Here is a 57671-nt window from a genome sequence, read left to right as displayed (position 1 = left end):
GGTATCGGTAACCTGAGCCCGGACGACATCGAGACCATGACCGTGCTGAAAGGCCAGGCTGCTTCGGCGCTTTACGGCTCCAGGGCTTCCAACGGTGTCATCCTCATCACTACCAAGAAAGGCTCCAAGGGCAGCAACTGGTCACTGGACTACACCATGAACTACATGGCTGACAAGGCGGTCGATTTTACCGACTTCCAGTCTGTGTACGGACAGGGTACGGGAGGGCAAAAGCCAGCTACCGCTGCCGATGCCCAGACCACCGGAAGATTGGCTTGGGGTGCGATGATGGACGGCAGCCCAGTCGTTGGGTTTGACGGAAACCAGTACACCTATTCTCCTACCAACGACCGATACATCGATTTCTACCGCACCGGATCCAACTTCACCAACACCGTGTCCATCTCCAAGGGACTGGGTACCGACGGATCCTTCAGAATGTCCGTGTCCAACCTGAGTGCCAAGTCAATTGTGCCAAACAGCGGCGTGGACAGACTGACCATCAACCTGAATGTGGATCAGAACATCACCGACAAGCTGAACGTGGCTGCCATGGTCAACTACATCGACCACAAGGCGACCAACATACCTTTCCTGAGCGACGGGCCCAAAAACCCGAACAACTTCCTGATGCTGGCTCCCAACATCGGCCAGAGCATCTTCGCTCCGGGATATGATCCAGAGACTGGCGCTGAGACGGTATTCAGTGACGATATCTACGTGACCAACCCGTATTTCATCGTGAACCAAGGCGTCAACGACTCTGGAAGAAACAGGACGATTTCCGCTCTTTCTACCAAGTATAGCTTCACCAAGGACATCTTCGCGATGGTACGCCTGGGCAATGACGTGTCCAACGATGACTTCTACAGCGTAGATCCTACCGGTCTAGCGTACACCGCTGATCTCAAGGGTAACCTGGGTGGACGTGGTCGCTCGCAGCGCTCGGAGTTCAACATCGACGGTATCTTGGGTGCCAAATTTGACTTGACCGAAAAACTGTCTTTGGATGCACTTGCCGGTGCAAACATGAGAAACAACAAGTTTGAGTCCGTGGGTGTGGGAGGTAGCAGATTTGTGCTTCCTTACCTGTATTCTCCTTTCAACGTGGAGACCTTCTCCAGATCCTATGAGTACAATGAGCGTGAGGTACACTCCGCCTACTACTCTGTGGGCTTTGGGTTCAACAACATCCTGACCCTGACCACCACCGGTCGCTACGACGTGTACAGCACCTTGCCTACCGACAACAACAGCATCTTCTCGCCATCTGTGGCCGCTGCTTTTGTGTTTGACCAGCTGCTGGATATGCCGGCTTTGGATTTCGGTAAGTTGCGTGCGTCCTACGCGGTTACCAGCGGTGAGCCTTTTGACGCTTACCAGACTGCCTTCTACTACAGCTCTGCCAATGCCTACAACGGCATCCCTGCGGGATCTTCTCCTACCAGTTTGCCAAACCTGGACTTGAAGCCCTTCACTACCGACGAGCTGGAGTTTGGGGTGGACCTGAGCTTCTTCAACAACCGCTTGGGCTTTGACATCGCGTACTACCAGAAAGAGACCAACAACGAGATCATGAACGCGAGCTACAGCATCGCGTCCGGCTTCAACAGTGCGGTGGTCGCGACTGGATCTACCAGCAACAAAGGCTTGGAGGTCTTGGTGACCGGTACGCCGATCCAAACCCAAAACTTCGTGTGGAAGTCTTCCTTCAACCTTTCCAAGGTGAAAAACAAAGTGCTGAGCACCGACAACAATAACAATCCGGTAAACCTCGGCCAAAACAGAGCAACGCTCGGAAATGCCGTGACTGCCTACGTGGTGGGTGAAGCTGGTCCTCAGATCAGAGCCTATGACTACGCCTACAACGAGGACGGAAGCATCCGGGTGGACGCCTCAGGCCTGCCGGTTCGCGGTGAACTGGTCAACATGGGTTCGGTACTGCCTACCCTCTACGGGGGATGGAGCAACGAATTCAGCTACAAAGGCATCAATTTCTCCTTCCTGATTGATTACAACTTCGGCAACAAGGTTCTTTCCGCGACCGAGTTTTACTCCATCTTCAGAGGCTTGCACCAGATCACGCTGGAAGGCAGAGAGGGAGGCATCAGCAACGATGGCGTGACTTCCACTGCGGAGGCTTACTACAGGGCGCTGGCGCAAAACGTGACCGCTACCAGTGTGGTGGACGGAGATTTTATCAAGCTGAGACAGCTGACCCTGGGATATTCCCTGCCATCCAAATGGTTTGGAAACACCCCGGTGTTGAAAGGTTTGGAAGTGTCTTTGGTGGCCAGAAACCTCGCGATTTTGATGAGAAAGGCTGACAACATCGACCCAGAAGCGAGCTTCGGTTCAAACATCAACTACACCGGTATCGAAGGTGCCAACCTTCCGAGCACCAGGTCTTTTGGCTTTAACCTCAACTTCAAATTGAACTGAAATGAAAAAATATATTAGTTTATTCCTCACGGGTGCTTTATTGGCCGTCTCCAGTTGCGACGGTGATTTTGCAGACATCAATACCGACCCCAACCGTGCCGACGGGGAGGTTTTTGATCCAAACTTGATCCTTCCGACCGTATCCTACAACTATGGCAACATGATGACGGGATACACCGGAGCGATCCTCTTCCAGAGCATGTGGGTGCAGGTGATGGCCTCTACCTCCACTGGCGGGGCAAACTACTACTCCAATGCAGACAAGTACGTGGCCTCTGGTAGCACCAACAGCTACATCCAGAGCGTTTGGAACGACGGCTTTGCCGCCGCTTCCCGCGTCTATCAGATGCAGAGCCTGGCTGAAAAGAAAGGCTTCGGCAACTTGGTGGCCGTAGGCGAGATCTGGAAGGTGCTGACCTTGTCTTTCGTGTCGGACGTGTATGGCGATATCCCTTATTCCGAAGCCTTGCAGGCAGAGGCAGGCATTACCCAGCCTAAGTACGACTCCCAGCAGGAGGCTTACACCGCCATGCTGGCCGATCTGGATGCCGCTCTGGCCTCCATCAACGATGCCGGCGGTGCGATCAAAAACGACGTCCTGTATGGAGGTGATCTGGCCAAGTGGAAAAAACTCGGCTACTCCATCATGCTGCGCATGGCGATGAGACTGGTGGAAGTGGATGCTTCCACAGCGCAAACCTACGTCCAGAAGGCTATCGCAGGCGGAGTTTTCGCTTCCGTAGCCGATGAGGCAGTGCTGGAGTCCGACCAGGTAAACGGCTACGCCAACTCAAGCGCCAATGCGCTCAACGTCATCGACGACGTGTACGAAGTAAGATGGTCCAAAAAGCTGATCGACTTCCTCAAGGCTAAAAACGACCCCCGTCTTCCGGTGATCGCTGAGGTTCCGGGGGCAGGTTTGGCCGCAAACAGAAGTACCGCAGCTGGCAACAACGATCCTGCCGTACAGATCGGCATGCCAAACGGATACGACATGAGAGGTGGCTCCACCGACATCGTCAATGCGCCAAACTACCCGGGCTCTACCGGAACCGGCGCCGATGTGGCTCCGATCGGAAAGTATTCCAGACCTACCGCGATCTACCGCGACAGAGATGCGCCGGTATTCATCCTGACCTATGCGGAGATCCAGCTTTTGCTGGCTGACGCTGCGGCGAGAGGCTTCTCAACACCGGGTACTGCGTCTTCGCACTATGCTGCGGGCGTGGAAGCTGCTCTGGTTTCCCTGGGCAAATTTGGCGGAGCATCCATCACTCCTGCGGCCGCTGCGGCTTTTGCGGCAGCCAATCCGCTCGACACCAGCAGCGCCACCGCTTCGCTGAGAATGATCAATGAGCAGATCTGGGCGACCACCGGTATTTTTGCCAACTTCGTCGAATCTTGGAACAACTGGAAAAGATCAGGCTATCCTGCGCTGACCCCGGTGAACTACACCGGTAACTTCTCCGGAGGCCAGATTCCTACCAGACAGCTTTTCCCTGCTTCGGAAAGCTCCACAAACCCTTCAGGTCTTTCCACTGCCACTTCTCGCATGGGAGGCGACACTTGGACTACCAAGACTTGGTGGGATGGAGGGAATTGATTTTCCCCTGACAAATACTAAAAAGAGGTTCTGGAGTCTTCCAGAACCTCTTTTTTTTTGAGTGTCTCTTTCGAAAAACCTCTACTTCCCGATACTTTCCCAGATAAAAGCACCGATCTTTTTTCCCTGGACCACGCCGTTTTCTATCGCGTCGCGAAAATGGATTCCTCCGTAAAGCCTGGAAATCGCAGCCTCATCCGAGGCTTGGTAGAAAGAGGTAAACTCCCGCTCCGGCAGGCCGAAATACACTTCCGAGCTGTCCACAAAACCAAATCCGTCCCCGAAATAGGCAGTAAGCAAGGTAGATGCCGCGGAGCTGATGACCGAGTGCCCGGAGGTGTACTCCGGGAAAGGGGGCGTTTGTAGGATGGGTTTCCACGTTTCGTCTAGGGTCTGGTTGATCACCGTCTCGGGACGGATTCGGTGGGTGTCATACTTGGCCTTCCAGCAGGATACGAAGGCATCGTGCAGCGCCATTCCCACCAAAGCATGGAGAAAGGCGGTTTCTGCAAAGCCCAGCTCCGCTTTTTGCGCAGCGATGCCGGTGATTCCCATCCAGTGGCCTCCGGGGGAGATCTTTTTGACCCCGATAGCCATGTGTCCGGCAAACTCCACCTTGAAGGGATTGCAGTCCCAGAAGTTGGCTATTAGGCGCTCTTCTTCGCTCAGTTTTTTGCCGCGCTCATACACTTCCATCATCTGTCGCTGAAAGGAGGCCCCGGGCTGGAGGTCAAAGGGTGCCATGGGGGCAGGGTCATATTGGTCGAGGTCCCTGAGGAAAAAGGTCTGCATGGTCTTCCACTCGGGCTCCACCGCGGCCATGTAGGCCGGAGGCGTGGGGTACCAATAGCCAGGGCCTTCCTTGGGCGTGTAGCGGGTCATGGCGGTGAGTTGCAGGTAGCCGTCCTTTCGGGCCACGGAGAGGACTTGGTCTGCGACGGCCTGGGCATAGGCCAGATGGGCCTCGATATTTTTCTTGCCGACGGTTTTTGTCTTAAGCCCCCAGGCTTTCCACGCCTCCTGCTTTTCCTCCAGGAGATAGCCCGAGGGCATGATCTTTTCCCCTACCAGAAACATGGCGTAGATCGCGGCAAACTCCGGTGCGTCGATATTTCCCAGGGAGAGCCCTGTCATTTTTCCTTGAATAGTGGACTGCGCAAGGAAGTCTCCATGCGAAAATTCCGCCCCCGATTCCTGCAGCACGCGATATGCGGCGAGGTTGGAGTAGGCATAGATCCTGGCTGCGACCGGCGGACTGGCCACGTCGGTCACCATGACTTCGGTGATGTGAAAATGCTGCTCCGAATAGATCCGGGGCCAATTGGAGTCTTTCTTTTGCGCTAAGCTGGGATGGGAAATCACCAGAAATGAAGCCAAAAGGAAGAGGCAGGTAAGCGTTTTTTTCATTGTCTATGGTAGAACTCAGGTTGTTGTTGGTTGATGCCGAAGACCAGTGTCTTCTGTCCTCCGAGGCTCAGCTCCAGGATGGACTTGATGTCGCCCTTGATCATCAGGCCCGACTCAGCCGGACTCAGTGCTTGGAATCGCCCGGGGCCTGCATTGAGCAGTACCAGCCCCAGGCCTGCGTCGATCTTTCCGATCCGGATTCGGTTTTGGCTTTGGTTGCCACCCAGAATGAGGTCGGGTCTCCCGTCCCCATTGAGGTCGGTCACGAGAATGGCGTAGGTCGGGTTGCTTTGCGCGATTCGGGGTAGGGCATGGGGCACAAAGCCCTCGGGTGTATTTTCAAAATACGTCGATTCCAGCATGTTGGCCTCGAGGCGCTGGGCTTTGGCCAGTTCCTCCGGCGTGAAGAGATCGCTGACTTTGGCTTTGGAGTAGCCGGCGTAGTTGGTGAATTTGCTGCGCATGCCGGCCATCTGGTCCAACAGCTCGTCCCGGCTGGCAAAAGGATAGTAGTCGTCATCGACAAAGCATTCCAGAATCGGGTCTATGCTGCCATTTTGGTCAAAGTCGGCGGCGTATAGGCGAAGGGACTTGTCGGCATTGGCCACGAGCTGGCTGTTGAGGCCAAAGTTTCCGGCAACCAAGTCCAGGTCCCCATCTCCGTCCAGATCCGCCTGGGCGAGGCTACTCCACCATCCGGAGAGTAGGGCGGGGAAATAGCGCTCGGATTGATCTTCAAAGCTTCCTTTCCGATTGATCAACGCGAGGGGGCTGAGATATTCTCCCACTAGGATCAGATCTTGGAGTCCGTCGCCGTCGAGGTCTTGCTTGGTGGCTGCAGTGATCATCCCCAGCTTTCCGCCTTGGGGCAAAGCCGCTTCGCTGAGTGTGAATTTGCCTTTCCCATCATTGAGAAGGAGTCTGGAAGCGGGAATTTCGGGATAGCGTCCCGGGATCAGTCTGGCTCCGACAAACAAGTCCAGAAAACCGTCTCCATTTGCATCCAAGGCAACAGCGGCCCCGGTGCTGATGCGGTAGTCAGGGAAATTGCCTTGAGGCACGAGCACGCCGTTGCCGTCATTCAGAAAGAGGCGGTCGCGCAGGGAGGCGTCTTCGCTGGTGTAATCATGGTAGCCTCCGCTGCCGAGGAAAAGGTCCGCCTTGCCATCGCCATTGAAGTCTTCGAAAAGTGCCACGGCATCGGTGAATTCCGCTGCGGAGCGAAAGCCACGATAGGCCACCCAGGCGCTGTCCTGATAGGTATAGATTCTCCCCGGACTGCCCTTGCTGCCCCCTACGAACAATTCCTCCAGCCCATCTCCATCCAGATCTGTCTTGGCCATGATCGGCCCGAGATGGCTGGGCATGGTCAGCATGAGGGGCTGGCGCTTGAAGTCATTGAGCGAGGACGTAGGGACTGCAATGCCTGCTCCGTCGGACGCTTTGGCGAGGAGGCTTTGCTTTTTCGGACTAGCTTGGTAGCTGGGCAGTCCCTCGGCCTTCTCTATCCGCAGCAGCTGATTGATAGTTGGCTTGACGAGCGTTTGGACGTGCTGATCTGGCCAGAGGATCTGGAGGCTGTCCACTTGGGAATTTGGCCCGAGACCTACATGAAGACGATAGGTGGAGGAGGACTGAAATCCGCGGGTGGGGTAGAGTTCCAGTTTTTGGGTTTCCCCTTGGGCAAAAACCGTAAGCAGGGCACCCAAGGCATAGGGGTTTTGGGATTTTTCCCGCAGTTCCACCTGCAGCCAAGATCCCTTTTCGCTTTTGTTTTCCAGAATGCTCGCGGTTTCGTTCAGGTGGGATACGACCAGGTCTAGGTCTCCGTCATTGTCTAGGTCACTATAGGCGGCGCCAGAGGAGAAGTTTTTTGAGGCAAAGCCGGCCGCCTCCGATCGGTCTAAGAACTGGAGGTTTCCCTTGTTTTCGAAGAAGTAATCGTGTACCGGCGTGGAGGTCATGGAGGTGACCAGATGCAGGGTGTCGGCCTTTTGCCCATCGATGGCTTGCCTGAAATAGTAGTCCCCTTTGTACTTCAGAAAATCCCGGTTGGTGTAGTCGCGGAAGTAGCCGTTGGTGACGAAAAGGTCTTTTTGGCCGTCGTTGTTGGCGTCAAGGAAAAGCGCCGACCAGCTCCAGTCGGTGTTGGAAATGCCCGCCATCTGGCCGATCTCAGAAAATGCCCCGTTCCCTTGGTTGAGCTGGAGCATGTTGCGCATGTTTTGATGGTGAAAGCCCTGCTTCAGCATGAGGGCATATTGCTCGTAGTTTTCCGGGCCATAGAGGAGCTTTTGGCGCTCGTTGTCCTCGGGCAGCATGTCCAGGGTGAGGACGTCGGGCAGGCCGTCGTTGTTGATGTCGGCGATGTCCGCGCCCATGGAAAAGTGGGAGATGTGCTGGAAATTTTCAGCCATCCGGTCGGAAAAGGTGCCGTCGCCCTGGTTCAGATAGAGGTAGTCGGGCTCGATGTAGTCATTGGTCACCAGCAGGTCAGGCCAGCCGTCCCCGTTGATGTCGGAGGCCAAGACCGACAGGCCAAAGCCCAGCGCGTTACTTTTGATGCCCGACTTTTCGCTGATGTCGATGAATTTCCCGCCGACATTTTCGTACAGCTTGTCTCCCGCGTAAGGGTGCCTTTCCTTTCGCACCGCGTCAAATTCCAGCGTGTTGATGACTTGGATGTGATGGTTGAGCAGAAAGAGATCCAGATCCCCGTCCCGATCAAAGTCAAAAAATAGGCCCTGGGTGGTGTTGGAGGGGTCGGCTATGCCGAAGTCCTCGGCCTTTTCCTCAAACCGAAACCCACCCAGATTGATCCAAAGCTCGTTTTTGCGGCTCTCAGGGGTACCCTTGCCAGAGAAGGAGACGTAGATGTCCAGCAGTCCGTCGCCATTGACGTCGGCCATGCTCACTCCGGTGGTCCAACTGTCCTTGCCGCCCACGCCAGCTACTTTGGTCACATCCTCAAACTTCAGCCCTCCGAGGTTGCGGTAAAGCTTGTTGGCGGTCATGTTGCCCGTGAGGAAAATGTCGTCCAGTCCATCCCCATCCAAGTCACCTATCGCCACGCCCCCGCCGTTGTAGAAGTATTCGTAGCGGAGGATGTTGTTTTTCTGGTCTTCCACCAGCTGGTTTTTGAAGTTGACCTTGCTCTTTTTTAGGGAAACTGCCTCGAATTTGGAGCTGTACTCTTGGCCAAAGGCCGCCAAGCAAAGGCCCGAAAGGAAGGCAATCAGCAGGGGTTTGGAAGTGATGTGGAAAACAAAACGCATAGGAGAATCAGGCGGAGATCAACGGAACTTCAAGACCGGGCTTTCCGGTCGGAGGTGATTTGGACCTTATCGTCGGCCTAGCACCTTCTGGACAAGTCTAGTTCGGGTTTTCGGTTCTGTTGGGATAGCGGTAGTCTTTTGCCGTGCCGTACTTTTCAGAATCCTGCTCCGCGGAGCTTGTCGCAGGTTTGGGGCAAAAGCGTACCCTGAAATAAGGGATTTTTCAGGTCTTATAAAAAGATTGGGAGCCTAAAAGAGGCAAGATTTCAGGAGCATTTTTGACGAAATCCCGATCGCTAGCGTAGTTCTGCCGCGATCATCTGCTCGATCTCCTCGAGATCCCGCATCAGCGGACTGTAGTGGGCCTGTTCCGTGGCGATGGTTGTCAGAAGGAACATCAGCAGGTTGTTTTCAAACTCCCGGGAGCGGAGGAGTTCCAGGTTGCTGGGCGGGTTGTTGTCCTCCGGGAGGCCCAGCTCCCCATATACGCCGGACTGGATGAGGACCGTTTTCAGGCTGTTTTCATCCCTGCGAAAAAGATCCAGCACCCCTTCCCGCTGGATTCCCAGGTCACGCTCCTGGCGGGCGATGTCCTCCAGGGTCGATAGCCAGTCGGTCAGCCGGGTTCTGAGCTGGGGGTTGGAGATGTTTCTCAGGTTGCCGGAGCTGACCATCTCGAGGAGCAGGGATTGGTTGGGGTTGAAGGCGATGTCCAGGGAAAACGCGCGGTACAACAGGCTGGACAATTCCGCTTCGTCCAGAGCGGAGTCGGTGCCTTTGCCTTGGCTTAGGAGCTTTTTTGACGCTTCCAGGTTGTCCCGATTGACGCTGATGAGCTCGGCGAGCTTGAGTCTGCTGGCACGGAATTCTTCTTTCAGGCCTGTCAGGTAGACTTGCTCGGTTTGGGCAAGGAGCCGGTTTTGGTTGGCGTTGTTGATGGCAAGGGCGATCAGGATGCCGATGACCACGAGGACGATTTCGCCCAGGGCATAGACCAGGTATTTGCTGAGTTTGTTTTCGGAGAGGAGTCCTTTTCGGATGGATCTGAAAAATCTAAGCATCGGTCGCGACTGAGGATCAGGGCAGAGCAAGTTAAAAAAAATGACGGAAAGGCGGCGTTCCGATTCGGAATTGGCGCGTTTTGCTTCGGAAGGGGAAAGAAGGCGTCAGGTTTTGCTCCGCAAAATCACTCCCGTGGAGGAAGGGCTGTCCAGCTGCCGTCTAGAAATTCCAGTACGATCCTCGTGAAATCAGCCTCTCGCTGCGGGCCGAGATGGGGGAGATGTCCTCCGTTTGGGACGATCCATAGATGGGAATTGTCCAGATGCAGGTACATTTCCCATGCCTCGCTCACCGGGACAAAATCGTCGTCACCGTGGATGATAAGGGATCTCGCGCTGATGTGGCGCAGCTGATCAGAAGTCGTCGCGGGATCTCCTTGGAGCTCGGAGAAGTGGTAAAACTGGCGGGCAAGCAGCCTGCCTTTGGCGGCTCCATGCTGTGCTTCTAGCTCGTTAAACTCATAAAAATCCTCCGGCTGGGCGTTTTGCCTGATAAAATCGCGGACCTGCTGGCTAAACTGGAGTTGGGCGCTGACAGGGATGATCGCCTCGAAGGCTTCCGGTCTCTGGCTCGCCGCCTGGAGCAACAGGATTCCTCCAGAGCTGTGGCCGATGGCCTTGACTTTTTCCAAATCCAACGCTTGGATCAGGGCGAGAAGGTCAGACGCAGCGCGCTGGTGAAGAAATACCTCCGTGGTGTCCCCGCTGCTGGACCTGCCGTGTCCACGCATATCCCAGGCTATCACGCGGTACCGCCTGGCAAACTCGGGGATCAAGGGCTTCCAGTCTTCCAGCGTCCTCCCAAAGCCATGCAGCAGGAGCAAGGGGTCCCCATTTCCGTATTCCTCGTAGTAAATGGATGCTCCGTCCAGCTCCAGCATTTTTCCATTTTCCCTTGGCAAAACCTGCGCCTCGCACAGGGCTGGGAGAAGGACCATTCCCCATAACAACCAGATGAAAAAAAGCGACTTGCTCATGTTGGTTTTCGAGATGACTTATGAAAGTACTCAAAAAGCGGGGAGGAAAGGCGGATGATTGACGTCTTGCCAACTGATTTTTTTGAAGGATGCCGTGTGTTCAAAACGCCTATGCACCATCGGATCGGCATAGCCGGGCAACTACTTCCGGTTACCTTACCTGGACCGTGGACGAGAATTGGTGCGACGTACTCGACAGGGACCAGGCATCCGTTAGGACGGAGGAGTGTCTGGTTTCGATTTTCAGCTCGAAGACTGCCGTTTTTGTGACCGGGTAAGGCACTCCGCCCTTTCTCGCGGGGTACCATTTGGAGTCGAGGCTTTGAGTAGCAGCGAGGGCCCTTTGGTAGAGCTTTTTGTTTTTGACGCTGTCTTCGATCTCGGTGATGTCGGTCACGCGACCTTCCTCGTCGATCGTGAAGAGGAAGATGATCATACCGGGATTGAGGCTTATGGTGTTTTTGTTGGTGGCGAGAAATCCATGGTAGAAGTCGAAGGATTCCGTCAAATATTGCTGCAGCAGGAGATCACCTCCGATAAAACCCGCATCCAGCTCATCCAGGCTGCCTTGGCTCACATAGGTAAGCAGGCCCTTGTCGTGGTCGTATGTCTGCGCCAAAAAACCGGCTTCGTCGTAATATTCCCAGGTTCCGCTCATTTCCCCGTTTTTGTACATGCCGGTGGCCAGCACGGTAGGGTTTGCACTGACGACCTCCAGGTTGGTTTCCTGCCCGGAGCCGACTTTGACCAGTTTTTTACGGTTAGGCTCGGGATAAAAATGAACCCATACGCTGTCTTTCTCGCCGTTTTTATAGTAGCCTCGGGTCTTGATTTGGCTGGACTGTGGATAGTAGGTGTCCCAGAGTCCGCTCTTTTCCCCCAGCGTGAAGCTGCCCGATGATTCCAAAAAGAGCTCGCCCAGAGGGGACTTGCTCAGTTGAAGGTAAGAGCCGTGCTTTACTTTTTTGTCCGAGCGGAGTACGTGGTACTCTTCGTAGTAGTTGCCCTTTTCCTTTTCGACTGGGACCGTCTCCTGTCCCATCGCCTGTAGGCAAAGGCTGCCCAGTAGGAAGGCGAAAAGTGTTTTCTTCATGTGGTTTGACTAGTGTAATCTGATGGGCTGGGCCGGTGGCTGAGTTTCGGTTCCATGGGAGGCCCAATCGCCACATCATTCGTTTTCTACGGGGGATGGGCACTATGCCTATTTGTCCAATAGGCTCTCTGGATAAAAGGCGGATTGTCCTGCTTCACGGGTGGAAGCGAGGGGTTACCAAGGCGAGAAAAGGTTGGGATTAATAGCCCTGCACTCCTGCTTCGGCGATGATGCCGTCTTGCGCTGAGGTGACGCCTGAGACCCCGATGGCCCCTACGAGGATGCCGTCCTTGAAGATGGGAAGTCCGCCCTCGATGGCAGTCGCGTTGGGCAAGGTCGCTATCCTCGCTCCCCCTTCCCCCTTCATCATATCCTCAAAGATTTTGGAAGAGCGTTTGAAATAGACTGCTGTCTTGGCTTTGGCTTGCGCCACTTCGATGGAGCCCACCTGCACGCCGTCCATTCGCTTGAGTGAGACCAGGTTGCCGCCGTCGTCGAGGATGGCGATCACGACGTTCCAGCCTTCGGCTTTGGCTTTTGCCTGGGCGGCGGCGGTCACCCGCTCGGCATCGGCGAGGGAGAGGTAGGGTTTGGTCTGGGCGTGGGAAAATACAGGGGCCAACAGCAGGAGGAGAAACAGCAGTTTTTTCATGTTTTGGGGAAAGATGGTCCAAAGTCTCCTCTAAAAGTACAGTTTTTGATTTAGAAAGGGATTGGGTTAACTTGATTTTCTGTTTTCAATTTCCTGACAAACCAAATAACCTTTCTATCATGACTTCAAGACGCGATTCTCTCAAAACGCTCGGCTTGGCCGCGGGATTGGGCTTGGCATCCCCCTTTACTTTTTTGGCTACAGCCCAAGCGGTCAAAAAGGAGCGGCTCGGCGTCGCGCTCGTGGGCTTGGGCTATTACAGCACCGATCTCCTTGCGCCCGCGCTGCAGCTCACCAAAAACTGCTATCTGGCCGGGATCGTGACCGGTACGCCCTCCAAGGCGGAGAGCTGGAAAGCCAAGTACAACATCCCGGAAAAGAACATCTACAACTACGAAAACTTTGACTCGATCAAAGACAATCCCGACATCGACGTGGTCTATGTGGTGCTGCCCCCGTCCATGCACCGCGAGTATGTGGAGCGTGCGGCTGCCGCCAAGAAGCAAGTCTGGTGCGAAAAGCCTATGGCGGTCACCGCCACGGATTGCCAGGCGATGATCGATGCCTGCAAGAAAAACGGAGTGAGCCTGGCCATAGGCTATCGCTGTCAGCATGAGCCCAACACGCAAGCTTATCACGAAATCGTGAAAAGTGGCAAGCTCGGCAAAGTCACCTCCCTCGACTGCGCGGCCGGATACCGCGAGGGCCGTACCGACCACTGGAAGCAGAAAAAGGAAATGGGCGGTGGCGTGATCTACGATATGGGCGTGTACTCGATCCAGGGGGCAAGACTTGGCTCCGCCATGGAGCCGGTGGCAGTGAAGTCCGCCAAGGTCTGGACCGAGCGGCCGGAGATCTACAAGGATGGCTTGGGCGAAATCGTCGAGGCCGAGCTGGAATTTCCCGGAGGAGTGGTGGGCAAGATCAAGACCTCCTTTGCCGAAAATGTCAACTTCCTCAATATCGTCTGCGAAAAAGGAACCATAGAGATGGCGCCCTTCTCCGCTTACGCCGGCAACAAAGGGAAAAGTACACTGGGCGAGATCAATTTCCCTTTCCAGCAGCCCATGGAGCAGGTCTATCAGATGGACAACGACGCGATGAGTATCATGAAAGGGGAAGCCATGATGGTGCCCGGCGAGGAAGGAAAACGTGACATCCGAATCGTAGAGGCGATATTGGAAAGCGCGGCGACAGGGAAACGGGTCAGTATCTAGTATTTAGTGTGAAGATTCGAGACATTAGAGCCGAGAGGATAGAGCCAAGATATTTAAGCCGAGATTGTTAGATCCTTCGGGGAATAGATCAGCCCGAGGGATCTTTTTTTTGCGCGGATTATTCCTGGACTGTGGGAAGTCCAGCGGCTGTCCAGGCGCGGATGCCGCCGCCCAGATGATAGACGCCCGCAAAGCCTTCTTTGGCCAGCATCTCGGCGGCTTCCGCACTTCTAGCCCCCACTGCGCAATAGACGAGGATTTCCCGGTCTTTGGGAAGCTCCTTGGCCTTTTCAAGAAAGTCGCTCCCATAGAAATCAATGGCGATGGCACCGGCGATCTTGCCCGCGGCGACTTCCTCGGGAGTCCGGACATCGAGGACAATCGCCTCAGCGCTTTTTTCCTGAAATGCCTTGGGGTCCAAATTGGTCACCGTCTGGGTGGTAGCTTCCACTTTGGCAGTGGACTCTCCGTCTTTTTTTGTCCCGCAGGAAAGTACCGCGAAGAGGATGCTGAAGGCTAGGATTAGGGCTTTCTTCATGTCGGATTGGGTTTGGCTTAAACTCTGGTTTGTCCGGCACCCCGGATCACCCACTTGTAGCTGGTCAGCTCGCGCAGGGCCATGGGGCCGCGGGCGTGGAGCTTCTGGGTGCTGATGCCGATCTCCGCACCGAGCCCAAACTGGTTGCCATCGGTGAAGGCGGTGGAGGCATTGGCATAGACTGCGGCGGCGTCCACTTCCAGCAGGAATCGGTCGAGATGGTCTTGGTTTTCGGAGACGATGGCTTCGGAGTGACGGGAGGAATAGGCCGCGATATGGTCCAGTGCTTCGTCCAGGTTTTGCACGGTCTTGACGGACATTTTCAGACTGAGAAATTCCGTCCCGAAATGCTCGGGCAGGGCAGGCTGGACCAGCTCGTTTTTTTCCAAAGAAGCAAAAGCCTGCTCGTCGGCAAAGACCTGTACTCCGCTATCCAGCATGGGCTGGATCAGCTCTTGCAGCTGGGCTAGCTGGCTCTCGTGCAGGATCAGACAGTCCAGGGAGTTGCAGACGCTGGGACGGCGGGTCTTGGCGTTGTGCAGGATGGCTTTGGCCTTGGCCAGGTCGGCGCTTTCGTCCACGTAGGTGTGTACAATGCCTGCGCCGGTCTCGATCACGGGCACCTTGGCGTTTTGGCGCACAAAGTCGATCAGCCCTTGGGAGCCCCGGGGAATGATCACATCCACGTAGTCCATGGCTTCGAGCAGGGCTTTGGTAGCGGCACGGTCGGCCGGAAGGAGCTGGAAAGCCTCTTTTGGCAGGCCATTTTTCTCCACCACCTCATGGATCAGTCGGATGATGGCCCGGTTGGAAAAGTCCGCGTCCGATCCGCCCTTCAGCACCAGCCCGTTGCCGGACTTCAGGGCTAGGGAAAACACGTCAAAAGTCACGTTGGGCCTGGCCTCGTAGATGATGCCGATGACTCCCAGCGGTACGGTGACCTTGCTGAGAAGCAGGCCGTTTTCCAGGGTTTTCTCCTCCAGCTTGATCCCAAGCGGAGAAGGAAGGCCGTTCACCTGCAGGATCTCCTGGGCAATCCCTTTGATCCTCGCCTCGCTCAGGAGCAGACGGTCGTACATGGGATTGGCGGAGTCCATGCGGGCTAGGTCCTTTTGGTTTTCTTCCAAAAGAAAAGGAATACGCTCCACGGCCAAGGTGGCCAAGTCGCGCAGGACGCTTTCGGTTTTTTCGGCGGAAATGCCCGCCAGCTTGCGGCTGGACCGCTTCACTTGCTGGAATAGGCTTTGGTACTCACTCATGGTCAAATAGGTATAGGTAATCGTAGTGGACCAGGGGCTTTTGGTTTTTGAGTCCCATCAGCTCTTGGGCGATCTTGGAGGCGTATTCCGCCCGGCCAAGCCCGACTTTTTTGTTTTCTTCGTCCCGGATCAGGAGGATGTCGCCTTTGGAGAACTCGCCGGTGATGCCGGTGATGCCCACGGGCAGCAGGCTGCGAATGACCGAGGAGGTGAGGGATTCCTTTGCCCCTTTGTTGATCGTGACTTCGCCCTTGTAGTAGTGCGCGCCATGGGCCAGCCACTTGATGGCGGCGTGTTTGGACTTGTTGGGTTCAAACCAAGTGCAGCGTAGGCTTTTGTCTTTGAAGTCCGTCAGGACTCCGTCCCGCTTGCCGTTGGCGATAAGGACTTGGATGCCGAGACCGGCGGATTTTTTGGCCATGGCGTACTTGGTCAGCATGCCACCCCGCCCAAAGGCCGACTTGGTGGCGGAGATGTAGCTGGAGACCTCCGGCATGGAGGAGGCGACTTTTTCGATCAGTTCGGAGCTGGGATCGGCCGGGTTGCCGGTGAAGATGCCATCCACGTTGGTCAGGAGCAGGAGCGTGTCCGCATTGATCATGGCGGCGGTGAGGCTGGCCAATTCGTCGTTGTCGGTAAACATCAGCTCGGTGATGGTGACCGTGTCGTTTTCGTTGATGATGGGCAGGATGCCCTGCTGCAGGAGTGCCTCGACGCAGTTTTTCATGTTGAGGTAGTGCTTCCTGTCGCGGAAGTCCTCCTTGGTCACCAGGATCTGGGCGATGGGCTGTCCGAGCTTGGCAAAGAGCTCCCGGTACTGGTTGATCAGCTGGATCTGGCCAGTGGAGGCCCAGATCTGTTTTTTGAAGACGGGATTGAGGCCACCGGGCAGGGAGATGGATTGGCGGCCAAAGGCTACCGCGCCCGAGCTGACGAGCACGACTTTCTTGCCCGAGGCGATCAGGTCTTGGATTTGGGTGACCAAATGCTCCATCCGCTCCAGGTCAGGCAGGCCGTTGGATTGGGTGAGGACATTGGATCCGATTTTTACTACCAGGGTCTTGGAATCCAGCATCTTTGAAAAATTTGCATGAAAGTAAGTGATTTGGTAGGGAATTGCTGGGAAACGATTGGAAAATTAAAAAAAATTCAAAATTGAAAAATTGCGTTGGTTGTCGGGTCTCCAGAGGCCGATCCTACTTTGTACTTGATACTTTGTACTTTTTACAAAAACGCCATACTCAGCGTGCCGACGAGCATGAGGATCTTGGCGATGGCGCTCAGTCGGGTGAAGTGCTGCTTGCGGTCGGCTTGGTAGATTCGCCACATAAACCACATGAATGCAAGGCCCAGAATCCCAAAGTAGATAAAGAGGACGGGGTTGTTGATCTTGAAAGTCACCGCGAGAATCGCGCAGACGAAGCCAAAGGCGATGAGGAATATCACCTGCTTGGTCCTGCGGAATCCGATCACGATGGGGAGGGTGCGGCAGCCATGCTTGCGGTCGCCTGGCCGGTCCTCAATGTCCTTGATGATCTCCCGGATGAGGTTGAGGAAAAAGGCGAAAATCGCATAGGTGAGGACGAGCAGCTCGGATTTTTGGTAGTAGAAGGCCACCAGGTACACGGAAAGCCCAGTCAGAAAGGCCACGGTGAGGTTGCCGACGAAAGGCTCCCGCTTGAGTCGGTTGGAGTAGAGCCAGAGCAGAAAGCAGGCGAAGAAGTCCACCGCCGCGACACGGGGAGCGACCAGCCAGCCCAGGCCTATGGCCGCAAAGTTGAAGATGGTGTGCAGGAAAATCACCACCCGTCGCTTGATGCCCTTGCCGACGACGACCTCTTCGGGTCGGTTGACGTAGTCGATCTTCACGTCGTAGTAGTCGTTGATCATGTAGCCTGCCGCGGTGATGATGACCGTGGAAAAGACCAGCAGGTAAAGGCGGTAGTCCTGCCATACGGGAAGTCCGGCGGCCGTCGTCTGCACGAGAAAGTGCGCGGCCATCACCTGGGCAAAGGCGACCAGCAGCAGGTTGATCGGTCTGCTGATTCGGAATAGTCCCCGAAAAGACAAGGTTCGCTCCATAGGTTTGGCTTCAGCCCCTAAAAATAGCCGAAAAGTCCAATGGAGAATGGGAAAGGCCGATTCTCTATCCGAAAATTCATCTTTTTAGCCTATTCGTATTCGGCGGAGCGGAGTCGCTCCCGCTTCACTGAGAGCTTTAGGACATCGGGTCGTGAATAGTGGCCCACCGGGTCGAAGTTTTGCCTTTCTTCCAAAACCCTGTTGAAATCCAGCGTCTCGAACAAAAGTCCTTCGTTGCCCGCTTGGGGCTCCAAAATCCATTTTCCATCCGGGCCGGCGATGCAGCTGCCACCGTCTGCCAGGACTTCGGGGCAGTTTTCCAAGATATAATCCAGGTGTGGGGTATTTGGCGGAAAGTCGCTTTTGCGCATCAGGCTGGAGACGGAGATGACGAAGGATCGGCTCTCTTGGGCGATCATCCGGGTGATGTTTTCGGTATTCCGGACGGCTCCAGGCCAGACCGCGATGTGCAGGTTTTCTCCCAGTCCATAGAGCGCGGTTCGGGCGAGAGGCATCCAGTTTTCCCAGCAGTTGAGTCCGCCGACGGTGAAGTCCTTGAGCGGATGTACTTGCAGGCCGTGCCCATCGCCCGGCGCCCAGGTCAGGCGCTCCTCATAGGTTGGCTGCAGCTTGCGGTGTACCGAGCAGATTTTCCCCCGGGCATCGATGTACGCCAGCGAGCAATAGAGGCTGTGGCCGCCCCGGTCTATCGGCCGCTCGATGAGGCCGAGATAGATCGCGATGCGGTGTTTTTGTGCCAAAGCCTGGATGTCGGCGAGGTCTCCTTTTTCGATCTGGACGGCGTTGCGGGCGTAGTGGGCATGGATTTCTTTTTGGATCCGGTCATCCCATGCGGAGGAATGGGTGAGGGAGAGCCACCAGGGATAGCCAGGGACCAGACCTTCCCCGAACACGATGAGCTCGGCTGCCTGCTCGCCCGCTGCGGCGATGGCGGTTTTGACCTTTTCGAGGGTGGCCGCCTTGTCCAGCCATGCGGGGGATAGCTGGGCCAGGGCTACTTTGAGTGTGGATGGGGATTGCATGGGGATAAAGATAGCCGGAAATGGAAGATCTCCGTTTTTTCGGCTGATAAGCCGGGAACTTCCCGGAAAATGAAAAAAAGCGGTCTCTACGAAACCGCCCTTTTTGACTAACTAAACCAACTTTAATTTTTTATACTTCGACCATGTCCTGCTCTACGTCCACCAAAGCCACGGCACCGTGGATGGCAGTCTCGTCGAGCTCGGAGATGAGGATCTTCAGGTTTTCCAGCACAGTAGGATAGGCAAAGCTCTCCAGGGATTTGAAGAGGGACTTTTTGAACAGCGGGTAGGTCTTGCGGATAGATCCGCCCAAGACGATGGCTTCCGGAGCCAGTCCATACATGATCATCTTCAGCAGCTCCCCGAGATGGTGTCCAAATTCGTCAAATGCCCGCACGGCTTCCGGGTCGCCAGCCAAGGCCTGTTTGGCCAGTGCCTTTGGCTTGCTCTGGTAGACGTTGTGGAAGAATTTTCCGCTGCAGTAGTATTCGTAGTTGTGCTCCAGGTAGGGTGCGCTGCACCACTCACCGGCGGCGGAGAAAGTACCCGAGTACAAGTGTCCGTTGATCACGATCCCCCCGCCCACACCTGTGCCGAGCGTGATGCCCACCAGGTTTTTGTAGGGTTTTCCCACCCCATATTTGTGCACGCCAATGGCAAAGCAGTTGGCGTCGTTGTTGACAAAAACAGGCTTGGAAAAGCGCTCCGTGAGAAACTTTTTCAGCTCTACATGCTGGAAGGAGGGGATGTTTGCCAGCCCCAGGACGATCCCCTCGCGGGAATCCACCAGTCCCGGTATCCCGATCCCTATGCCCACGAAGTCGTAGTGGGAGTAGGAGTCGATAAAGGAGGCGATGGTCTCCAGGATATGCTCCTTGCTTTCCAGCGCAGGAGTGGGGATAGAGCGAATGTCTTCGAGATGTCCTTTGACCAGAACCCCGCCTTTGATGCTGGTTCCTCCGATGTCCAGTCCTAAAATGGCTTTTTCCATTCGCTATTGTCTATTGATCTTTGGTTGATAGGTTTAACGCAGAAAGCCGCCGGGAATTTCCCGGCCGCTTTCCCGGCAGTTTATGATGTTTCGACAGGCTTACAGCATGCCCTCGATTGATTTTTCCAATTCTCTGGCGGTGGCCAAAAACTCGTCCACGCTCATGTCGCGGAAGAAGATCAAGCCGTGGCTGGCTCTCACTTTGGCGCGCTCATGCAGATAGAAGTAGTTTTTGCCCAGCAAAAGCTGAATGTCGTTGAGCTGGTTTACCCAGATACGCTTGGCTACGGTGCTGAACTTCCCGTTGTGCGAATAGCTTGGGAAAGAGGCGTTGACCTGGCTCAGGTAGCAGTTGGCAAAGGAATCCTCCATCACCGACATGTCGCCCAGGGATACCGGCACGATCACGTTGGCCTCGTGCGGCTCAAACTTGAACCATACGTTTCTATAGCCGATGATGCGCAGGTTGCTGGTGTCGTGCTCTTTGCCCCACTGCTTCACTGCCTCGGCGGTAGCCTGCAGTACCTTGTAGTGCGTATCGGGACCGGATCCTTCCGGATCCAGCGTCAAGCTGATTTTGGTAGGCTTGATCTTGCGGAACATGTCCACGATAGGCTCTACGTCGCGGTTTTTGTCCGGCTGTTCGGTGAAGATGTCACCGGTGTAGAAGCCGAGTCTGAGGTGGTGTACGTTTTTCACTTGCACGCCGAAGTGTGCCCATACCAGCTCCTCTTCAAACTCGCGGATCATCCCTTTGAGCTTTTGGATCTTAGCCGGGTTTTTCTCGCCGTCGTAGGAGTTTTTCAGTACGCTGATGACGTCGTTGATGGTTTCTCTCAGCTGGGCCTTGCTTTTCACTCCATAGACGATCACGAGCGCACGTACCACTCGGTGGCAAAGTCCTCGCTTGCGTGCGTCGGGATTTTCAGAAGCCACGTTGGTCAGGAAGTGGTAGACGTCCTTATCGGTCTTCAGGCTGTAGCCTACTTCGAAGAAGTCCTCGAAGTTGACCATTTGGATTTTGTCCTCGTCCAGCAATTTCTTGGTGGTCTGCAGGGTGTCGATCACAAAGGAGTTGGTAACCGCGGTGAAGCCGGAGGTCAGCACGGAGAAGTGCGCCTCGTTGCTCGGCTCGTTGAGCTGGTTGGTGATATGGGGTAGGATACCCAGGGAGATGTCGTCGTGGTGTGGCCCGGTATGGAGCAGCACTTCGTTGCTTTCCTGCTCCAGGCCTTTGGCCAGCTTTGCCTCGGCGGCCTTCATCACTTGGTTGACGGTGTCCTCGTTGAGTCCTGGGATGAGTTTCGTGTATTTGTCGGCCTTCAGGTCCTCGATTTTGATGCGGTGGCCGTACTTGTGGAGTCTTTTGCAAAGCTCCAGTACTGCCCGCTCGGTCTTCTCAAAGGTCCACTCGCCTTTTTGGTAGTAGGCATCCACGGAGTCGGTCAGCTTGACGGCAGCTCCCTTGGTGAGGTAGAATCGGCCATTTTTTAGCTTCTGAAGTACGGTGGCAGGGTATACGTTGTTCAGCGGAGTCTCGAGGGATTCCTTCACGATGCCTGCTTTGGCTTCCCCAGCGGCGATGATGATGCCGACGGCGTCGGGATTGTACACGATGGTGTCGAGACCGATGGTGATGACCAGTCTGTTGGCAGATACCTCGATACCGCCCAAGTCACCGGCAGCGACGGCCTGGGTCTCAAAGTTGGTGTCGGTCAGTCGGGTGACCGAGAAGATATGCGAGCCGCGGGTGTTGAAGGCGATGTGTCCGTCGGGGCCGATACCGCCGAGGAAGAAGCCGATGCCGCCCTTGTCGCGGATACGCTGCTCGTACTCGCCGCACCACTGGTCTATCATGTAGATGGACTTCTGCTGGATGGCTTCCTGCTCGTTGATCGGGTCGCGGAATCTCAGCGAAAGGTCTACGCGGAGATCGGGAAATACTTCGCTGAAGTGCAGGCCATTGGCCAAGGGGATCTCGTCGGAGTTGATCAGGATGGCGTTTTCTTTGGACAGCCCAAAGCCTTGGATGTAGAATTTGTTGACGTAGTCGTAGAAGCTGTTGTGCTGCTTGGAAGAGATCGGATAAAACTCATCGATCTGCACAAAGGTCAAATCTTTCAAAACCGGCTTTGGGGTAGCGCCAAGGCCATATTTCTCGCGGACTTCCTTGCCTTTTTTGCTGTCCCAGTTTTCGAGCAGGTATTGGGTCCACTTGATGAAAAATTCCGGGGTCTTGCCAGTCGGCAAGCTGATCACTCCCTTGGGATTGGCTGCTGCCCATTCCAAAAAGCGGCACGCGGTCAACAGTCCAAGCTTGGGGAAGTTGTCGACGGTAAGATAAGGGATCAGGGTGGAGATTTTGTCTACTCCGGATTCGGCTAGAAATGCTTTTTCGACGTCGGAGAGAGGATACTTACTGAGCATACTGGTGAGACAGTTTAGTGATGTAAGATTTATTGTTTTAAGATTCGTTGTTTTCGGTTTTTCTGTAGCGGGAAATTTCCGGTCTACCGAATTATATTTCAAAAAGAAGTCAGTTTCCGAATTTTGGCGATTTTCTACCTATTACTTCGGTAATTTATTCTTCATGACAAAAATAAAAAAGTTCGGTAAATAAAAAATAACTTTTATAAAAAATTTATGAAAGTATTTGAGGAATGGTGAAATTATAGACTTCGGGTAAAAGAAATCTTTATTCTGGCCTGGAATTCTTCGATAACTTTAAAAATCTCAATAAGGGTCACTTGCTGCACTTTGGTGAGGTCTTTCAGTTTGAGGTAGTTTTTGGGCTTGCGTTGTTGGTCCAGGATGGAGTGGGATTGGTTTTCCAGCCTTAGGCCCATCAGGTAGTCGAATGCGTGGGTGAGTTCCTGGGCTTCCTTGGAGGTGAAAACGCCCTTTTCCTTCAGTGCGTTGATGCGTTCGGTGGTGTTGGTGGCGAAGATCCTATACTTCAGCGCATAGACCCGGGCGAGGTCCACGATGGGGCGCATGGTCTGCTTCAGGTTCAGTTGCTTTTCCCCATCGATCTCCTCGCTTCGTATTTTTCTGAAAAAAGTCAGGGGTGCCTGGTACTGCAGCGCATTTCGGCCTAGGTTGATGTAGAAGCGTTCCGGGGCTTTTTCCAGCAGGATGCCCATGTACTCCTGGAGCTGGTCTAGCAGCGAGAGCTCCCCGAAGATGGCTCGGCAGTCAAAAAACGTAGAGTAGTTCATCGCCGTCTCCTGGGATGCGTCAGAGATCCAGGTGTCGTAGTTGCGCTTCCAGTGGGAGAGGGAGTGGGTCCACTTGGGGTTCATGGCCATCAGCTCGCCTTCGCAAAAGACGATGCCTATGCTGTCGAGTGCCGTGGATACCCGCGTCGCAAAATCCAGAAAGTAGGCCCTGACCTCCTCCCGGTGCTCATTGGCCTTGTCCTCGTAGATGATGGCGTTGTCCTGATCGGTTTTGAGGGTGAGCTCGCCCCGCCCTTCGCTGCCCAGCACGAAAAAGACAAACTTGGCCGGTGCCGGCCCGATCTCCTTGATGACCCGCTCGATGACCCGCTGGGTGATGGTGTCGGCCACGGTGGTCATGATCTGGTTGACGAGCGCGGCTTTCATTCCCCGGCTGATCAGCAGGTGGATGAGCTGGGGCATGCGCGCCCACTTCTCTGCGAGCTCGGAGATCTGGCGGGCTTCCTTGACGGACTGGATAAACATGAAAGGCCCCTGGCTCTGCTCCGTGAGGACTTTGGTGCGGCTGATCCAGCCGAGATAGCCTTCTTGGTTTTTCACGAGCAGATACCTCGCCTTGGTCTGGAACATCAGCAGCAGCGCTTCGACCAGGGAGGCCTCCGGGCCGATGCTGACCAGTTCCGTTTCCATGATCTGCCTGACCGGCAGGTCGGGGGACAGGCCTTTGGCCAAGACCCGGTCCCGGAGGGTCAGGTCCGTGACAAAGCCGATCAACTTCTCCTTACTGTCTCCGACAAAAAGACAGCTGACCTGCTCGGCGGCCATCTTTTCGGCACAGAGGCGAATGCTGTCCTCCGGCGACACCACGCGGATGCTGCGGACATTCAGTTCCTGGATTTTCTTGGAGTAAAACTGGTCTGAGACAAAAGCGCGTGGAGCCTGCATGGACTGAAAATACAAAAAGTGTTTAGGTTTCTTTCCGTGCCAAAACAAAACCGCCCCGGGTTTTGTCCGAGGCGGTTCCTTTTATAACTGAATTAGGTTAACTCAATAACTTTTGTTCTTACGCAGTCACGCCCAAAGCCTTGGCCATGGTCACGCCGATCTCCGCGGGAGAGTCCACCACGTGGATGCCGTTTTCGCGCATGATGCGCATTTTGGCAGCGGCGGTGTCGTCAGCGCCACCGATGATCGCACCGGCGTGGCCCATTCTGCGTCCTGCTGGGGCAGTCTGCCCGGCGATGAATCCTACTACCGGCTTTTTGTTGCCAGTCTCGCGGATCCAGCGTGCAGCTTCAGCCTCATAGTTGCCTCCGATCTCACCGATCATCACGATGGCGTCGGTTTCAGGGTCGTTCATCAGTAGTTCTACGGCTTGCTTGGTAGACGTGCCGATGATCGGGTCACCTCCGATGCCGATGGCAGTGGATACGCCGAGTCCCGCTTTGGCTACCTGGTCTGCAGCTTCGTAGGTCAGGGTGCCAGATTTAGATACGATGCCTACACGGCCGGATTTGAAGACGAAACCTGGCATGATGCCAACTTTGGCTTCTCCCGGAGTGATGACACCAGGGCAGTTTGGACCGATCAGGACACAGCCTCTTTCCTTGATATATGGCTTAGCAGTCATCATGTCGGATACCGGAATGCCCTCAGTGATGGTGATGATCACCTTGATGCCTGCGTCGGCAGCTTCCATGATCGCGTCTGCCGCGAAAGCCGGTGGAACAAAAATAATGGAAACATCCGCACCAGTCTTTTGCACTGCCTCCTCTACTGAATTGAAAACAGGTCTTTCCAAATGGGTAGAACCGCCCTTGCCAGGAGTCACGCCGCCGACTACGTTGGTACCGTATTCGATCATTTGCTGTGCGTGGAAGGAGCCTTCAGATCCGGTAAAACCCTGTACGATTACCTTGGAATATTTATTGACTAGTACACTCATGCTTCGATTTTTAAAGTTTGGCACAAAAATAAAAGAAACCACCCGCCGACAAAAGAAATGCTAAACAATCTCGGGGGAATTTGGCTTGAAGAATCTTTTCCTATTTTCGTTTCATGTTAGGTCGGATATCCCGGACTTTTCTTCTGCTCACCCTGGGCCTTTGGCTAGCCCACACCTCGGCTGTAGGCCAAAGTTTCAAGTTCAACACCAACCCCAAAGGAGTCAGACTTCCGGTTCAAAACGTGCTGGGAATGGAGCAGGACTCCCTTGGCCGTATGTGGTTTGCCACGGCCAGGGGCGTGGTATATTCAGACGGTATCCAGAGCTACGAGCTCTCCGACACGCTGGTCAAGAGGTTTAACTACCGGATTTCGATCCTGAAAGACGAGGAAGGGATCATGTGGCTGTACAATGCGGTGGGTGCGCCCTTGTTTTTTCAGTCCAGTCCGGAAGGGTGGCAGGAAGTGGACTTCCCCAAGTCAGAGGGAGGGGGCTACTCCTCTGCGATCCGATTTTTTCCCATGGGCACCGGGGAGGAAAAATACTATTTCGTGGAGACGGGCCATGAGCTCTTCTATTGGAAAGAAGGAGAGGTCGAAAAGCGCCGTATCCCTCGGGACTTTGCGCAGACCGGTAGGCTGAGCTCTGTGCTCGACGACTCGGGCGAGATCTTTTTGAACTTCAAGCGGAAGACCTTCAAGTTCAAAAACGACAGCCTGGAGGCCTTTGAGTACCGGGGGGTACCCTTGCCTTCGCCGCCGGCCATGGTGAAGAAATCCCCGACTACGGGCGAATATTATTTTCTGGGCGAGGATTTCCTGGCCAAAGGGCCCAAGGCGGAATTTCCCACCGAGATCGTCAGCAGCGACTTTTCCACGGAGGCGATGGTGGAGGGTGACGACTTTCTTTCCCTGGAGTTTTGGGGGGACAATGTCTTGTTCCACTTTAATTCCCATCTGTTGAAGTACAACCCGTCCCGAAACCGACCGGTATTCATAGACCTTTCCAGCCAGTTTAACACGATCTATCTCCAGACCATCTTCATCGATCGGGAGGGTATTCTTTGGGTCGGCACGAGCCGTGGCCTGGCAAACAACAACAGCCAGGTCTTCCAAAACTACGGAGCGGAAGTCAGCGAGTTTCTCGGGGAAGAGCTCACGGCGATTTCTGACCTGGGACAGGGCCGTTTTCTCTTCGGGTTCAACAACGGCCTACAGATCTTCAGCCAAGGGGCGATCAAATCCATCTACAAGGATTCTTTCAAAAACGGGCTGCCCAACCACAGGATCTTCAATTTTTCCAAGGAAGGAGAGGAAAGGGTCTGGTTTTCTTCCAACTGGGGCGGAGTGGGGATATTCAACCGTCGGACGGAGTCCGTTTCGCTCATTCCTCCTCCCGCGGATGCCGGCATTTCCTCAGTGCAGGTGGTGGGCGACAGCGTCCTCGTGGCGTCGGGCAAAAGGGTCTTCATCGCGCCGCTCAGCGCCAGGGGGCGACAGCTCTATTCTCGTGAACTGACACAGGAAATCGACTCTCTGCTAAAAGAGAGGCCGGTTTTTTTCCGCAAAGCGGGAAAGCTGAAAAACGGCAAAATCATCGTGCTCAGGGCGAGCAAGCTGGAAAATCGCTACCCCATCATCGAAAGCCCACGCTATCTTTTGGCCGAAGGCTATGACTTTTTGGAACTCAATGACGGAAGCGTCCTCATCGGGACCGAATTTGGCCTAAAGGTGTACCGGGAGGGCTATCTCGGATACTACCTCTATCAGGACAAATCCATCACCAATTCCGTGTTTGCGCTGATGAAGGACCGGGAGGAAAAGATCTGGGCGGGTACTGACAATGGGGTTTTTGTCCTGGGAAATGGCAGGGTCAGGCACTACAATGACAAAAACGGCTTGGTCGGCGATGAGATCAACCGGGGGGCGATGATCGAATCAACCTCCGGAAGGGTGATGATCGGCACCCAAAAGGGGCTTTCGATCTATTTCCCAGATGAGGGGGTCTATGCGACCGGCACGCCCAAGGTGTACCTGACCTCGGTCAAGCTGGGCGATCAGGAGATTTTGGGTGCTGAGGGAGCAAAAGTACCCTATTCCCAAAATCTCCTCGAGGTGTCATTCATGGCTGCCGGATTCAATGAAGCCCGTGAGCTATGGATCCACTACCGGCTCAAGGACTCTGAAGACGCCGCCTGGACCGTACTGAAAAAGCCCGGCTCCAGCCAGCTTTATTTCAGCAACATTCCGGCGGGAGAGTACACCTTTGAGCTCAAGGCTTCCTATGACGGGGAAGACTTCTCCGAAACGGTAAGCTCGGAGGTCTTTGAGGTCAATCCTCCTTTTTACCTACAGGTCTGGTTTGTGGTACTGGCCATTCTGTTTCTACTGGCAATCGGCTTTTTGATCAACCGGTTTTACAGACAGCTCCAAAACCTCGGCGTCCTGCGTACCGCGGTGGACCAGGAGAGCAAGCGCAAGGTCATCGCCGAGCAGCAGTTTAAGAACGTGTGGGCGAGCTCCCAGGACGGCATGCTCCTGACTCTCGAGGGGGAGGAGATTCTTACCGTGAATCCGGCCTTTGCCGGCATGATGCGCTGCTCGGTCAAAGAGCTGGAGGGACGCCCGATCTCCGTTCTGTTTCAGGATGAAGACAGGCAGGATTTCTATCTGGAGGTATTGCTGAAGCATGTCCGCCGCTCTCCGGGCAAAGGCATGTCCATCGAGACGCCCATCCAGTGGAAGACCGGAGTACTGGAGATGGAAGTGTACTCTGTGATGCTGGAGGGGGACTACAAGGGGCGCTCGCTCGTGCTGTCGGTATTCAAGGATATCTCGGCCAAAAAATCGGTGCAAAACAAGCTGATGGAGGCCAAGGAAAAGGCTGAGGAGGCCAGCCGCTTCAAGACCAGCCTTCTTTCCAACATCAGTCATGAGATCCGCACCCCGCTCAACGGCATCATAGGCGGGGCGGAGCATATCAAGATGAGCCGGAAAAAAGACCCCGAGCTCCATTCCCAGTTGGATATCATCCTCCAGAGCGGGGAGAGGCTTCTCGGTACGATCAATTCCCTGTTGGACATCGCCAAGATCGAAGCGAACAAGATGCCGGTGGTGTACACCAATACGGATGTCAGGGAGTTTTTGGAGGCCATCATCCTGCCGCACAAGGCTGCCGCCTCCCGCAAAATGCTCAAGCTGGATTTCAAGTTTCTGGGCACGGCGGGGCATGCTAATGTGGATAGAAGATTTCTGGAAATGATCCTTAACAACCTGCTTGGAAATTCCATCAAATACACCGAGAAAGGCACTGTCTCCGTGACCTGCCAGCGTGTGGATGACTCACTTTTGCTGGAGGTGACCGACTCAGGCGTGGGTATTTCGGAGGAGTTTCAGAGCAGGATGTTCGATCCTTTTGAGCAGGAGAGCAAGGGCAATGACCGGCTTTATGAAGGCACAGGCCTCGGACTCAGCATCACCCGAAACCTCGTGCAGCTGATGGGCGGGAAGATCCAGGTGTGGAGTACCAAAAACGAAGGGACGAGAGTCTTGGTCGAAATTCCATTGTTCGAACAGTAATTTTTGTAATTTCAGACCACCAAGTCGTCACCCCATTCTTCGACCTAGCCCATGTTTACACTGAAAATTCTGATAGTCGAGGACGATTCCGTTTCTGCTTTGCTCCTTCAGCGGGCTTTGGAAAAAAATGCCCACCAGATCGTCGGCATCGCGGACACCGGGGAGAAGGCCCTGGATATTTTGGAGGAAAACTTCGTGGACATCGTCATGATGGACATCAATCTGGCCGGTGAGCTCGACGGGATCAAGACCACGGAGATCATCAACGAGAAGTACGACATCCCCGTCGTCTACCTCAGTGCCAGCTCGGATGCCGAGACGCTCAACAAAGTAGTGGGCACCAATCCCAGCGCCTACGTCATCAAGCCCTTCAACATCCGGGAGCTGAACATGGTCATCGAGCTGGCCATCTTCAAGGACCGAAAGGAAAAGGAACTTCAAAAGCTCAACAACGAGCTGGAAGAGAAAGTCAAGCAGCGCACCGCCGAACTCTACGAGGCCAACAAAGAACTCACCAAGGCGCTCGAAAAGGAAAGGGAAATCAACGAGCTCAAGTCACGCATCGTGCTCAACGTCTCCCACGGCTTCAAGACCCCGCTCACTTCCATCCTCAGCTCAGCACAGCTCCTGCAGATCTATGCGGAAAAGGAGCATCCCCTGAAGCCCAAGATCAGCAAGCACGCGCTCAAGATCGAGCATTCCGTCCGGGCGCTCAACAACCTCCTGACCAGTGTGCTCTTCTTTGGCAAAGCCGACGAAAACAAACTGGAATTCCGCCCCAAGAAGATCTTTTCCGGGGCTTTTGTCAAAGAACTCCTGGATACCGTCAGGGCGGGTATAGACAATGATGTGACCATCAAAGCCGAAATCGGCGATATGCCCAAGACCATTACCTCAGATCCCGAGCTGATCTATCAAGTCTTTGAAAACCTCCTGTCCAACGCGGTCAAGTATTCCCGAGATGGCAAGCAGGTGGAGTTTAAGATGAGGTTTGAGGATAGCAAACTGCTGGCCCAGGTGACCGACAAGGGCATCGGGATCCCCAAGTCCGAGCAGAGCAAACTCTTCGACCGTTTTTTTAGGGCGAAAAACGTGGGGATAGTCGAAGGCTCCGGCTTGGGGCTTTCCATCGTCAGAAAATGCCTTGACGTATTAAACGGCGACATTACTTTTGAAAGTGAAATGGACAAAGGAACCACTTTCTTTGTCACCATTCCCGTGAAATAGCTATGCTGCTAGAGACAAGCACCCTGTCCTATGCCCATCCCGGGCAAAGGGCGATTTCCTTTCCCGAACTCAGCGTGGACGCAGGCGAGGCCTTGCTCGTACTGGGCAGGTCCGGCAGCGGCAAGACCACCCTGCTCAACCTGCTGGCTGGGCTGCTGACGCCCCTGTCGGGGGAGGTCAGGCTGGGAGGGGAAAAGCTCTCCTCGCTTTCGGGACAGGCTATGGATTTGTTTCGGGGCAAAAACATCGGCATTGTCTTCCAAAAGCCCCATCTCATCGCCGCGTTGAACGTGCGCCAAAACTTGGAGCTGGCCCATTTTTTCGGAAAAAAGAAAGGGCAGGACACCACCCAGCTACTGGCGGAGCTGGGGATCGAAGGAAAGGCCAACTCCTCCGTACTCACCCTAAGTGAAGGCGAAGCGCAACGGGTGTCCATCGCCAGGGCCCTAGCCAATAGCCCCAAGCTGATCCTGGCAGACGAGCCTACCTCCAGCCTCGACGACGAAAATACCGAGAAGGTCATCCAGCTGCTCAAAGCCCAGGCTGCCAAGATCGGTGCCGCGCTTGTGATCGTGACCCACGACCAGCGTGTGAAAAACCAGATTCCCAATTTTATCGAAGTCAAAGCCGCATGAACCTGCTCAAGATCAGTTGGAAATATCTGACGTTTCGGCCGCTTTCCACGGGCTTGAACGTCTTCCTGCTGGCGCTAGGCCTGGCAATCATCACCATGCTGCTGCTGGTGCAGGATCAGTTTGAGAAAAAGATGAACCAAGACGCCGAGGGAATAGACCTGGTGGTGGGGGCTAAGGGAAGCCCGCTCCAGCTCATCCTCTCCTCTGTTTACCATATCGATTTTCCGACAGGAAATATCAAAATGGAGGAGGCCGCGCGCCTTTCGAGAAACCGGCTGGTCAAGAATATCATTCCCCTGGCCCTGGGGGACAACTACGAGGGCTTCAGGATAGTGGGCACCAACCACGACTACTTGGGGCTCTATGGAGCGGAGTATTCCGCCGGCAAAGCCTGGGAGCTTCCCTTTGAGGTGGTGCTCGGAGCGGAGGTCGCCGCAAAGGCCCAATTGAAAGTGGGGGATGAATTTGCTTCCAGCCATGGGATCAGCGTCGGGAGCCACGAGCATGACCAGCATAATTTTGTCGTTTCAGGAATTCTTTCCCCCAAGGGAAATGTGGTCGATCGCCTGGTCCTGACCAGCATAGAGTCGGTTTGGTACACCCATGATGAAGGAGGGGAAGAGGCAGAGGAAGCCGCCGACTCTCTTGCCTCGGGAGCCGATGCTTCCGTTTTGATGGAAAGCGGGGATTCAGGGCATGACCACGAGGAAAGATTTCACCATCCGGTGGCAAAGACCGGGTTTCCTCCTTCCGATGACACGCGGGAATTGACCTCCCTGCTCCTCCAATACCGCAATCCCATGGCGGCCATCCAGCTGCCCCGCATGATCAATTCCGCGACATCCATGCAGGCGGCATCGCCATCTTTTGAGATGTCGCGGCTCTTTGAGCTGTTGGGTGTGGGAGTGAGCCTGTTGCAGGGACTGGCCTTGGTGCTGATCGTCGTGGCGGGCCTCGGGATTTTCATCGCGCTGTACAATTCCCTGAGGGAGCGAAAGTACGATCTGGCTATCCTCCGGGCGTTGGGAGCGTCACGGTTTCAGCTGCTGGCGCTGATATTTCTGGAGGGGCTGATGCTGACTTTCCTCGGTGCCCTGCTGGGGATAGGCCTGGGGCACGTCTTTCTCTGGCTCTTGGTAAACCAAAGCGAACAAGACATGGTCGCTGCCATCCAGCCATGGATTTTCCTCCGGCAAGAACTTTGGATCCTCATCTATGCGTTGGGGGTAGGGGTAGTGGCGTCCGTCATCCCCGCCTGGTCCGCTTATCAGACAAGTATTGCAAAGCAGCTGACAAAGGCGTAACTAGCACGCAAAATTGGAAAATGACATGAAAAAGTGGGGAATAGTTCTGGTTTTTGGTTTGATGTTCGGCTTGCCCGGCACCGCCTCCATGGCGCAGGGCGTCTGGAAAAGCCTCTCTGAAGTGTCCTACAAAATCAGCGAAGACCAGTTTGGGGAGCTGTATGTCCCCGTCTTTTCGGACAATATCAAGAAGCTCGAGGGAAAGGAAGTGGAGGCCGACGGCTACATCATTCCTTTTGAGGGGATGTTTAAGCCAGAGCACATTATCTTGTCCAGCCTCCCTCTGGCGGAGTGTTTTTTTTGCGGCTCGGGAGGTCCTGAGACCGTGATGGAGGTCATGCTCGCAAACCCCATCAAGTACATCTCCAAGCGGGTGAAAGTAAGGGGAAAGCTGACCCTAAACGCAAAAGATCCCGAAAAGCTGATGTATATCCTGAAAGATGCCAGATTGGTTTCCGAGTAGGAAGCTGCAATCCGCGGCAGAGACTTTCGCGGAGCCTAAAAGAAAAAACGTCCCGGAGCAATTCGGGACGTTTTTTCTTTTAGGCTACCGATGATTTTTCCAAAGCCCTGAATTTCCCCAAAATATCCAAGGTCACGGGCCCAGGTTTGCCGCTACCGATCTTGCGGTCGTCCAGCTGGGTCACCGGCAGGAGTACCTTGGTGGTACTGGAGATGAACGCCTCGTCTGCATCCCAAACCTCCTCCAAAGTGACTGGTCGGATGACCACCTTGTCGGCAATTTCCAGGATCTTTTTCCGCGTGATTCCCATCAGGATATGCTGGTCGGGGGTGTGGATGACTCCATTTTTCACGATGTAAAAATTGCTTCTGGAGCTTTCGCTCACTTCGCCGTTCCAGTGGTAGAGCACATCCTCGGCTTCCAGTCTTTTCCAGTTGACACTATGCCACACCGGGAGGGTGTAGTTGGTGGTTTTGATGTCGGCGATGGGCCGCACATACTCCAGCGTCAGCAGTTTGACGCCTTCCCGGTATTTTTCTTCGGCTGGCATGGAGAGGGGTTCTGCGAAGATGAAGAGCTTGCCCTCGGCCGGTGAGAAGTGGTTTTCCGACACTCCGCCGCTCAGGAGCATCCGGATTCCCCCGTCGACCAGGTCGTTCTTTTCGATAAGCTCCCGCACGATCGTACGAAGCTCCTCGCGGCTATAGGCGAGGGGAAGGTGGGTCTTCTCGGCCGAGGCGATGAATCTGTCCAAGTAGTGCTCCAAAAAAAGAGGGGTGCGGCCTGAGGTGCGAAAGAAGTCAAAAATCCCAAAGCCGCGGATCAGTCCCAAGTCCATGGGATGGATGGTCGCTGTCTGGGTAGGGATGATGTGCCCGTCGGCAAAGCAGAAAGGTTTCATTACAGAGGGATTTATGTTCAAAATTAGCATCAAAAACCGTTTTTTTGAGCTAAATAAATGTGAAATGGAATTTTAATTTAAGATAGAAAAAATTGTACCTTTAAGTCGTAAAATCCAAATTTCATGAAATTTACTCGTATTAGTTTGATCTTTAGTCTGTTCGTTTCGCTGCTGGCCTGTGGGCCCAGCCAAAAGGATCTGAACAACGACAAAAGGGCTGAGGTGATGGCTGTCCATGACGAGGTAATGCCCAAATTGGGCCAGCTCAAGTCTTTTGAAAAGCGGGCTTCCCAAAAAGCCGAGGAGCTGGCAATGGACTCTACCAACATGGACAGGGTCAAGCAGCTGGAGCTCCTGGCGGTCGAACTGGATCAAGCCTACGAAGACATGTTCGTATGGATGAGACAATACGAGATCGAGGATGAAGGCAAGACTCCAGAAGAGGTGAAGCGCTATCTGGAAGAGCAGATGGTCCTAGTGACCAAGGTCAATAAGTCCATCAAGGATGTCTTGGCAAAGTCGGATTCCCTTTTGGTCGACTAGTAGTTTTCGGGCTTTTCCCTCAGGTATTTTTCCACGTCGCTGCCTGTGACGACGCCCTCTTCCATTCCCCAGATATTGTAGAGGTAGGTCGTGATCTGGGCGATGTCCAGGGGCTTCAGTGCTGGGTTTGCCGGCATGGCCTGGTCATATTTTTCCCCGTTTACCGTGATTTCACCAGACTGGCCGTGGCGGATGATCCAGACCGTGCGGTGTATGCTGGCTTTGAAGTAGTCCGCATCGCGAAGCGGGGGGATGAGCTTGCCCAGTCCCTTGCCATCGGCCTGGTGGCAATTTCCACAGTGGTTTTCATAGAGCGTTTTGCCGACGACGGCATATTTCATTACCTCGGGATTCGAGATTTGGGCTAGCGTGTTTTCCTCATTGCTGGCCTTTGGGGCGCAGGAAAATGCCAGCATGGCCAAAAGAAGCCATCCGTGCCTTTTCATTTTTCGAGGAGTTTGGGGATGTCGGCGAGCAGCCGGTCCACCTGGTCTGACTTGGTGCCGTCATAGACCCCTCGGATCCGGCCCTGCCCGTCTACCAGGAGGAAAGCGCCGCTGTGCAGAAAACCGCCTGGCTCCAGCTGGTCGGCCATCGCGGTGGTGAGGTAGCTGGTCTGGCCGATTTCAAAGAGCTTTTCCTGGTCGCCGGTGAGGAAATTCCATGTACGGGCATCGGCTACACCGAGCTTTTCGGCATAGTCCCGCAGCACTTCCGGGGTGTCGTGGGTAGGGTCTATGGAGTGGCTCAGGATTTTGAAATCGGGATTGCTGCCAAACGCTTCGTAGACGCGCAGCATCTCCTTTTTCATGATGGGGCAGATCGTGGGGCAAGAGGTGAAGAAGAAGTCCGCCACGTAGATTTTGCCTGCCACATCCTCGTTTTTCACGCTGTCTCCCATTTGGTTGACAAAGGCAAAGTCGGCGATTTGGTGGTAAATGGTATCCTTGTTGTTGTCGACATACCGCTCGCCCAAGATGGGGAGTTCAGCTGTCGACTGGGTGTTTTCCGTGCTTGGCTTGCAAGAGATGCAGAGCAAAAATGCCATTCCAAGCAGCAATTGGTCGGTTTTCATTGTTGGTTCTTGGTTCTGTGTTTTTTGTAGATCCGAATTCCCAGCATCAGGAGGATGCCCAGCCCGATGAGTCCCACCAGTCCCCAGACCATGCTCAGGGTACTCTTCAGCACGATGAGAAAGACGATGGCAAAGAGCAGCAGGGTCGAGGCTTCGTTCCAGATGCGGAGCTGGGTGGAGGTCCAGCGGGCTTTTCCGGCTTGGAGTTCCTTGAAGAGCACATGGCAAAAGCCGTGGTAGCAGTAGAGCAGAAACACGAAGCCCAGCTTGGCGTGCATGAAGCCCAGCTCTAGGTATCCCCAACGGTGGCTGAGTACCCAGGTTCCGAATAGCAGCGTAAGAATCGCCGAAGGCCAAGTGATGATGTACCAGAGTCTACTCGCCATCATGTCGAGCTGGGGCTTCAGGATGGCCCGCTCTGCCTCGGGTTTTTGCAAGGCTTCGGTCTGGTAGATGAAAAGTCTGACGATATAAAAGAGTCCTGCAAACCAGGTGACTACAAAGATGATATGAAGCGCCTTGACGTACTCGAAACCCATTGTCAGAATTTTGGGCTAAATTAAGGCCTAAACCCCACAAACCCGCCAAAGTTTTTGAAAAGGAACAAGCTCGTCTTCTATCTACTCGGATTCATGGTCTTGGTCTTGCTCGTGCAGATCGTCCGGTCCAGTTTTTCCAACCCCGGCGTGAAGGCATTTGAGGGGAAATACGAGGAGCTGGGATTTTACAGAAATGAGAACAACACCGGGCCGGTGCTGCGCATCTATGCGATTCGTGCCTTGGATACGGAGCAGGCTTGGATGCGGGAGTTTGCCGAGGCGCAGCCCCATACCAAATACGGCCGGACGCTGGTATTTTTCTTTTCCCCTGATCTGGAGGAAAAGGTGGTCCTTTCACCGACCGAACCCTATTTTTCCTCCGACTTAGCCCCGCATTTGTTGGCAAAGTTTGAAAAGACACCCATGGGGGAAGGTCGCTTTAGCTCGCCGAAGCCATGAAAAAGCGGCTTGACCTGGAATCGCTCCGCGAAGGTGTGCTCTCCGGGAGCCGGGTGCTGCTCAGCCAGGCCATTACGTTGGTGGAGAGCGCCCTCGAGTCAGACCAAAAGCTGGCCGCAGAGCTGGTACAGTCGCTGATGGCCCATACGGGAAAGTCGATCCGGATCGGCATCACCGGTGTGCCGGGAGTGGGGAAGAGCACTTTTATCGAGGCGTTTGGGATGCTGCTCCTTAGGCAGGGCAAAAAGGTCGCCGTGCTGACCATCGATCCCAGTAGCCAATTGAGCAAAGGAAGTATCCTGGGGGACAAAACCCGCATGGAGCGTCTTGCCGCCGACAAGCAGGCCTTCATCCGGCCAAGCCCCTCCGGCACGACGCTGGGCGGGGTGAGCGGCAAAACCCGCGAAGCCATGCTGCTCTGTGAGGCGGCTGGATTTGACGTCGTTCTGGTGGAGACAGTGGGTGTGGGACAAAGTGAAACGGCCGTCAAAAACATGGTGGACTACTTCCTGCTGCTGATGCTGGCCGGAGCCGGGGATGAGCTCCAAGGCATCAAAAGAGGCATCATGGAGATGGCCGACGCCTTGGTGATCCACAAGGCCGATGGCGAAAACCTGGACGAGGCAAAGAAAGCCAAGGCCAACTACCAAAATGCGCTGCACCTTTTTCCCGCTTCGCAAAAAGACTGGACGCCCCGGATTGCCCTAGCCTCCTCCATGACAGGCTCCGGGCTGGAGGAGGTCTGGGAGCAGGTGCTTCTGTACGAGGCGAAAATGAAGGGAAATGGGTTTTGGGAATCCAACCGAGCGGCTCAACGACTGAGCTGGCTGGATGAGCAGATCCAGTTCTTGCTTGGCCAGGCTTTCTCCAAAGATCCAAGAGTCAGTCAGTCCCTGGAGGAGTATGTGGAAAAAATCCGGTCCGGCGCCCTCAATCCAGGCACTTTGGCCAAAAAATTGGTTTCCCTTTTTCTTTCCAAGCGAAGTCCACGATGATGAGATACCTGATTGTTTTCTGTTTGATGGCCACCCTGTCCTGTGCCCAACGTTCCCAAACGACGAGCGGGGAGAAAGCCGAGCTCTCCTTTGGTCTCGATTCCCTGGTCAAGGAAGTCTGTGCGGGTGAGAACTGTGCAAACCTGAGGCTGGTCTGGCCGGTAGCCTCCGGCGCTGATGGCGCGGATCAAATCAACCGAGCGGTGTCCGAGCAGGTCGCCTTTCTGGTCCAGACGGGGGAAACAGTCGCCCCTCTGGATAGCTTGGTCAAAGACTACTTCGCATCTTTTGAGTCCTTCAAGGCGGATTTTCCCGATGCTCCCGGAGGCTGGGAAATCAATGCGGAAGGCGAGGTGTCCTACCGCTCAGACAGCACGCTGAGTTTGTTTTTTACCCAATCCAGCTACCTGGGCGGAGCCCATCCCAACAGCTTCGTTTCCTTTTTGCATTTCGATCCAGCCACGGGCGAGGTGTTGGGCGAGGATAGGCTGATATTGGATGAGAGGGCTCTCGCTTCCCTGGCGGAAAAGAAATTCCGGGATGTTCACGAGGTGGCCGAGGGGGTGAGCCTGGAGGAAGACGGGCGTTTTTTTCTTCCCGAGACCGGGTTTTTCCTGTCCAATGCCAAGGGATTCAAAGACGGGAAATTCTGGTTGATCTACGTGCCTTACGAGATAGGTTCCTATGCGATGGGCTACACGGAGCTGGAGTTTACCAGGGAAGAGCTAGGTGATATCGTGCGCTGGTGACAGGAAGGGGGATCTGAAATTTGAGATTTGAGATTCGAAATCAGGCAAATCCCAAATCAATACGACCGCATCTTGAATTTTTTCTTCAGCTCGTTGACGGAGTTTCTGAAGCCCGAATCGGTCTCGATCATATCGTTGACCGTCTGCACCGCATGGATCACGGTACTGTGGTCCCTGCCGCCAAAGTGATAGCCGATGGATTTGAGGGAATGGTTGGTGAATTCCTTGGAGAAGTACATGGCCACTTGTCTGGCGATCACGATTTCCTTTTTGCGGGTTTTTGCCTTCAGCTCGTCCGTGTGGATGCCGTAGTATTCGGACACGGATTTTTGGATAAACTCGATCCCGACTTCCGTCTCGATGTCCTTGATGAAGTTTTTGATGACGGTTTTCGCCAGTTCCAAACTCACCTCGACACGGTTGAGCGAAGCGTGTGCGATCAGGGAAATCAGGATCCCCTCCAGTTCACGCACGTTGGTGTCCACGGAGTAGGCCAGGTATTCTACCACGTCGTCGGGGATGAAGATCCCTTCTGACTGCATTTTTCGCCGGATGATGGCCACACGGGTCTCAAAGTCCGGCATCTGCAGGTCGGCCGTGAGTCCCCATTTGAAGCGCGACAGCAGACGCTCTTCCAGGCCCTTCAGGTCTCTGGGAGGGCAGTCGGAGGTCATGATGATCTGCTTTTTGTTTTGGTGCAGGTGATTGAAGATGTGGAAAAACATCTCCTGGGTTCGGTCTTTTCCCGCCAAAAACTGAATGTCGTCGATGATCAGCACGTCCACCTGCATGTAAAAGTTGGTGAAGCTCTTCACGTTGCCATCCTTGATGGAGTCCATGAACTGGTTCACGAATTTTTCCGAGGAGACGTAGAGGACAAATTTGTCTTCGGGGCCGTTTTTGATCTCGTTGCCGATGGCCTGCACGAGGTGGGTTTTTCCCAAGCCCACACCGCCATAGACCATGAGGGGGTTGAAGGAGGTGATGCCTGGCTTGGTGGCCACGGCAAATCCCGCCGACCTTGCAAGTCGGTTGCAGTCGCCTTCTATGTAGGTGCTGAAGGTGTAGTTTTGGTTGAGGTTGCTTTTGGTCAGCATGTCCGCGTCCAGGGACTGCATCTCAAAAGGCGTCTTTACTTCCTGGGCTGGTGCTGCTTTTTTGGCGTTGGCATTTCCCTGGGGATAGGACACTGCGATGGGCTGGTTGGACGAATTGCCCTTGTCCACCACCACTGCGTACTCCAGGCGGCCGCTTGGTCCCAGCGTCTGCTTGATGGCCAGTTTCAGTACTTGCACGTAGTTGTCCTCCAGCCATTCGTAGAAAAACTGGCTGGGCACTTGGATGGTCAAGCTGGAGCCTTCCAGTTTGACCGGGTTGATCGGTTTAAACCAAGTTGAAAAGCTCTGCTCGTTGACGTGTTGTTCTATAACACGCAGACACTCATTCCATACGGCGCTAGCTTCCAAACTCATTTAGAAAAGATTTGCTGGTATTCTTGTAGTCCCCAGAGTAAAGCGGGGGGGTCAAATTTGTGGAAAATTAACCTAAATAAAAAATCGTCAAGAACTTGAAAAAGTCAATAATTCGAGATTTTCCGAAGGTTGCAGAATAATATTTTGCATCAAGTTTTATTGCCAATTCCTGTTTTATACAACGGTGATTCCGGTAAAAATTACTGCTGTGGAAAAGTCAAAAAGCGGACTTTTTGACTTGGTATTGAGGCTCAGTTGCTTATAGTTTTTGCTTCCTGGGGAATTGGCCCTGCTTTGCGAAGCAATTCCCCCTTCATTTCTTATTTTTGGTTTTGTCCCCTTTTTGGATTTTATGTTTTCCAACCCAATATGACCAAAGATCTTTTTAGTGAATTTGAGCCTTCGAGCAAGGACGCGTGGATCAGCCAGGCGATTCGGGACTTGAAGGGAAAGGATTTTGACCAGAGCCTGGGCACGACGCTCTGGGAGCGGATAGTGCTGCAGCCCTTCTACACCTTGGAGGACTTGGGCGGGCAAATTCCCCGGCAGGCGAGCTTTCAGTCAGAGTCCGACGATCGCCAGGATGCCCCCCGCCAATGGGCAAACCTCGTCAGCGTCTATCCGGATGAAAGCTCCGAAACATTCCTGCATCAGCTGGAGAATGGGGCGGAGGGGCTGGTGCTGCACCTATCGGGTTTTGAAGACCTGGAGCAGCTGCTCCAAGGCGTGAAGCCGGAATACATCCCCATCTTGATACAGCCTACGGCAAATCCCCTGGTGGCACTCGGTTCTTTTCTGGCTTGGGTGGAAGGCAAAGGCCTCGACCCGGCGCAGATTTCCGGAGCTCTGCTCTGGGCTCCCTCGGATATGGTCTTTGGGGAAAATGCAGACTATGGCCTTGCCGTGGAGGTTTTCAGGGAAATTCTGGAGCTCACCGAGGCCTTTCCGCATTTTAAGGCCTTTTCGCTGAAAAGCTCCCGCTACACCGAAGCCGGAGGCAATCCCTTGGACGCGGTGATTTTTGCCATGGGAGAGCTGATCGACTTGATAGACGCAAGTGGGGAAAGTCCCCGTCGGGTAGTAGGGGCTATGCTGCTGGAGGTCTCCGTCGGCGAGGCCTATTTCGGGGAAATCGCGCGCTTGAAGGCATTTCGCCGGGCTGTCACCGCGCTTGGTCGCTTGTACTTCGAAGAGGTGGAGGGAAGTGAGTTGCAGCTGCTGGCGCAGACTTCCGGCTGGTCCAAGTCGATCTTGGATTCGAACACGAACCTCATCCGGCAGAGCTACGAGGCGATGGCAGCCCTGCTCGGCGGTGCCAACCTGCTCTGGACAAGGCCGCTCCTGGAGGAGCAGGCCGGAGAGCTCGAAAAGCGCATGGCCAAAAATGTTTCCTCCCTGCTCAGGGAGGAGGCTTTCCTCGACAAAGTCCAAGATCCCGCTTCCGGTTCCTTCTTTTTGGAAAAACTCTCCGAGTATATACTTGGAGATATACAGGCTGGATTGAAGAGTCTGGAGGAAAAGGGAGGTTGGCTGACGGCGCTGAAAGAGGGAATCGTGCACGCACAGATCCGAACCCATCGGGCAAAAATACAGAACCAAGTGGCGGAAAAGCTGATCCCAAAAATCGGAGCGAACAAGTATCCGGCCTCAGCAAGCCTCAAAAGCGACTTGGAGTTCGAGTTTTTTGGGGAAAAATCATTTGAGCTCAACCCCAGCCGTGCCAGCTATCTGGTGGAGCTGAAAAACCAGGAATTGCTATGAGACCCGACCTGAGCAAATGGAGATCCGATGGGCTGGAAAAGGGAAACTCCAAGCCGTCTACCAGCTGGCAGAGTCCAGAGGGCATCAGCGTGCCCGGCAGTTTTGTGCCCGAGGAGGGGCTTGCGCTCCCACAGCTCCGCTTTGCGGCCGGGATTCCCCCCTTTCTCCGAGGTCCCTACAGCACCATGTATGTGCAGCGGGCCTGGACGATCCGACAGTACGCGGGATTTTCCACCGCCGAGGAGTCCAATGCCTTTTATCGAAAGAATTTGGCGGCTGGGCAAATGGGGCTTTCGGTCGCCTTTGACCTGGCCACCCACAGAGGCTACGACTCTGACCATCCACGCGTGCAGGGAGACGTGGGCAAAGCCGGCGTCGCAATAGACTCGGTGGAGGACATGAAGGTTCTTTTTGACCAGATTCCCCTGGATCAGATGTCCGTCTCCATGACGATGAACGGGGCGGTGATCCCGATCTTGGCCTTCTATATCGTCGCGGCAGAGGAGCAGGGAGCGGCTCTGGAGCAGCTCGCCGGCACCATCCAAAACGATATCCTGAAGGAGTTCATGGTGCGCAACACCTATATCTATCCCCCGCAGCCGAGCATGCGCATCATCGGCGACATTTTCGAGTTTACCTCGAAGTATATGCCCAAGTTTAACTCCATTTCCATCTCGGGCTACCACATGCAGGAGGCCGGTGCTACGGCTGATCTCGAGCTGGCTTACACGCTGGCGGATGGTCTGGAGTACCTGAAGACCGGTGTCAAAGCCGGTCTGGACATAGACGACTTCGCGCCCAGGCTTTCCTTTTTTTGGGGAATTGGGATGAATTACTTCATGGAGATCGCCAAGATGCGCGCGGGCAGGCTGCTTTGGGCGAAAATCGTAAAGCAGTTTGACGCGAAAGACCCCAAGTCCCTTGCGCTGAGGACGCATTGCCAGACCTCGGGCTGGTCGCTCACCGAGCAGGATCCCTTCAACAACGTGACGCGGACCGCTGTGGAGGCCATGGCTGCGGTCATGGGGCATACCCAGTCCCTCCACACCAATTCCCTGGATGAGGCCATTGCCTTGCCGACGGATTTTTCGGCCAGAATAGCGAGAAATACCCAGCTGGTACTCCAGGAGGAGACTGGCGTGACCCAGGTGGTAGATCCTTGGGGAGGCTCCTACTACGTCGAGTACCTGACCGATCAGCTGGCGCAAAAGGCCTGGGCGCTGATCCAGGAAGTGGAGGATTTGGGAGGCATGGCCAAGGCAATTGAGACGGGCTTGCCAAAGATGAGGATAGAGGAGGCTGCCGCAAAAAAACAGGCAAGAATAGACAGCGGTCGGGATGTGATCGTCGGGGTCAACCGCCATCAGGTGGAGGAAGATCGCCCGATCGAGGTGAGGGACGTGGACAACGAGGCCGTCAGACAGGCCCAGATTGCCCGATTGAAGGCCTTGAAGGAGTCAAGGAATGGGGAAGAAGTGGCCCAAGCTCTTCTTGCCCTCGAAGGCGCCGCCCGAGAGGGGAGGGGTAACCTGCTGGCCTTGGCCGTGGAAGCTGCCCGAAAAAGAGCTACTTTGGGTGAAATATCCCTGGCGATGGAAAATGCTTTTGGCAGGCACAAAGCCCAAACCCAAACCCTATCTGGCGTGTATTCAGCGGAAGTGAAAAATCAGGATACGTTCCGAAGAGCTCAGGAGCTGTCAGACGAGTTCGCCGAACTGGAGGGACGTCGTCCCCGCATTTTGGTGGCAAAGATGGGGCAGGATGGGCACGACCGCGGAGCCAAGGTCATTGCGACGGGTTTTGCGGATTTGGGCTTTGATGTGGACATCGGGCCTTTGTTTCAGACTCCCCAGGAAGTCGCCGAGCAGGCGGCCGAAAACGACGTTCATCTGGTCGGCGTGTCTTCCCTGGCAGCGGGGCACAAGACGCTCATTCCCCAGTTGGTCCAAGCCTTGCAGCAGCTCGGGCGAGGCGACATCCGGGTGGTGGCCGGAGGTGTGATTCCGCAAAAGGACTACGACTTTCTCTTCGATGCCGGGGTGATGGCCGTATTTGGGCCGGGAACGGTCCTTTCGGAAGCAGCAATACAGATTTTGGAAAAACTGATGGAGGACTAGGCGGATACTTTTTGATCGATAAACAACTTTCCATGCAAGACTATGTGTTGGTTTATGACCAGGGATTGGACAAGGAGGAGGTCAGCTCTTTTTTGGAAAAGCCCGACCCCAGCCCCAGCCAGACGCTGACTTTTGAGGAGTTTTCTTTGTCGGATTTTGGAGAGGACGACCGCCTGCTGTTTTGGGTTTCCGATGAGCAGGCTCTGGAGGTGATCGCCGAGGCGGACGAGTCGTCTCCCATTCTCGGCTTTTTGCCCCATCCCAAGCTGACCCAGGTCCGCAAGGGGTTTGCCGTCCCTTCTTCCAAAGCCGACGCTTTTAAGCAGTTTGTGGAAAAGGGCGGAGCAGAGCCCCTGGACATCCTGGAGGTGGACGATCAGCCCTGCGTCAATTCCCTGGTGATAGGCAAGTCACTCAATGTGCTGTATGACCCGGGAGACTACCGGTTTTTCAGTGCTTTCAAGAGCCGTTTTCTGCGGTTTTTGAACCTCTTTCGCCGCGTCAAGCTCCAAAACTACCGCATCACCATCCAGAATGGGGAGGAGGAAGAGAAGAAGCTGGAAGTCGCAGCGATGGGGGTGCTGGTGGTCGGGCACAACGAGTCCAACCTGATTTTCAAAAGGCTCATCAAGGACTCTGGCTTGGGTGACGGGTACCTGCACGTGATCGCTTTCGCCCCGCGTAGCCTTTTCTCCATCATTGGTTTTGGGCTGCAAAACCTCTTTTTCCCCATCAAGGGAGGCAGTATTCCGGAATTTGTCAGCTACTGGTCAGCAGAGGGGATGGAAATCGAAGGGATGGATGGGGAGATCAGCTACGGACTGGACGGAAAGGAGGGCAATGCCCAGAAGCTGTCCATGAAGATCTCCGAGAAAAGGCCGCGCATACAGACCGGATTCTCGGCAGACAAGCAAGAAGCCAGCAAGCGCAAGGAGCTGAACCTGGGTAAATTACCGACGGGAAGGCTCAGGGAGGAACTGACGCGCAGCCACCTGCCCTGGGTCGGACATGCCACTACGGAGGAGTTCAAAGAGCTCTTTACCCTTCTCAAGCAAAACGCCCAGACCTCCTCCAACTATCTGGTGCTGATGGCGCTTTCCACGCTGATCGCCACCTTTGGATTGTTTGCGGACTCCTCGCCGGTGGTGATAGGTGCCATGATCCTGGCCCCTCTGATGGGGCCAATCATCTCGCTGGCCATGGGGGCGCTCCGCCAAGACGGGATTTTGGTCAAGTCCAGCCTCATCACGCTGTTTTGGGGAGTGGTGATCGGGTTGGTTTTTGCCGTCTTCATCACTTGGATGACCCCGCTGAAGACGATGAATTCGGAGATTCTGTCAAGAATCCGCCCCAATCTGCTCGATTTGGGGATTGCCGTGGTGTCCGGCGTCGCGGGAGCGTACGCCCATGCCAAGGAGGAGATCGCCAAAACCCTGGCCGGGGTGGCGATATCGGTGGCGTTGGTTCCGCCCCTCGCAGTATCCGGGATCGGCCTGGGCTGGGGGGAATGGAGTGTCTTTGGCGGAGCGGCTCTGCTGCTGGGGACTAACCTCGCGGGGATCGTGATGGCTGCGGCACTGACCTTTTTCGTGCTGGGGTTCAGTCCATTCCAGATTGCCAAAAAAGGCCTTTTGATCAGCTTGGCTTTCTTTGTTTTGGTGACGGCACCTTTGGCACTCACCTTCCGAAACATGGTGCAGGAAAACAGGCTGATCCAAAGCCTCAGCGGAAAGCGGATTCCCCACGGTTTGCTGCGCGAAGTCAAGGTCATCAACCTGAATCCCCTGAGGGTCTCCGCGACTATCCTGTCGGAAAAAGAGTTGACGGCCATAGACTACAAGGAAATCAAGCAGGAGATAGAGGCGGAGATAGGCCGTCCGGCAGACCTGGAGCTCACTCTTGGAATCCAGATCAGGAAGTAAACTGGGCTAGGTCGCCTGTGCTGGCCTTGGTTTTTGCATTCGTTGCGACAGAAAATATGATACTATGAAAAACCGATGCTTTTTGCTGCTTTTCTCGGTGGCCAGCCTACTCTTTTCCTGCCAAAAAGAAGACCCACAACTGCTCCTCGCAGACCAGATCGAGCATCACCTCCGCACGGAAGTCCTGGACAAGTGGTATCCTCAAGCGGTGGATACCGTGGATGGAGGGTTTTTCAGCACGTTTAGCTACGACTTCCAGCCTGTGGGTGAGCAGGACAAGATGATCGTCACCCAGTCCCGTCACGTCTGGACCAATGCCAAGGCCGCCGAGCGCTATCCCGAGGTCGAGCATTACGCAACCGGTGCCGAGCACGGTTTTCTTTTTCTCAGGGACAAATTCTGGGATGCGGAGAATGGAGGTTTTTTCTGGCTGTTGGACAAAAAAGGCAAGGTGAAGGGCGATTCGGCCAAGACCGCCTATGGCAATGCCTTTGGCATTTATGCGCTCGCGGCCTACTACAAGCAAAGCGGGAGTCCCGAGGCGCTGGACCTCGCCAAAAAGGCCTTTCATTGGCTGGATTCCGGGGCCCATGATCCGGTGTACAAGGGATATTTCCAGCATCTAGACCGGCATGGCAGACCCATTGCCCGGCCTGCGGATACACCAAGCACGTCCGACTTGGGCTACAAGGACCAAAACTCCTCCATCCATCTACTGGAGGCTTTTTCGGAGCTGTACCAAGTTTGGCCGGATGGGTTGCTGCGGGATAGGCTTGAGGAGATGCTGGTTTTGATCCGGGATACCATCGTGACAGACCGGGGGCACTTGACGCTTTTTCTTTATCCGGATTGGAGTCCGGTGACTTTTGCGGATTCATCCGAATCGGTCATCGAGGCGCATCATCAGCTGGATCATGTGTCCTTTGGACATGACGTGGAGACGGCTTTTCTGATGCTGGAGGCCTCCCATGTCTTGGGCTTGGAGGATGACGAACGGACTCTGGAAGTAGCCAAAAAGATGGTCGACCAAGCTCTGAAACTGGGTTGGGATGCTGAAAAAGGCGGTTTCTATGACGAAGGCTATTATTTCCCGGAGGGCTATCGCGTGACGCGCCCTACCAAAAACTGGTGGGCGCAAGCGGAGGGACTAAACTCGCTGCTGCTTTTCCATAGCCTATACCCCGAGGATCCGAATGACTACTACGGCAAGTTTCTCCAGCTCTGGGGCTACACCGATACCTATCTCATCGATCACGAGTACGGAGACTGGTACGCAGGTGGACTTGACCAGCAGCCTGAGCTCAAGACCGCCAACAAAGGCCACATCTGGAAGGGAATCTACCACCACTACCGATCGCTGGAAGCAGTGATCCAGAGGCTGCGGGGAAATGCGGGCCACGACTAGCCTAGGACATCCAAACTCGAGTGTTATAGGAGGTCAGCCTTTGGTGTAGTCTTGGATCTCCATCTCAAGAAGGGCATAGCTGAGGCTTTTGCCATGGGCATCCATCGCAAGCGAAGTCGTGACCCCACTGGACAAGGCATCAAAGCAAACGAACTGGAATGCCCTCAGCTCAGGAAGAACATAGCGGATCACTTCACCTTTTACCTGATGGGCGAGGTGTGCTTTGACACGCTCAGCCGTGACTGTCCGCTCCAGAAACTCAAAATCGTCTTTGTCAAACGGGATCAGGGAAAGTATCAGCGTGTTCCCCTTGTCTCCGGCTCGGCTATGGGCGATGCTTGAAAGGCGGATTTTCATGATTCGAATAGTTTGATGCCGGACTTGATTTTTTGGCGATCCATCAGGACCGACACGACGCCGATGACTTCGTGCAGGTATTTTCTTGCTCCGCCCCCTCCGGCTGGGCCGTTGGTATAGAGGGCCTCGACCTCCTCTCCCACGAGTTGGGCAAGCCTTCGGTCTTTGGCTTTCCCCGCGATGCGAAGTCTGATTTCATAGGGGCTGTGGTCCTGGGAAAGCTCCGCTCCATGCAGGGAGCTCATTCCGATAAAGTCCACCCGAAACTCATCAAACAGGTGGGCGATTCGCTTTTCGACGACATCGCCCGCCAGCTGTGCTCGTGTGAGGGCCTGTGCTCCTGCATAGGAGATTTCTCCCTCACCGATGAAGCCTGCCTCATACCCGACACTGACCTTCAGGGAATTGGGCTTTGCTTTCCCCGTTCCTCCGGTCACTTGAACCAAATTTTTCCCGATTTCCCGAAAGCTGACCGGGCGAAAATCAGCGATGACATCAGGAGTGAAGTAATTTCCCGGATCGATCACCTCGTAGAGGAGTTGTTCTTTGGCGGTCTGCACGGTGATCGCCCCGCCGGTTTCGGCTACTTTGGAGATGACCGCAGAGCCGTCCCGGCTGATTTCCGCCAAAGGGTGGCCCAGGATGTGCATGTCCGGGATAGGTTTGGTCAGCGGGTCGGCAAAATAGCCTCCGGTGATCTGGCCGGCACATTCGAGCAGGTGTCCCACGACTGTCCCTTTTCCCATCAGGTCAACGTCCGACTGGCTCCATCCAAACTCGAAAACCATCGGAGCGAGGAATAGCGAGGGGTCGGCGACTCTCCCCGTCAGGATGATGTCCGCCCCGGATTGCAACGCCGGTAAAATCGCCTCGACGCCGAGGTAGGCGTTGGCGGACACCAGGTTGCCATACGACTTAAGGGCTTTGTTGCCTTCCATGGAGGGCTCCTCCCCGGAGATTTGCCCGAAGACATCATCGCCGAGCACCACGGCTACCGATGTTTTTAGGCCTTGCCTACGGGCGATTTCGAGGATTTTTTCCGCGCCAGCCAGCGGGTTTGCCGCACCCATGTTGGTGATCAGGCGGGTTTGGTGTTTTTGCAAAAGCGGAAGCAGGCCCTCGATTCTACGCTCCAGGAGCACATCGTATCCGGTAGTTGGATCTTGTTTTTTTCGCTTTTGAGCCAAAGCAATGGTCCGCTCGGCAAGGCACTCCAGCACCAGGTAGTCCAGGTTTCCCTTTTCTACCAAAATCAGGGCGGGCTCGATCCTGTCGCCTGAAAAGCCCGCTCCGCAGCCTATTCTGATTTTTTCCTTCATGTCAGACAGTGATAATTCCCATGAGTATAGAGACGGACAAAATCACCAAAGTCACCAAAAGGGCGAGTGGGATGGTCTTTTTCTGATGATCTCCCAGGTCCACCCCTGCAAGACCGACCAACAGAAACGTCGAGCCGGTGAGGGGGCTGATGGGAAAACCGGTGGTCATTTGTCCCATGATAGCGGCCTGGCCTACCTCCAAGCCACTGGCACCGAAATGCTCCGCGGTAGAGGAAAGTAGCGGCAAGATCCCAAAATAGAAGGAATCTGGGTCAAAGAGCAGGCTGGCGGGCATGGCCACCAGGCCGGTCAACAGAGGCAGTTGCTGGCCTAGCTGCGCGGGAAGATAGTCCCGCACGGTAGCAGCCATGGCCTCCATCATGCCGCTTCCCTTGAGGATGCCGGTGAAGCAGCCCGCGGCGAAAAGTATGCTGGCCATCAACAATGCTTCCTTTGCATGGGCATCGACCCGCTTTTTCTGTTCATCCACGCTGGGGAAGTTCATCGCCAAGGCAAGGGCAAAGGCTACCATAAACACGACATAGGGAGGTGCCCAGCTGAGTATGATGGCGGAGATGGCGATGAGTATCAAGAGTATGTTTGGCCAAAACATCCGAGGTCGATGGAGTGGGTTCTCTTCCATGTATTCTTCTGCGGTTTTCAAGATCGGAGTGCCTGCAAGCCGCTGTTTTTCTTTCTTTCCCATCCAAAAGGCAATAGTCAAAACCGCGAGAAGTCCCGCCAGAAAAGGCAGCAGAATGGGGTTGAAAAGCTCGGTGACGGACACGTTCAGGGCCGAGGCAGCGCGGATGGTCGGGCCGCCCCAGGGAAGGATGTTCATGGTGCCGGCCGATAGGGCCGTCAGGCAGGCCAGCGTGGTTCTTTTCATACCCATGCGGTCATAGATGGGTACCATGGCGGGCACGACCACCAGAAAGGTGACTGCTCCCGATCCGTCCAGATGAACGAGCATCGCCAAAAGTGCGGTGGCGAGGGCGATTTTGGTCGGGTCGTTTCCCGCGATTTTCAGCAGTCCGGAGATGATGGGCTTAAACGCCCCTGCATCCAGCAAAATCCCGAAAAACAGGATGGCAAAGACGAACATCACCCCGGTAGGAGCGATGGAGAGAAGGCCGTCACCGATCATTTTTGGGAGTTCTGGCGTCTTGCCCGCCAAGATTCCGGTCAGGATCGGGATAAGGATGAGTGCGATCACCGGTGAAGTCTTTTTGGTGATCACCACATACAGCAGCAGCGATATCGTCAGAATCCCCAAAAGCGCCAGCATCGCTCAGTCGTTCAAGCTCTCCATAAACTTCATCTGGGCCCAATAAGGCAGGGCGCGGGTCTTGACCTCGGCCCCCAGTTCGTTTACCATCGGGTTTGCCGGATCAAAGACAGGCCATTCTGGAAGACCTGCACCGTTAGGGTTTCCGGTTTTTACAAAGTTGAGCCAGTAGCCGGACATGGTTTTCTCCAGGTCGTAGTCGGTTTGCTCGAAGGGGCGGTTCCAGTTTCGCAGCGTATGCAGGGCGTAGCTGAACTCCGCCGAGTGGAACGCGCCATAGTTGGGTTCGCCGGGAGGGACACGGGTGAAATAGTAAACGTACGCGTCGTTTTGTCCTTTTTCGCTTTGCATCTTGGCCCAGGTGTAGTTTTGCATCCCAAAGAACAACCCGCTCATCATATTCTGGGTTTGGGCTAGGATCTCCGGGCTGTCTGCCGGGAAGAGCTCCAGGTATTCCCCTGCCCGTCCACCGTATTGTTTTTTGGCGTTGGCCTTGAACTCCGCCGGAGTCGTGGGAGGATTGCCGGAGACGCGGTCGTCGGCGTTCCAGCCGGTCAGCAGCGGCACGTCGGAGAAGCTGCCATTTTCAAAGCTTTCCCGCACGCTTGGGAGTACCTTTCCGTCGATGGTGGTGCCAAAGCGTGCCGGAAACTTAAGCAAGCTGTCGGCGGGGAGCTGGCGCAAATCCGCCAAGGTGATGCCCAGCGTGTCTGTCAGCATTTTTCCACGCTCCTCCGCTCCCTTCAGACCGGAGACCAGACCGGTGCCGCGGTTGAACATGCCCCCGCTTTGGGCGATGGCTTTGTGGAAGAGTCCTTTGGCTTTGGGCGAAACCACGAGTGCGTTCACGCTAAAAGCACCTGCGGATTGGCCGGCAATGGTGACGTTGTCCGGGTCGCCCCCAAACTGGGCGATGTTTTTCTTCACCCACTCCAAGGCCGCGATCTGATCCAGGATGCCATAGTTGCCCGATGTCTGGTCAGGGCTCTCCGCACTGAGATCGGGGTGGACAAAGAAACCCAACATGCCGACGCGGTAGTTGAGGTTGACGACCACGATTCCTTCTTTGGCCAGGTCAGTGCCGTCGTAGAGTGGCACGCTATTTCCTCCCGAGCTGAATCCGCCTCCGTAGATCCAGACCATGACGGGACGCTTTTCGTCAGACTTTTCCGCCGCTGTCCAGATGTTCAGGTAGAGACAGTCCTCGGAGATTGGATCCTTGGGAATCAAGAATTCTTCAGACCAGGCAAAGAAAGGGACGGGCGGATTTTGCATGGGTGCCGGGGGATTGTCGGTGCAGGCCTTGACCCCTTCCCAGGGCAATACCGGCTGGGGAGCTTTCCATCTCAAGTCGCCCACCGGCGGAGCTGCAAAGGGAATGCCTTTGAAGATTTTGACCAGGCCGCTGGAGTCGCTGGTGCCGGAGATCATGCCACCCTCGACGGAGACAGCCTCCGTGGAGATGAGGTCGGAGCTCGTAGGACTTTGGCAGGAGAAAAATAGCAGTCCGCCAAGCGAGAAAAGGAGAAGAAAGGCCTGTTTCATAGTATTTTGGGTTGGGAAAGGCTAAGGCTTGAAACTGTAGAGGTAGGGGGCTTTGTGGCTTTTGCCGGTGAAGAGCTTTTCGTGGCGCTCCAGTATGTCGAGGCTGAGCATCTTGCGCTGGAAGCTGGTACGGCGGAGCTTTTCTCCCAAAATAGCCTCGTACACCGCCTGGAGCTCGTTCATGGTGAAGCGCTCGGGGAGGAGGTTGCCGCCGATGAGCTTGCGGTCGAGGTTTTCGCGGAGCGTTTGTAGGGCTTTTTGGACGATCTTGTTGTGGTCAAAGATCAAGTCCGGTAGCTGATCCACTTCGTACCATGCAATAGAATCAGACAGGATGTCGGGCGTAAGCGTGACTTTCTCGTGATCTAGGAGCGCGTAGTAGCCAATGGAAAAAAAGCGGTCGAGCATCCAATAGTCTTCGGGAACCTCCGCGCCAGAAGCCAGCAGGATGGATTTCATCACTTCCGGCTGAAAGCGGTCAATCGTCCCAAACGTGTGAAACTGCTCGAGATAGACGTCTTCCAGTCCGGTTCTTTCCTGGAGGCCCCGTTTGACGGCGTTTTCCAGATCTTCGTCGCGCTTCACAAATCCCCCGGGAAGGGCCAGCCAGCCAGTGGCGTGGTACTCCATGAGAAGAATCTTGAGTTTGCCTTTGGAAAAGCCAAAGACCACGGAATCAAAAGCGAGATGGGGGATGTATTGGGAGCTGTCTGGTAGGGGCATGTGCGGGCTAATTCCCTTCTAAGTAACTCCAATTTTTCGGGAGAAGCAATTATTATTGTCTCAAAGTGAAACAATAGGGTGTGGCTCCAGATTTTTGCAAAAAATGATTGTTGGACTGCTAGGAGAATAGGTCCTTCAAAGTCTTCATGGGTATGAACATCTTCCCACTATCTGGCAGCTTGACGAAGTCGTACTTTTCATAGAAGGCTTCGGCTGCGGAGTCGATGGGGTCGACGAATACAGCAAAAGACCCGATTTCATTGGACAGCCCAAAACTCCTTCGGAGCGCGTCGATCAGGAGGGTTTTTCCGATGCCTTTTCCTTGACGGCTGAGGTCTATGGCCAGCCTGCCCAAAAGGGTAGCCGGGATGCTTTGATAGGATTTGGGTAGTTTTTTTTGGATCTGGCTAGGGAAAAGATGGAGGGGGATACCGGCGTTGGACAGCGTGTAGTAGCCTTGGACTTTTCTTGTTTTTGGATCGGACAAAACAAAACAAACGGATAGTTTCCGCTGTACATCTTGGCCAGCTTGGTACTTTAGGTAGTTGTTGAGGGTTTCGTTTCCACAGTCGAAATCGCTTCGATCATGGCTTTTGTCCAGCAGCTCGATCACTTATCCGAATCGGGAAAAAAAGCCTCATACTCGGCCAAAGCCTTTTTTAAGTTTTCAGAAGGCTTTTTGGGATTGACTAGGGCGTCAAAGAAAAGTTCGGAGTCTCGATCCGATGCGAGCAAGGCTTCCTTTTCCCGGATGATCTCATTTGCTTTTTCCTGGACTGTAAGGATTACAAAATCAGTCAGGTTGCGGTATCCGCCTAGGTAGGCAGCTTTTTCAAAGAACTGCTTTTGTTCTTTGGAAAGCCTCGCGTCAAATCTCGCCTGTTCTTTTGTGGTGCCCATGGTGCGCGTTTTTACAAGTGTACGGATTTTTTCAGTACAAAGTCTTGGAAGTGGGCAAATTGTTTGTTGTCAGCTTCAGGATTACCGCTTTCTTTTTAGGAAAATTTGTGGCAAGCAATTATTATTGTCTCAACGTGAAACAATAGAAAATGTACATGCGCTTTTCTGCCAGTAAACGAAATTTCATTAACAATCGGGCTGGATACTTCGACTTCGCTCAGTACAGGCGACCGATGACCGAAGACCGATGTAGCGTTTTCGACATGGTTTCGCGCTCCGAATGTTAGTTTTAGGTTGTTGCCGGCAAAGTAGCATATATCCAAACATTAGAATTCAATCCATTATTAACTATGAAAAAATATCTGAAGGCCGTGGCACTGTTCCTCCTGGGGACATCCCTGGCTTTTTCGCAGACGGACAACTCCCTGCCGGTGCAGGCTACGATCAAAACTGGGACGATCGAGGGCAATTACAACGTGACCAACGGGATTTCTACCTATTTCGGGATTCCTTTTGCCAAGCCGCCGGTGGACGAGCTGCGCTGGAAAGCTCCCGTGCCTGCGGATTCTTGGTCTGGTGTGAAAGAAACCAAATCCTTTGGGCCGAGGCCGGTACAGGGGCTGGTCTTTGGCGATATGAGCAGCTGGTCGGACGGTGTGTCCGAGGACTGCCTCACGCTAAACGTGTGGACGCAGGCCAAGCGCAACTCCAAGGATCTGCCCGTGCTGGTGTATTTCTACGGCGGCGGTTTCGTGGCGGGTGACGCTTCCGAGCCTCGGTACAACGGGGAGTCCATGGCCAAGAAAGGCGTGGTCGTGGTGACCGTCAATTACCGCTTGGGCGTATTCGGCTTTTTGGCCCATCCAGAGCTGAGCGCGGAGGCTTCCTACAAAGCTTCAGGAAACTACGGCCTGCTGGATCAAGCCCTGGCGCTGCAGTGGGTGAAGGACAACATCGCGGCTTTTGGAGGGAATCCGAATCAAGTCACTATCGCAGGTGAATCCGCTGGGTCTATTTCGGTGTCCTACCAGATGGCCTCTCCACTTTCCCGAAACTTGATCCATGGAGCCATAGGCGAAAGCGGCGCGGGAATCCGGCCTACACTGGCACCGGTGTCCGTGTCTGAGGCAGAAGCTGTTGGAAAGGAGTTTTTGGAAAAAGCCGGAGTGAACTCCATCGCCGAAGCTAGAAAGCTGTCTGCGAAAGACCTATTGGAGATCTATCAGGAGTCTCGCCGGTTCGGGTTTCCGGTGGTGATTGATCATCACTTTTTGCCCAAAACCCTGCCGGAGATTTTTGTGGCTGGTGAGCAGGCTCAAGTGCCGCTGCTGTTGGGCTGGAACTCGGCGGAGATCCCCGGGGGCGCCTTCATGCAGGGACAGCCCAACACCACCGAAGCTTTCGTAGCCAAAGTGAAGGAAACCTACCCCGAGCAGTGGGAGGAAGTCCTGGCTTTGCATCCGCATACTAGCCCGCAGGAAGTCGAGTGGGCTGCGACCAATCTGGCTTCGGACCGCTTCATTTCCTATAGCACGTGGAAGTGGTTTGACTTGCACAGAAGCCACAGCGAGCAGCCGGTGTACCGCTACCTATACAGCAAGATCCGTCCGGATCTCGTAGATCAGAGCCGAGTGTCAGGTTTGGCTGGAGGTACGCAGCGTGCCGATTCCGCGCCGCCAGCGCCCAAACCCATCGGTGCGCCGCATGCTGCCGAGATCGAGTACGCCATGGGCAATCTTCCTCTGGTGAAGGACTATGCCTGGACACGCGATGACTTCAAGACTTCGGAGACCTTTCTGAACTTCTTCACCAACTTCGTGAAAACCGGAAATCCAAACGGAGAGGGTGTGCCGACCTGGACCGCCGCAAAGGCAGGAGACCAAGCGCCCCCGGTGATGGTGATCGATACCGAGTCAAAGGAGGTAAAGGCCGAGGGCGATGCAAGATATTTCTTCCATGACCGTTATTATAAAAATGAAAAGTAAAAAGTAAAAAGGACGGCAGTTGTTGTTCACCAGTTGGAGAAGTTTAATCCTCAAACTTTTCAGCAAATGGGCCGGGAAACCGGCCTTTTTCTTTTTGGGTCTGGTGCTTTGCTGGGAAAATGCCAGTTTGGACGCTGGGGTAGCGGCTATTTTTCCTCCTTTCGAACAAACACTTTCTTCCCGTCCACGATAGTCATCTGCACCTGGGTTTCGTGGATTTTCTTGGGGTCTATGCTGAAAAGATCTTGGGAGAAAACCACCAGATCGGCCAAGTACCCCTCCTTGAGCATTCCTTTTTTGTCCTCTTCGAAGGAAGAGTAGGCTCCCATCGCCGTGTAGGCCCGCATAGCCTCAAAGACCGAGATTTTTTCAGCCGGTATCCAGCCCTCTTTAGGATAGCCGCTGGGATTCTGTCGGTTCGCAGCCACGTGGATTCCCCGGATGGGATTCAGGCTGATGCAGGCAGGCCAGTCAGAGCTGAAAACGAGAGGGGCATTTTGGTCAAGCAGAGATCGCCAGGCAAAGGAATACGGAAGGCGCTCTATGCCGACGGCATTGGACCATACGGTCGTGGTGCCAGGCTCGGCATGGATGGGCTCCATGCTTGGCAGGACGCCCAGCTGGGCAAATCTGGGGATGTCGGCCGGGTGGATGGTTTCGATGTGCTCGATACGATGCCGGGTCTCCTTGGAGCCGTTTTTTGCCTGCGCATTTTCATAGGCATTCAGGGCCTCCCTTACGCCTCGGTCCCCGATGGCGTGGGTATAGAGCCTAAGGCCCGCCGAGTCCAGCCTATTGACCAGCTCCTGATAGCGAGGAAGGGAAAAGTTCAGCTGTCCCAAGGCCAGAGGGTCGTCCGTCGCAATATCGGAATAGGGCTCCAGCATGGCTCCTGTGTGGCCCTCGATCACGCCGTCGATCATAAACTTGATGGCGTCGGCCCGAAGCCAAGGATTGGCGAGCCCGACGCTGTCTTTGAGAAAAATGAAACGGTGGAGCTGTTCGTCAGTAGTTTGTTCCTGGACAGAAAAGGCGGCCGCATAGCGAAGCGTAAGCTGTCCATTGTCGTGTAGTTTTTGGAAAAGGCGAAGGTCTGTTTCCGTGCCGTTGGCATTCTGCACGCTGGTGATCCCGAGTGAAGCGGCATAGGCGAGGCCTTTGCGAAGCGCATCGAGCTTGTCCTCAAAGGTCGGCTCTGGCACCAAGCTGCCCACGAGGTCCATCGCCCTTTCCTTGAGTGCGCCTGTGGGCTGGCCGTTTTGGTCTTTCACCAGTTCACCAAAGCCCGAAAACTGCGTCTCGGAGTTGATGCCAGCCAGCTCCAGCGCTTTGGGATTGGCATAGGCGCTGTGTCCGTCGTAGGCTTGGATCAGGAGCGGTCGGTCTATGTCCAGGGCTTTCATGGACTCATGGTCTGGGAGCCCTGCGGCAAAAAACGTGTATTGCCAGCCTCTTCCCGTGATCCATTCTTTGTCTGGGTTTTGGCGGATGTAGTCCAGCGTTTGGCTGAGCATTTTTTCCAGGGAAGTCGTGGAGGAGAGTTCCACCTGGTCTAGTCCCATGGAGCCGCTGAGAAAGTGGATGTGGGCGTCGTTGAAACCGGCGGTGACCAGCTTGCCCTGCAGATCGATGACTTCCGTGTCCGGACCGGCAAGCGACAGGATGGAGCGGGTGTCGCCCGTTTGCAGGATGAGGTTTTCCCGGATGGCGATGGCCTCGACAAAGCTGGAGTCCGTCTCCCCGGTCCAGATCTTTCCGTTGCTCAGGATCAGCGTGGGAGCCTCGGAGTCTGGACGGCAGGAGAAAAGGGCAAAGGCCAGGAGAAGGACGAGGAAGGCTTTCACGGGCATGGTGTTTAGGTGCCCGTTGGGTTCATGTTGCGGATGGCGGAGATTTTCCAGCGGTCTTTGTCGAAGACCAGCGTGAAGCTGCTCCACATGTTTCGGACAGTCTCTCCGGACTTGATGAGGTAGCGACAGTCGACCAGGGCGATTTCGTCGCTGAGGAATTTGATTTTTTCCACCTCCAAAGTTCTGGTGCCGGGGTTGGCGGTGCTGCTCTGCATCATGCCCTGGATGGCTGCGCGGAGGCCGTTTCTCCATTCCCCGCTGGAGACCAGCTGGTCAATGTCCTCGGTGAGGATTTCCTTGAGCAGGATGGTGTCGCGGGTTTCCCTGGCTTTGGAGTAGTCGCTGATGAGTTGGTTGATCTTTGGAACTTCCTCCCGCTCGGCGCGGCTGACTTGGCAAAAGGCGAGTGTGGGAAGCAGGGCGAGTAAAACGAGAAGAAGGAATTTCATGATGGAAGCTACTAAAAATGAATTGCTTTCCGTATTGTTTTACTTCCAAATCTCCCCCTTTGCATTGTGCTGCCCTATGTAGAAAAGGGGCTGTAAATGTAAATTAGGCGGTTCGAGCATTTATAGGTAAGTATATTTCGTTACCTGTTTTCCTTTCCAGAATTCTTTTTCCAAAATGATCAAAAATCTAAAAATGTTGGGGTCGAAATTGTCGTAAAGAGAATAGAAATGCCAGTCCGATTTTTTGATCAAAGAGGTTACTTTTTCGTCAGTTCTGTTTCCAAAGCCGTCGAGGACTTTAACTTCTGCATAGAAATTTAGACGATCATAGGCAACCTCGTAAATCGCGAAATTCTTTTCAGGAATGTCGATTTCCCATCCCCAGGATTGGTTGAAAAACAAATTGTTTGTTTCAAACCAGAAATCTTGTACATACTCCAGATCAAAAGATTTTAATTTTTTGAGGATTTGAACCTCTATTGATCTGTGCTTTAGGTAAGGTGAGAAGTTTCCCGAGCATTCATGAATTGAAAAATTTCCGAGATGGTCTATACGTGAAAAAATAACCAATTCTTCGCCTCCATTCGGTTGAAGATGAAATGGACAGAGTTCATCATTGTCAATCCAAATTGTCTTCAAATCCGGTCCTTTGTATTTCTCAATTACCTCAATTTCAACTGCGTAGTAAGGGTTCCCTTTGCTTGCCATGAAAGCTCTTTTAAATTTCACATGGGCCACGAAATCTGATGCTCTAAAATCTTCGGAAAAGCTTGATCCGCAACTGCAGGCAATCAAGTTTGAAATGGGAATTAAAAAGGCGAAAAGACTTAACAATGATAATTTGAACCTCATCGTGGTGTATCCTTGAATTGGGATTAATGTTTTTCTAGAGTATAAAAAATGCCTTTTCACTACTTCTCTTGTTGAGAATTCATCTAAAAGATGCGGGACACCTATAACTTCGCTTGCCCTTTGAGTTGTTCATTTTGTATTCATAGATGTCCAAAAGGTCGTTTTTGGCGGATTTCAACCAAATTACCTGAACCATTCCTGCATTTCCTTTTTTAGGTCTTCTTCAGAAATGTTCTGGCCATCTTTTGACTCTGCAATCCGCTTTTCGAGCTTGTCGATGAGTATGAGCCGCTCTACAAGATCTTCGATGGCAATTTCTTCGGGGAACTTCTGGATTTGTTTGATCAATTCGGCCTTGGAAATCATGCTGCTGTAGTTTTTTGTAAAATACCTATTTTCAAAAAGAAAAACCACCCGTTCCCAGGTGGTTCAACTTCAAATCTCGAATCTCAAATCAGACTACGTCTTCGCCTCTGAGTTTGATGATGGCTCCC

The 57671-nt window shown here is 54.3% G+C and carries 49 protein-coding genes (2 of these 49 cut by a window edge); 17 read left to right on the top strand and 32 right to left on the bottom strand.

Annotated elements, in window-relative coordinates; genetic code table 11:
* Both J0A68_RS09400 and J0A68_RS09395 read left to right on the top strand, forming a co-directional pair.
* A protein-coding gene (locus J0A68_RS09400; protein ID WP_206577955.1) for a SusC/RagA family TonB-linked outer membrane protein crosses the window boundary here: on the top strand, positions 1-2442 show its 3' portion. The gene continues 624 nt to the left of window position 1, outside the view; 2442 of the gene's 3066 nt are visible here — the last part of the coding sequence; its start codon lies beyond the left edge, outside the window; it ends in the stop codon at positions 2440-2442.
* A 1-nt stretch (position 2443) separates the two neighbouring features.
* Positions 2444-4045, top strand: a complete 1602-nt coding sequence (locus J0A68_RS09395; RefSeq protein WP_206577954.1) for a SusD/RagB family nutrient-binding outer membrane lipoprotein — start codon at positions 2444-2446, stop codon at positions 4043-4045.
* Between the two features lie 81 nt (positions 4046-4126).
* On the opposite strand, the gene J0A68_RS09390 is transcribed toward J0A68_RS09395, so the two are convergent.
* From J0A68_RS09390 to J0A68_RS09365, 6 genes are all read right to left on the bottom strand, one after another.
* Positions 4127-5452, bottom strand: a complete 1326-nt coding sequence (locus J0A68_RS09390) for a vanadium-dependent haloperoxidase (protein WP_206577953.1) — start codon at positions 5450-5452, stop codon at positions 4127-4129.
* Complete coding sequence (locus J0A68_RS09385) at positions 5449-8727, bottom strand: VCBS repeat-containing protein (RefSeq protein WP_206577952.1); 3279 nt, start codon at positions 8725-8727, stop codon at positions 5449-5451. The genes J0A68_RS09390 and J0A68_RS09385 overlap by 4 nt, the downstream gene beginning before the upstream one ends.
* A 296-nt stretch (positions 8728-9023) precedes the next feature.
* The gene (locus J0A68_RS09380) at positions 9024-9788 is read right to left on the bottom strand and encodes a DUF6090 family protein (protein ID WP_206577951.1); all 765 of its coding nucleotides are present in this window, start codon (positions 9786-9788) and stop codon (positions 9024-9026) included.
* Between the two features lie 125 nt (positions 9789-9913).
* Entirely contained in the window at positions 9914-10765 is an 852-nt protein-coding gene (locus tag J0A68_RS09375) for an alpha/beta fold hydrolase (RefSeq protein WP_206577950.1), read from the bottom strand.
* Between the two features lie 151 nt (positions 10766-10916).
* Positions 10917-11858, bottom strand: coding sequence for a hypothetical protein (locus J0A68_RS09370; protein WP_206577949.1), 942 nt, complete (start codon positions 11856-11858; stop codon positions 10917-10919).
* Between the two features lie 199 nt (positions 11859-12057).
* Positions 12058-12510, bottom strand: a complete 453-nt coding sequence (locus tag J0A68_RS09365) for a GlcG/HbpS family heme-binding protein (RefSeq protein WP_206577948.1) — start codon at positions 12508-12510, stop codon at positions 12058-12060.
* A 119-nt stretch (positions 12511-12629) separates the two neighbouring features.
* Here J0A68_RS09365 and J0A68_RS09360 point away from each other — a divergent pair, with 119 nt between their 5' ends.
* Positions 12630-13727: a Gfo/Idh/MocA family protein gene (locus tag J0A68_RS09360; protein WP_206577947.1), complete on the top strand. Its 1098-nt coding sequence runs from the start codon at positions 12630-12632 to the stop codon at positions 13725-13727.
* A gap of 118 nt (positions 13728-13845) precedes the next feature.
* Here J0A68_RS09360 and J0A68_RS09355 read toward each other — a convergent pair whose 3' ends face one another.
* The 9 genes from J0A68_RS09355 to sucD all read right to left on the bottom strand — a co-directional run bounded on the left by J0A68_RS09355 (position 13846) and on the right by sucD (position 24764).
* On the bottom strand, positions 13846-14265 hold the full coding sequence (locus J0A68_RS09355; protein ID WP_206577946.1) for a rhodanese-like domain-containing protein: 420 nt from the start codon (positions 14263-14265) through the stop codon (positions 13846-13848).
* 17 nt (positions 14266-14282) lie between these two features.
* Positions 14283-15524 (bottom strand): glutamate-5-semialdehyde dehydrogenase, encoded by a 1242-nt coding sequence (locus J0A68_RS09350; protein WP_206577945.1) that lies wholly within the window; start codon positions 15522-15524, stop codon positions 14283-14285.
* Complete coding sequence (proB, locus tag J0A68_RS09345; RefSeq protein ID WP_206577944.1) at positions 15517-16599, bottom strand: glutamate 5-kinase; 1083 nt, start codon at positions 16597-16599, stop codon at positions 15517-15519. Before proB ends, J0A68_RS09350 begins: the two co-directional genes overlap by 8 nt.
* A gap of 149 nt (positions 16600-16748) precedes the next feature.
* Positions 16749-17606, bottom strand: a complete 858-nt coding sequence (locus tag J0A68_RS09340) for a geranylgeranylglycerol-phosphate geranylgeranyltransferase (RefSeq protein WP_206577943.1) — start codon at positions 17604-17606, stop codon at positions 16749-16751.
* An 89-nt stretch (positions 17607-17695) separates the two neighbouring features.
* Entirely contained in the window at positions 17696-18649 is a 954-nt protein-coding gene (locus J0A68_RS09335; RefSeq protein WP_206577942.1) for a carbon-nitrogen hydrolase family protein, read from the bottom strand.
* A gap of 130 nt (positions 18650-18779) precedes the next feature.
* Positions 18780-19640: an ROK family protein gene (locus J0A68_RS09330; protein WP_206577941.1), complete on the bottom strand. Its 861-nt coding sequence runs from the start codon at positions 19638-19640 to the stop codon at positions 18780-18782.
* Positions 19641-19739: 99 nt separating this feature from the next.
* Positions 19740-22067, bottom strand: a complete 2328-nt coding sequence (locus J0A68_RS09325) for a PIG-L family deacetylase (RefSeq protein WP_206577940.1) — start codon at positions 22065-22067, stop codon at positions 19740-19742.
* Between the two features lie 242 nt (positions 22068-22309).
* Positions 22310-23764 carry a DUF294 nucleotidyltransferase-like domain-containing protein gene (locus J0A68_RS09320; RefSeq protein ID WP_206577939.1) on the bottom strand — a complete coding sequence of 485 codons (1455 nt, stop codon included), beginning with the start codon at positions 23762-23764 and terminating at the stop codon, positions 22310-22312.
* Positions 23765-23882: 118 nt separating this feature from the next.
* A complete protein-coding gene (gene sucD / locus J0A68_RS09315) occupies positions 23883-24764 on the bottom strand; it encodes a succinate--CoA ligase subunit alpha (protein ID WP_206577938.1) in 882 nt (293 codons plus the stop codon).
* A 113-nt stretch (positions 24765-24877) separates the two neighbouring features.
* Here sucD and J0A68_RS09310 point away from each other — a divergent pair, with 113 nt between their 5' ends.
* The 5 genes from J0A68_RS09310 to J0A68_RS09290 are packed head-to-tail and all read left to right on the top strand — an operon-like array spanning position 24878 to position 31971.
* Positions 24878-28342, top strand: coding sequence for a sensor histidine kinase (locus J0A68_RS09310; protein WP_206577937.1), 3465 nt, complete (start codon positions 24878-24880; stop codon positions 28340-28342).
* Positions 28343-28393: 51 nt separating this feature from the next.
* Positions 28394-29569: a hybrid sensor histidine kinase/response regulator gene (locus tag J0A68_RS09305; RefSeq protein WP_206577936.1), complete on the top strand. Its 1176-nt coding sequence runs from the start codon at positions 28394-28396 to the stop codon at positions 29567-29569.
* Positions 29570-29571: 2 nt separating this feature from the next.
* A complete protein-coding gene (locus J0A68_RS09300) occupies positions 29572-30204 on the top strand; it encodes an ATP-binding cassette domain-containing protein (RefSeq protein ID WP_206577935.1) in 633 nt (210 codons plus the stop codon).
* On the top strand, positions 30201-31508 hold the full coding sequence (locus tag J0A68_RS09295) for an ABC transporter permease (protein ID WP_206577934.1): 1308 nt from the start codon (positions 30201-30203) through the stop codon (positions 31506-31508). The genes J0A68_RS09300 and J0A68_RS09295 overlap by 4 nt, the downstream gene beginning before the upstream one ends.
* 25 nt (positions 31509-31533) lie before the next feature.
* Positions 31534-31971 carry a hypothetical protein gene (locus tag J0A68_RS09290; protein WP_206577933.1) on the top strand — a complete coding sequence of 146 codons (438 nt, stop codon included), beginning with the start codon at positions 31534-31536 and terminating at the stop codon, positions 31969-31971.
* A 79-nt stretch (positions 31972-32050) separates the two neighbouring features.
* On the opposite strand, the gene J0A68_RS09285 is transcribed toward J0A68_RS09290, so the two are convergent.
* A complete protein-coding gene (locus J0A68_RS09285; protein ID WP_206577932.1) occupies positions 32051-32872 on the bottom strand; it encodes an aminotransferase class IV in 822 nt (273 codons plus the stop codon).
* Between the two features lie 123 nt (positions 32873-32995).
* Between J0A68_RS09285 and J0A68_RS09280 the strand changes: the two genes are divergently transcribed.
* Positions 32996-33415 (top strand): hypothetical protein, encoded by a 420-nt coding sequence (locus tag J0A68_RS09280; RefSeq protein WP_206577931.1) that lies wholly within the window; start codon positions 32996-32998, stop codon positions 33413-33415.
* Here J0A68_RS09280 and J0A68_RS09275 read toward each other — a convergent pair.
* The 3 genes from J0A68_RS09275 to J0A68_RS09265 are packed head-to-tail and all read right to left on the bottom strand — an operon-like array spanning position 33412 to position 35029.
* The gene (locus J0A68_RS09275) at positions 33412-33861 is read right to left on the bottom strand and encodes a c-type cytochrome (RefSeq protein WP_206577930.1); all 450 of its coding nucleotides are present in this window, start codon (positions 33859-33861) and stop codon (positions 33412-33414) included. The genes J0A68_RS09280 and J0A68_RS09275 overlap by 4 nt on opposite strands.
* Positions 33858-34490 (bottom strand): SCO family protein, encoded by a 633-nt coding sequence (locus J0A68_RS09270; protein ID WP_206577929.1) that lies wholly within the window; start codon positions 34488-34490, stop codon positions 33858-33860. Before J0A68_RS09270 ends, J0A68_RS09275 begins: the two co-directional genes overlap by 4 nt.
* Positions 34487-35029, bottom strand: a complete 543-nt coding sequence (locus J0A68_RS09265; RefSeq protein WP_206577928.1) for a CopD family protein — start codon at positions 35027-35029, stop codon at positions 34487-34489. Before J0A68_RS09265 ends, J0A68_RS09270 begins: the two co-directional genes overlap by 4 nt.
* Before the next feature lie 54 nt (positions 35030-35083).
* Between J0A68_RS09265 and J0A68_RS09260 the strand changes: the two genes are divergently transcribed.
* From J0A68_RS09260 to J0A68_RS09250, 3 genes are read left to right on the top strand one after another with little or no spacing between them, the layout of a single operon-like run.
* Positions 35084-35488, top strand: coding sequence for a hypothetical protein (locus J0A68_RS09260; RefSeq protein ID WP_206577927.1), 405 nt, complete (start codon positions 35084-35086; stop codon positions 35486-35488).
* Positions 35485-36483 (top strand): methylmalonyl Co-A mutase-associated GTPase MeaB, encoded by a 999-nt coding sequence (meaB, locus tag J0A68_RS09255; RefSeq protein WP_206577926.1) that lies wholly within the window; start codon positions 35485-35487, stop codon positions 36481-36483. Before J0A68_RS09260 ends, meaB begins: the two co-directional genes overlap by 4 nt.
* Positions 36483-37232 carry a DUF3298 and DUF4163 domain-containing protein gene (locus tag J0A68_RS09250; RefSeq protein ID WP_206577925.1) on the top strand — a complete coding sequence of 250 codons (750 nt, stop codon included), beginning with the start codon at positions 36483-36485 and terminating at the stop codon, positions 37230-37232. The genes meaB and J0A68_RS09250 overlap by 1 nt, the downstream gene beginning before the upstream one ends.
* Before the next feature lie 56 nt (positions 37233-37288).
* Here J0A68_RS09250 and dnaA read toward each other — a convergent pair whose 3' ends face one another.
* Positions 37289-38704: a chromosomal replication initiator protein DnaA gene (gene dnaA, locus J0A68_RS09245; protein ID WP_206577924.1), complete on the bottom strand. Its 1416-nt coding sequence runs from the start codon at positions 38702-38704 to the stop codon at positions 37289-37291.
* 369 nt (positions 38705-39073) lie between these two features.
* Between dnaA and J0A68_RS09240 the strand changes: the two genes are divergently transcribed.
* The 4 genes from J0A68_RS09240 to J0A68_RS09225 all read left to right on the top strand — a co-directional run bounded on the left by J0A68_RS09240 (position 39074) and on the right by J0A68_RS09225 (position 45909).
* Positions 39074-40465, top strand: a complete 1392-nt coding sequence (locus tag J0A68_RS09240) for a methylmalonyl-CoA mutase family protein (protein WP_206577923.1) — start codon at positions 39074-39076, stop codon at positions 40463-40465.
* Positions 40462-42582, top strand: a complete 2121-nt coding sequence (scpA, locus tag J0A68_RS09235) for a methylmalonyl-CoA mutase (protein WP_206577922.1) — start codon at positions 40462-40464, stop codon at positions 42580-42582. The genes J0A68_RS09240 and scpA overlap by 4 nt, the downstream gene beginning before the upstream one ends.
* Positions 42583-42614: 32 nt before the next feature.
* Positions 42615-44504: a TIGR00341 family protein gene (locus tag J0A68_RS09230; RefSeq protein WP_206577921.1), complete on the top strand. Its 1890-nt coding sequence runs from the start codon at positions 42615-42617 to the stop codon at positions 44502-44504.
* Positions 44505-44568: 64 nt separating this feature from the next.
* Positions 44569-45909 (top strand): AGE family epimerase/isomerase, encoded by a 1341-nt coding sequence (locus tag J0A68_RS09225; RefSeq protein WP_206577920.1) that lies wholly within the window; start codon positions 44569-44571, stop codon positions 45907-45909.
* 33 nt (positions 45910-45942) lie between these two features.
* On the opposite strand, the gene J0A68_RS09220 is transcribed toward J0A68_RS09225, so the two are convergent.
* From J0A68_RS09220 to J0A68_RS09190, 7 genes are all read right to left on the bottom strand, one after another.
* Positions 45943-46266, bottom strand: a complete 324-nt coding sequence (locus tag J0A68_RS09220) for an AtuA-related protein (RefSeq protein WP_206577919.1) — start codon at positions 46264-46266, stop codon at positions 45943-45945.
* Positions 46263-47585: an acyclic terpene utilization AtuA family protein gene (locus J0A68_RS09215; RefSeq protein WP_206577918.1), complete on the bottom strand. Its 1323-nt coding sequence runs from the start codon at positions 47583-47585 to the stop codon at positions 46263-46265. The genes J0A68_RS09220 and J0A68_RS09215 overlap by 4 nt, the downstream gene beginning before the upstream one ends.
* Before the next feature lies 1 nt (position 47586).
* Positions 47587-48873, bottom strand: coding sequence for a CitMHS family transporter (locus tag J0A68_RS09210; RefSeq protein ID WP_206577917.1), 1287 nt, complete (start codon positions 48871-48873; stop codon positions 47587-47589).
* 3 nt (positions 48874-48876) lie between these two features.
* Positions 48877-50418, bottom strand: a complete 1542-nt coding sequence (locus J0A68_RS09205; protein WP_206577916.1) for a carboxylesterase/lipase family protein — start codon at positions 50416-50418, stop codon at positions 48877-48879.
* A gap of 21 nt (positions 50419-50439) precedes the next feature.
* A complete protein-coding gene (locus J0A68_RS09200) occupies positions 50440-51141 on the bottom strand; it encodes an NUDIX hydrolase (RefSeq protein ID WP_206577915.1) in 702 nt (233 codons plus the stop codon).
* Positions 51142-51259: 118 nt separating this feature from the next.
* Complete coding sequence (locus tag J0A68_RS09195; RefSeq protein ID WP_206577914.1) at positions 51260-51754, bottom strand: GNAT family N-acetyltransferase; 495 nt, start codon at positions 51752-51754, stop codon at positions 51260-51262.
* Complete coding sequence (locus J0A68_RS09190) at positions 51751-52041, bottom strand: type II toxin-antitoxin system TacA family antitoxin (RefSeq protein WP_206577913.1); 291 nt, start codon at positions 52039-52041, stop codon at positions 51751-51753. Before J0A68_RS09190 ends, J0A68_RS09195 begins: the two co-directional genes overlap by 4 nt.
* Before the next feature lie 350 nt (positions 52042-52391).
* Here J0A68_RS09190 and J0A68_RS09185 point away from each other — a divergent pair, with 350 nt between their 5' ends.
* The gene (locus J0A68_RS09185; protein ID WP_206577912.1) at positions 52392-54026 is read left to right on the top strand and encodes a carboxylesterase/lipase family protein; all 1635 of its coding nucleotides are present in this window, start codon (positions 52392-52394) and stop codon (positions 54024-54026) included.
* Between the two features lie 146 nt (positions 54027-54172).
* Here the strand turns inward: J0A68_RS09185 and J0A68_RS09180 are convergent, their stop codons facing one another.
* The 5 genes from J0A68_RS09180 to J0A68_RS09160 all read right to left on the bottom strand — a co-directional run.
* Positions 54173-55870: an amidohydrolase gene (locus J0A68_RS09180; RefSeq protein ID WP_206577911.1), complete on the bottom strand. Its 1698-nt coding sequence runs from the start codon at positions 55868-55870 to the stop codon at positions 54173-54175.
* Positions 55871-55881: 11 nt separating this feature from the next.
* The gene (locus J0A68_RS09175) at positions 55882-56325 is read right to left on the bottom strand and encodes a YybH family protein (protein ID WP_206577910.1); all 444 of its coding nucleotides are present in this window, start codon (positions 56323-56325) and stop codon (positions 55882-55884) included.
* 120 nt (positions 56326-56445) lie between these two features.
* The gene (locus J0A68_RS09170) at positions 56446-57177 is read right to left on the bottom strand and encodes a hypothetical protein (RefSeq protein WP_206577909.1); all 732 of its coding nucleotides are present in this window, start codon (positions 57175-57177) and stop codon (positions 56446-56448) included.
* A 183-nt stretch (positions 57178-57360) separates the two neighbouring features.
* Entirely contained in the window at positions 57361-57543 is a 183-nt protein-coding gene (locus J0A68_RS09165; protein ID WP_206577908.1) for a hypothetical protein, read from the bottom strand.
* An 88-nt stretch (positions 57544-57631) separates the two neighbouring features.
* Positions 57632-57671, bottom strand: the 3' portion of a protein-coding gene (locus tag J0A68_RS09160) for a 2Fe-2S iron-sulfur cluster-binding protein (protein WP_206577907.1). 284 nt of this gene lie beyond the right edge of the window; only the last 40 of its 324 coding nucleotides appear in the window; the start codon falls outside the window, past its right edge — the gene reads right to left on this strand; its stop codon occupies positions 57632-57634.

Origin of the sequence: Algoriphagus oliviformis (assembly GCF_017254915.1) — a bacterium.
GTDB lineage: Bacteria > Bacteroidota > Bacteroidia > Cytophagales > Cyclobacteriaceae > Algoriphagus > Algoriphagus oliviformis.
This window is presented reverse-complemented; position numbering and strand designations above follow the sequence as displayed.

Bases quoted from the DNA above. Each gene is read 5' to 3' on its own strand.
- J0A68_RS09225 (WP_206577920.1), top strand. From the start codon at position 44,569: ATGAAAAACCGATGCTTTTTGCTGCTTTTCTCGGTGGCCAGCCTACTC.
- J0A68_RS09335 (WP_206577942.1), bottom strand. From the start codon at position 18,649: ATGCAATCCCCATCCACACTCAAAGTAGCCCTGGCCCAGCTATCCCCC.
- dnaA (WP_206577924.1), bottom strand. From the start codon at position 38,704: ATGAGTTTGGAAGCTAGCGCCGTATGGAATGAGTGTCTGCGTGTTATA.
- J0A68_RS09350 (WP_206577945.1), bottom strand. From the start codon at position 15,524: ATGAGTGAGTACCAAAGCCTATTCCAGCAAGTGAAGCGGTCCAGCCGC.
- J0A68_RS09340 (WP_206577943.1), bottom strand. From the start codon at position 17,606: ATGGAGCGAACCTTGTCTTTTCGGGGACTATTCCGAATCAGCAGACCG.
- J0A68_RS09215 (WP_206577918.1), bottom strand. From the start codon at position 47,585: ATGAAGGAAAAAATCAGAATAGGCTGCGGAGCGGGCTTTTCAGGCGAC.
- J0A68_RS09365 (WP_206577948.1), bottom strand. From the start codon at position 12,510: ATGAAAAAACTGCTGTTTCTCCTCCTGCTGTTGGCCCCTGTATTTTCC.
- J0A68_RS09285 (WP_206577932.1), bottom strand. From the start codon at position 32,872: ATGAAACCTTTCTGCTTTGCCGACGGGCACATCATCCCTACCCAGACA.
- J0A68_RS09170 (WP_206577909.1), bottom strand. From the start codon at position 57,177: ATGAGGTTCAAATTATCATTGTTAAGTCTTTTCGCCTTTTTAATTCCC.
- J0A68_RS09250 (WP_206577925.1), top strand. From the start codon at position 36,483: ATGAGATACCTGATTGTTTTCTGTTTGATGGCCACCCTGTCCTGTGCC.
- J0A68_RS09380 (WP_206577951.1), bottom strand. From the start codon at position 9,788: ATGCTTAGATTTTTCAGATCCATCCGAAAAGGACTCCTCTCCGAAAAC.
- proB (WP_206577944.1), bottom strand. From the start codon at position 16,599: ATGCTGGATTCCAAGACCCTGGTAGTAAAAATCGGATCCAATGTCCTC.
- J0A68_RS09165 (WP_206577908.1), bottom strand. From the start codon at position 57,543: ATGATTTCCAAGGCCGAATTGATCAAACAAATCCAGAAGTTCCCCGAA.
- J0A68_RS09300 (WP_206577935.1), top strand. From the start codon at position 29,572: ATGCTGCTAGAGACAAGCACCCTGTCCTATGCCCATCCCGGGCAAAGG.
- J0A68_RS09295 (WP_206577934.1), top strand. From the start codon at position 30,201: ATGAACCTGCTCAAGATCAGTTGGAAATATCTGACGTTTCGGCCGCTT.
- J0A68_RS09175 (WP_206577910.1), bottom strand. From the start codon at position 56,325: ATGAAATTCCTTCTTCTCGTTTTACTCGCCCTGCTTCCCACACTCGCC.
- J0A68_RS09275 (WP_206577930.1), bottom strand. From the start codon at position 33,861: ATGAAAAGGCACGGATGGCTTCTTTTGGCCATGCTGGCATTTTCCTGC.
- J0A68_RS09185 (WP_206577912.1), top strand. From the start codon at position 52,392: ATGAAAAAATATCTGAAGGCCGTGGCACTGTTCCTCCTGGGGACATCC.
- scpA (WP_206577922.1), top strand. From the start codon at position 40,462: ATGAGACCCGACCTGAGCAAATGGAGATCCGATGGGCTGGAAAAGGGA.
- sucD (WP_206577938.1), bottom strand. From the start codon at position 24,764: ATGAGTGTACTAGTCAATAAATATTCCAAGGTAATCGTACAGGGTTTT.
- J0A68_RS09280 (WP_206577931.1), top strand. From the start codon at position 32,996: ATGAAATTTACTCGTATTAGTTTGATCTTTAGTCTGTTCGTTTCGCTG.
- J0A68_RS09325 (WP_206577940.1), bottom strand. From the start codon at position 22,067: ATGCTCAGTAAGTATCCTCTCTCCGACGTCGAAAAAGCATTTCTAGCC.
- meaB (WP_206577926.1), top strand. From the start codon at position 35,485: ATGAAAAAGCGGCTTGACCTGGAATCGCTCCGCGAAGGTGTGCTCTCC.
- J0A68_RS09290 (WP_206577933.1), top strand. From the start codon at position 31,534: ATGAAAAAGTGGGGAATAGTTCTGGTTTTTGGTTTGATGTTCGGCTTG.
- J0A68_RS09330 (WP_206577941.1), bottom strand. From the start codon at position 19,640: ATGGAAAAAGCCATTTTAGGACTGGACATCGGAGGAACCAGCATCAAA.
- J0A68_RS09200 (WP_206577915.1), bottom strand. From the start codon at position 51,141: ATGCCCCTACCAGACAGCTCCCAATACATCCCCCATCTCGCTTTTGAT.
- J0A68_RS09320 (WP_206577939.1), bottom strand. From the start codon at position 23,764: ATGCAGGCTCCACGCGCTTTTGTCTCAGACCAGTTTTACTCCAAGAAA.
- J0A68_RS09240 (WP_206577923.1), top strand. From the start codon at position 39,074: ATGACCAAAGATCTTTTTAGTGAATTTGAGCCTTCGAGCAAGGACGCG.
- J0A68_RS09190 (WP_206577913.1), bottom strand. From the start codon at position 52,041: ATGGGCACCACAAAAGAACAGGCGAGATTTGACGCGAGGCTTTCCAAA.
- J0A68_RS09265 (WP_206577928.1), bottom strand. From the start codon at position 35,029: ATGGGTTTCGAGTACGTCAAGGCGCTTCATATCATCTTTGTAGTCACC.
- J0A68_RS09370 (WP_206577949.1), bottom strand. From the start codon at position 11,858: ATGAAGAAAACACTTTTCGCCTTCCTACTGGGCAGCCTTTGCCTACAG.
- J0A68_RS09270 (WP_206577929.1), bottom strand. From the start codon at position 34,490: ATGAAAACCGACCAATTGCTGCTTGGAATGGCATTTTTGCTCTGCATC.
- J0A68_RS09205 (WP_206577916.1), bottom strand. From the start codon at position 50,418: ATGAAACAGGCCTTTCTTCTCCTTTTCTCGCTTGGCGGACTGCTATTT.
- J0A68_RS09390 (WP_206577953.1), bottom strand. From the start codon at position 5,452: ATGAAAAAAACGCTTACCTGCCTCTTCCTTTTGGCTTCATTTCTGGTG.
- J0A68_RS09375 (WP_206577950.1), bottom strand. From the start codon at position 10,765: ATGAGCAAGTCGCTTTTTTTCATCTGGTTGTTATGGGGAATGGTCCTT.
- J0A68_RS09230 (WP_206577921.1), top strand. From the start codon at position 42,615: ATGCAAGACTATGTGTTGGTTTATGACCAGGGATTGGACAAGGAGGAG.
- J0A68_RS09355 (WP_206577946.1), bottom strand. From the start codon at position 14,265: ATGAAGAAAGCCCTAATCCTAGCCTTCAGCATCCTCTTCGCGGTACTT.
- J0A68_RS09360 (WP_206577947.1), top strand. From the start codon at position 12,630: ATGACTTCAAGACGCGATTCTCTCAAAACGCTCGGCTTGGCCGCGGGA.
- J0A68_RS09385 (WP_206577952.1), bottom strand. From the start codon at position 8,727: ATGCGTTTTGTTTTCCACATCACTTCCAAACCCCTGCTGATTGCCTTC.
- J0A68_RS09310 (WP_206577937.1), top strand. From the start codon at position 24,878: ATGTTAGGTCGGATATCCCGGACTTTTCTTCTGCTCACCCTGGGCCTT.
- J0A68_RS09395 (WP_206577954.1), top strand. From the start codon at position 2,444: ATGAAAAAATATATTAGTTTATTCCTCACGGGTGCTTTATTGGCCGTC.
- J0A68_RS09220 (WP_206577919.1), bottom strand. From the start codon at position 46,266: ATGAAAATCCGCCTTTCAAGCATCGCCCATAGCCGAGCCGGAGACAAG.
- J0A68_RS09305 (WP_206577936.1), top strand. From the start codon at position 28,394: ATGTTTACACTGAAAATTCTGATAGTCGAGGACGATTCCGTTTCTGCT.
- J0A68_RS09210 (WP_206577917.1), bottom strand. From the start codon at position 48,873: ATGCTGGCGCTTTTGGGGATTCTGACGATATCGCTGCTGCTGTATGTG.